We start from the raw sequence: 55,003 nt of genomic DNA, 5'->3' as shown, positions 1-55,003 counted from the left end.
TGTCCGCCGCGAGATCGAAACCCGGTTCGACTTCAAGGGCTCGAAATGCACCGTCGAGCGGACCGAGAACGAGATCGTCCTGCTGGCCGACGACGCGCCGAAGCTGGCGCAGATGCAGGAACTGCTGCGCGTCTACGTGACCCGGCGCAAGCTCGACGCTGCGGCGCTCGACTTCACCGCCCAGCCGCAGCGCGCCGCGGGCGATGCGCTGCGCCACACCGTGACGATCAAGCAGGGAATCGCGCAGGATCTGGCGAAGACCATCGTCAAAGGGATCAAGGACAGCAAGATGAAGGTCCAGGTCTCGATCCAGGGCGATGAACTGCGGGTGACGGGCAAGAAGCGCGACGACCTGCAGGAGGCCATCGCCCTGGTCAAGCGGCTGGGCATCGAGCAGCCGTTGCAGTACCAGAATTTTCGCGATTGACGGCACTCCGGACCGGCAAGGCTTGCCGGCCGCTGGGAAACTTCTGCCGGGCGGCTGGGTAATTTTTGCCGGGCAAATCGTCGCAGGGGCGGGTGGGGCCCTTGCGATCCGCCGGTTGTGTTGATGGCGTGATTTTTGCGTGTGTCCCTGCGGTTCGCCACTAACCGCAGGGAATCGTCCCATGTCGATGATGGCCAACAGCGAGGCCACGCAAGCAATGCGCATCAGGGCGGAAGACGTCCTGGAGCGCAAAGGGGCGTCCGCGTCCCGGCAGGCGGGTGCGCTGGCCGGTCAGTTCGCGGCGATGCTGGAAACCCTGAACGGGGTGGGGGAGGGTGGAACCTCCGGCGCCGACGGCACCGGCGTGGTGCCGAACGCCCAGCCCGCCGTCCGTCTCGGTGTCGGCGCCGTCACGCTGTTCGCCCAGGAAGAGGGGCAGGGCGACGCCGCCATGGACCCCACCGCAGCGGTGCCCGACCCGCAGGACCCGGCGACCGCGATGCAGGTGGTGGAAAGCGCCATCCAGGCCGGCGACGGAACCAACTTCCGCTGGCTGACCACCCTGCTGACGCAGAACTCCGCGGCGTAGTGCTTTAAGCAGACCGCTCAGAACCCCCGACCGAACTCGGCCCAGGACTGCGGGACGTCCGCCGATTCCGGCTTGCGCTTGCCGCCGCCGTGGCGGGTGCGGAAGCCGGCGAACAGGTCCGCCATCGCGATGTGCGGCAGCGCCTCGCCAAAGGTGAAGCCGGCGGGAGCGATGCCGGCCGGAGCCAGGGCGGCGGGACCGGCGAACAGGCGGCTCAGAATGCTCGACATCATGTGATTTCCCCTTGCTGCGGCACCGTCCGTCGGCGCCGTCGACCATGAACGGATCATGCGCCCGCCTCTGCGCCGCAGCAAGATATTCTGTATACCAGATACCGTATTTCAAATATGTGTGCGCCGCATGGCTCGGCCTTGACAGCTTTGTTCGCGGGCCAAGCAATAGGTGCATGGCAGCAATCGCGGAAAAGCGAGCCTTTTCAATGCATTCCACGATGTGGAAAAGAATAACGCATTCGGTATCCGGTATTTGGAATACGAATTGTTGAGGCGCACTGTCATCTCCGAACGGCGCATGATGCGGTGCGATACGGATGGACCGCCGCACTCCGGAAATCCTGCGCTCCCACGCTCAACGGGACTTTGGGGCATGACCACAGAGACGACCGAAGACCGCGGTCTTCTGACAAACAAATGGTTCCAGCTCAGCGTCGGCCTGCTGTGCATGGCGATGATCGCCAACCTGCAATATGGCTGGACGCTGTTCGTCGATCCCATCGACGCCAAGCATGGCTGGGGACGTGCAGCCATCCAGATCGCCTTTTCCATCTTCGTCTTCACCGAAACCTGGCTGGTCCCGATCGAAGGCTGGTTCGTCGACCGTTACGGCCCGCAGGCGGTGGTGCTGGTCGGCAGCCTGCTGGTCGGTGGCTCCTGGGTGATCGACAGCCAAGCCTCCTCGCTGCCGATGCTCTACACCGCGGCGGTGATCTCCGGCATCGGCGCCGGCTGCGTCTATGGCACCTGCGTCGGCAATGCGCTGAAGTGGTTCCCGCAGCAGCGCGGGCTGGCCGCCGGCATCACCGCCGCCGGCTTCGGCGCCGGTGCCGGCGCCACGGTCATTCCGATCGCCAACATGATCGCCAACCAGGGCTATGAGCATGCCTTCCTGGTCTTCGGCATCGGGCAGGGCGTGGTGATTTTCGTGCTGTCCTTCTTCCTGCGCAAGGCGCCGAAGTCGAACGCGGCGGCGCGCAAGACCGGCCCGGCCCAGACCAAGATCGACCATCCGCCGGCCCGCGTCATCCGCACGCCGGTCTTCTGGCTGCTCTATGTGATGTTCGTGATGGTGGCGTCCGGCGGCCTGATGGCGGCGGCCCAGATCGCGCCGATCGCCCATGACTTCCATGTCGCCGATTCGCCGATCAACATGTTCGGCTTCATCCTGCCCGCCTTGACGCTGGCGATCTCGCTGGACCGCGTGCTGGACGGCGCCGGACGGCCGTTCTTCGGCTGGGTGTCCGACCGCATCGGCCGCGAGAACACCATGTTCATCGCCTTCGGCACCGCCGCCATCGCCATCGTCCTGGTGACGCAGCTGGGCCGCAACCCGGTGGCCTTCGTGATCTTCACCGCGATGTTCTTCTGCGTGTTCGGCGAGATCTACAGCCTGTTCCCGGCCACCGCCGGCGACACCTTCGGATCGAAATTCGCGACGACCAACGCCGGCATGCTCTACACCGCCAAGGGCACGGCGGCGCTGCTGGTCCCGCTCAGCAGCATCATCGCCGGCCATTTCGGCTGGCAGGCCGTGTTCTACATCGCCGCCAGCTTCAATCTGGTGGCGGCGATCCTGGCGATGTTCGTCCTGAAGCCGCTGCGCGCCAGCTTCATCCAGGCCGACGATTACGGATTGCAGCCGGCCGCCGTCACGGCGGAACGCTGACGGCAGGCATCCGTCAAAGCCCCAGCTTCGCCCAGGTCGCCCAATCGTCCAGCGACGAGCGGGCGGCCGCCACCAGGGCATCGGCGAAGGCCTCATGCGCCCCGGCCTCCAGTGCCGGGGCGCTGCCGTTTCCGGTCCGCAGCCCCAGCCGCCGCAGCATGCCGCGCTCCTGCTGCACCACGCGCAGCCGCACCTTCTCGCCGAATCGGCCGCGCATCACCGAGCGCAGGTCGCCCAGCCCGTCGACCAGCCCAAGAGCCAGCGCCTTGCGCCCGGCCCAGAAGGCGCCGGAGAACAGCTCCTCCTCCGATCCGGTCAGCCGCGCGCCGCGCCGCGTGCGCACCATCGCCTTGAACGCCTCGTGCACGTCGGCCTGCAGAGCCTTCAGATGGGCGACGCCGTCCTCGCGCTCGGGCGAGAAGGGATCGAGCAGCACCTTCTTGTCGCCAGCGGTGTAGAGCCGCCGCTCGATGCCGTGGCGCTCGATCAGCGCATGCAGCCCGAAGCCCGACGACACCACGCCGATCGAGCCGACGATGGAGCTTTCGTCCGCCCAGATCTCGTCCGCCGCGCAGGCCAGCCAGTAGCCGCCCGACGCCGCCGCATCCTCGCAGAAGGCGAAGACCGGCACCTTCTTCTCCTCCGCCAGATCGCGGATCCGCTTGGCGATCAGCGCCGACTGCACCGGCGACCCGCCGGGTGAGTTGATGATCAGCGCCACCGCCTTCTGGTCCTTCGGCGCGAAGGCGCGTTCCAGCAGCGGGGCGACGCCGGCCAGCGACAGTCCGGAGCGGAAGGGGCCGGCCTGGCCGATGACCCCGGTCAGGCGGACGACGGACACCAGCGGCCCGGCCTTGCGCCAGGGGCCGAAGGGGAGTTTGGCGAGGAGGGAATGCAGGCTCATGCCGGCAGAGATGGGATTGAAGTCTCCCGATTGAAAGGCTCCGTTCCTGCTAAATTGGCCCCGCTAAATCGTGAGCGGTTCGGCGTCGCGTAGCACCCGCTCCGCCGCTGGGCTGTAGCCGCCTTCGGCCTTGTGCACGGTCAGGCCGGCGGTCAGCCGGGCGGGCGCCTTGCCGCCCTTGCGGGCGACCAGCAGCAGCCGCTTGGCCTCCACCCCCGGCTTGGGCCACAGCGGCACCAGGACGAGGCTGCCGAACCGGCCGCGCAGCGCGTGCAGGATGTCGTCGATCCGGTCGGCGCGGTGGACCATCGTCAGCGTGCCGCGCGGCTTCAGCATGCGGTCGGCGAAGCGCACCCAGTCGCCCAGCCCTGCCGCGCCTTCCACATTCGCCGCGGCCTTCCAGTCATCGGGCGGAACACTGGCGGCACCGGCCTTCAGATAGGGCGGATTCATCATTACACGATCGAATCCGACGGTGCCGAGAGCCTCGGGTGGGGCCATCAGGTCACCTTCGACCACCGTCACCCGCTCCGCGACGCCGCTGAGCGCGGCATTGCGGCGGGCGAAGTCGCAGGCGTCGGCCCGCTGTTCCAGCCCGACCACCGCCACGCCCGGCACCCGGACGGCGAGGCACAGTGCCGCAGCCCCGGTGCCGGTTCCGACATCCAGCACCCGCTCGCCGGCGGCGGCGGCGGTGATGGCGGCGAGGAAGACCGGATCGATGGCGGCGCGATAGCCGCCGTCCGGCTGGTGCAGCTTCACCCGCCCGTTCAGCAGGAAATCCACGGGCGTTTCCAGGCTTCGTTCTGGAAGTGGAACGATATGGCCGCTCACGCTTCGCCGGCCTCGCGCAGGATGCGGACGGCCTGTGCGGCGTCCTCCGTGCCGACCATCAGCCGCCGGGGAATGGCGCCGATGGAGCCTTCCAGGATGCTGGTGTAGCTGTCCAGCACGATGGCCTCGATGCCCGCATCGGCCAGCAGGGCGACCAGCCAGGACAGGCGGACGGGGTCGGTGGTGCGCAGCAGTTCGGTCATGGCGTCTCGGAAGAACGGGCGTCTCGAAAGAACGGTCCCCTGCGGACTTGACCGAACAGGCTAGGCCGTTATGCTCCCTAGCGCAAATTCTGGCGTCAATCACCCGTGGAGTCGACCTTGGCGGTCGTGACCAACTTCGAGCCGAAACGGCGCAAGTCTACCCCGCTCGACGACCTGACCGCTTTGGTGGCCGAGGACCTCAGCGCCGTCAACCAGATCATCCTCGACCGCATGCAGTCGCAGGTCGAGATGATTCCGCAGCTGGCGGGCTATCTGATCGCGGCCGGCGGCAAGCGCCTGCGCCCGGTGCTGACGCTCGCCGCCGCCAACATGTGCGGCTATCAGGGGGAGCATCACCGGCTGCTGGCCGCGGTGGTGGAGTTCATCCACAGCGCCACCCTGCTGCACGACGACGTGGTCGATGAAAGCGACCTGCGCCGCGGCATGGCCTCGGCCAACGCGGTGTTCGGCAACAAGGCCAGCGTGCTGGTCGGCGATTTCCTGTTCTCCCGCGCCTTCGAGATGATGGTGGAGGTGCAGTCGCTCGACGTGCTGCGCATCCTGTCCGGCGCCTCGGCCATCATCGCCGAGGGCGAGGTGCTGCAGCTGCGCACCACCAACGACACCGAGACCAGCGAGCAGGCCTACCTCGAGGTCATCAAGGGCAAGACGGCCGAGCTGTTCGCCGCCGCCTGCCGCGTCGGCGCCGTCGTCGCCAACCGCCCGCAGGCGGAGGAGTTGGCGCTCTACGACTACGGCATGAATCTCGGCATCGCCTTCCAGCTGGTCGACGACGTTCTGGATTACTCGGCCCTGCAGGCGAAGCTGGGCAAGACGGTCGGCGACGATTTCCGCGAGGGCAAGATCACCCTGCCGGTCGTGCTGGCCTTCCGCCGCGGCAACGACGAGGAACGCGCCTTCTGGCGCCGGGTGATGGAGGATCTCGACCAGAAGGACGGCGACCTGGAGCGTGCCCAGGCGCTGATGGCCCGCCACAACGCCCTGAAGGACACGGTGGAACGGGCGCGCCATTACGGCTCCATCGCCCGCGACAGCCTTGGCCTGTTCGCCGACGGGCCGATCAAGCAAGCCCTGCTGGAAGTCATTGATTTCGTGATCGATCGCGATTTCTGACGGCATTTCCGCCAGGCCGGGAGGGGGTCGGATCTTTTTGGCCGATGACGCATTTTTTGCGTTGCGCGCCGGAGCGTGAGCGTTTATACACCCCCTCCACCGGCGGACGACACCGCCCGCCGGTGCCATGATCGGAGAGTAGCTCAGCCTGGTAGAGCACTGCTTTCGGGAGGCAGGGGCCGGAGGTTCGAATCCTCTCTCTCCGACCACAAAGACAAGGGCTTCCGGAGTGATCCGGGAGCCCTTCGTCGTTTCAGGGTTCCGTTCGGTATGGCAAAACAGCATGGCAAAAATGCAGTGGTCAGGCTGTGACTTTGCATTGCGCAGCCGGCCGGAACCGTTTATACACCCGCTCCACCGGCGGACGACACCGCCCGCCGGTGACAGGACCGGAGAGTAGCTCAGCCTGGTAGAGCACTGCTTTCGGGAGGCAGGGGCCGGAGGTTCGAATCCTCTCTCTCCGACCACAAAGACAAGGGCTTCCGGAGTGATCCGGGAGCCCTTTGTCGTTGGGGGTGGGCGTTTGGCGAGGTGCTCTGCCCCCTCCCCAACCCTCCCCCTCTTCGAGGGAGAGGGTGCCTTATGCGAAGCGGCGGCAGTCCCCTCCACCGCCAAAGGCGGGGGAGGGTTAGGGAGGGGGCAACCGCGCCGAAACTCTCACACCGTGCACAGGAACCGCCGGTCCGTCCCCTCCAGCACCAGGGCGGTCAGGCGGTTGGTGGCGTAGGCGCCGGTGTCGATGCCGATGCGGTTGGACAGCAGTTCGGGCTCCGGCGCGATGGTGTGGCCGTGGACGACCACCTTGCCGTGATCGGCTCGTGACGCCAGGAAGGCCTCGCGGATCCACAGCCGGTCCTGGTCCTCCTGCCGGTCGAGCGGGACGCCGGGGCGGACGCCGGCATGGACGAAATGATAGTCGCCGATGGTCAGATGGCAGCGCAGACCGGTCAGGAAGGCGCGGTGGTGAGCCGGCAGCAGGCTGTTCAGCATCATCTGCGCCTGCTGCAGATGCTCCGTCGGCGCATCGGGATCGGGGGCGGGGATGCCGTAGCTTTCCAGCGTCGCATCGCCGCCATAGGTCAGCCAGCCGGGTGCGACGCGCAGGTCCGACAGGAAGCCCAGCATGGTGTCCTCGTGGTTGCCGCGCAGGAACACCGCGCCGAAGGCCGGCGGCAGCCCGCAGGCGAGCCGTTCGATCACCAGCCGCGAATCCGGGCCGCGGTCGACATAGTCGCCGAGGAAGACGAGGTATTTCAGCAGGTTCGGCGCTTGTTCGGCATCGCGGGCGATCTGGCCCAGCATCTGCTCGAGCAGGTCGAGCCGGCCATGGATGTCGCCGACCGCATAGACGCGCATGCCGCGCGGCACTGATGCCGGTCCCGCCCGGCCGCCAAAAGGACCGGCCGAGGGAGCGCCAGAAATGGCCTCCGCCCACAGTTTGCGTGCCAAGCTCAACACGAGATCGTTCTCGAATTCGTCACATCCTGCCCTCTCACCTGTGTCCGGGCCGTTGCCCCTTCAAGGGGTTCCCGGCGTTGCACCGCATTTGCGCCGCTTTCAGTCGAACGGCGATGCGACCGGTGGCGGAAGATCGCGCGACGACAGCAGCGGCCGGCGCAGCCGCCCGGCGGCGATGTCGGCGCGTAGCGCCTCGCCGTCCGCATTGCGCACGCGCTCCAGCTCCGCCCGGTTGGCCTCGAAGAAGGGGTTCTGCTCCGACGAGTTCGCCGGCCGTGCATGCTCCAGATGGTAGAGCGGTCCCGGCACCCGCTCGACGCTCAGCCCCAGCCGGCGGAAGCGCTCGACGATCTCGTCATCCTCGAAGCCCCAGGACAGGAAGGCCTCGTTATAGCCGCCGTTGGCGAGCAGCCGCTCCCGGTCGAAGAAGGCGCCGCCGCCGGGGGAATTGCGGTGCATCAGCGGAAAGCGTGGGCAGACGGCGTTCAGCGGCGCCGCCGACAGGGTGTAGCCGAAGCGCAGGACCTCCCGGCCCATGATCCAGAAGAACAGCCCATTGTACGGGAAGACCAGCCCGCCGCCCCGCCGGACGGCGTCGCGCGCCAGCACATACTGCACCGGGTCCACCACGATGTCGGTGTCGTGCAGGGCGACGATGGGCGTGTCGGCCGCCTCGGCCATGCGGTTGATGAGGTGGGCCTTGTGGGTGAAGGGCGTGTCGTTGCCGCGCAGGTGCAGGTGGCGGCAGCGGGCGGCCAGTTCGGGGCCGAGCGCGTCCGGCACGTCGCTCGGCCCGTCCTTGTCCTCGCCGATCAGCAGGGTGGCGTCGACATGCTTCAGCAGGAAGCCGACGATCCAGCGCAGGTTGCGCCGGCGGTCGTCGCTGTCGGCGCGGAACGGGATCAGGATGGTGGTGTCGCGCAGGTCGTGCCGTCCGTCCGGCAGCCGCGCCGCCATCGCCGCGCGGCGGATGCGGAAGGCCTCCTCCTGCCGGGCCAGCCGCTCGCGGGACAGGTCGTCGGCTGGATTCAGCGCCAGCGCCATCTCATAGAAATGCACCGCCGCGCCGGGCCGGCCCAGATCCGCTTCGATGTCGCCATGCTGGCGCCAGCCGGCGGGATAATGGGGGTGGCGCCCCAACAACGTGTCCAGCGCCGCCAGCGCCTCGTCCAGGCGGCCGGCGCCCTGCAGGGCCTCGCTCAGGTGATATTCGGCATCGGGGAAGTCCGGGCGCAGCGCCAGGGCGCGGCGGTAGGCGACGATGGCCTCCTCCGTCCGCAGGGCGCGGTGGTGCAGGGTCCCCAGATTGAACAACGCATCGGCATCGGGCACCCGCTCCACCGAGCGGCTCAGCAGATCCAGCGCCCGTTCCATGTCGCCCCGGCGGCCGGCGATGAAGCCCATCCGGTGCAGCGCCTCGGCATTGCCGGGGTCGGCGTCGAGGATTCGGGCATAGAGGTCCTCCCCCTCGTCCAGGCGCCCGGATTTCAGGTGGTCGAGCGCGATGGCGAGCGCCTCGTCGAGGGTGACGGTCCGGCTGCCGTTGGGCATGAAGGTCATTCCGTTGCGTATTGAAGGACTTCGACGATTCCACTTTGACACGGAGGGGGCCGGCGGTGGACTCTTCGGTCGAACCAAACCGCTTTGCGACCAGCCAAAAGGCATCCGCAGCATCATGACCAACGATCATAAGAACCGTTCCACCGGAGGACTCGCCCTTACCCGCCGCACGCTGGGGCAGGCCGCCATTGCCGGCGGCGTGCTGGCCGGCTTCGGCCGCGCCCCGGTCTTCGCGCAGGACACCACGCTGAAGGTCGGCGTGCTGCTGCCGCGCTCCGGCCTGCTGGCCCAGGCGGGTCAGGCCTGCCAGCGCGGCGCCGACATCGCGCCGGCGGTGCTGTCCGACCTCGGCTACAAGGTCGAGGTGATGTCGGCCGACACCGAATCGAACGCCGACGTCGCCCGCTCGCGCACGGAAAAGCTGATCAACGACGGCGCCCATGTCATCGTCGGCGCCTTCGACAGCGGCCAGACTGCCGCCGCCGCCCAAGTCTGCGAGCAGCGCGGGGTGCCGCTGGTGATGAACATCGCCGCCGCCGACAAGCTGACGGAGCAGGGCTACAAGACCGTCTTCCGCAACTTCCCGACCTCCACCATGCTGGTGTCGAACGGGATGTCGCTGATGAAGGACCTGTTCGCCGCCACAGGCACCACGCCGAAGACCGCCGTCTTCCTGCACGCCAACGACACCTTCGGCATGGCGAACAAGGCCGCCATCGACGCGCTGTTCCCCAAGCTGGACATGCCGTTCCAGATCGTCGAATCGATCTCCTACGACCCGCGGGCGCAGGATCTGGCGGTCGAGGTGGCGAAGGCCAAGGCCACCGGCGCCGAACTTGCCATCGTCACCACCCGCGCCAACGACGCCATCATGATGGTGCGCGAGATGGTGAAGCAGCGGTGGGAGCCGAAGGGCATCGTCTCGCCCGGTTCGCCCGGCCTGTATGACGAACAGTTCTACAAGGTGCTGGGCAAATACGCCGACTACGCCATCACCAACCTGCCCTGGTACGATCCCAAGGCGGCGATGACCAAGCGGGTCGAGGCGGCCTTCAAGAAGCAGTTCCCGAACGACCGCTTCGAGGGCTATGCCTTCAACGTCGCCTTCACCTTCGAGGCGATCCTGATCGCCGCCGACGCCTTCAAGCGCGCCGGCACGGCGGAGGCCTCGGCGATGCTGGCGGCTCTGCGCCAGACCAACCTGTCGGACAAGCTGATGGTCGGCCCGGCGATCACCTTCGACGAGAAGGGCCAGAACACCAACCTGATCTCCGCCTGCATCCAGAACCACAAGCTGCGCCCGACCGTGGTCCTGCCGAAGGCCTCGGCCGAAGCCGACCCGGTCTTCCCGATGCCGGGCTGGGGCAAGCGGGCGTAATTCACGACCCTGTAAACCTCCCTCTCCCGCCCCGGGAGAGGGAGATTTAAGAGCCCCCTCAACTCCCCGGTGCCCGCGGCGCGCTCCAGTTGCGCAGAACGCTGACCACGCGCAGCACGAACACGGCGAGCGCGCCGGCCACGGCGACCGGCACCGGCGGCAGATCCAGACGATTGCCGGCGATCACCACCGCGGCCCCCAGCAGCGAGGCCATGGCGTAGATCTCCTCGCGCAGAACCCGGGGCACCTCGGCGACCAGCAGGTCGCGCACCGCCCCGCCGCCGCAGGCGGTCATCACGCCCAAGAGGGCGGCCGGCAGCGGGCTCAGCCCATAGGCCAGCGCCTTGCCGCATCCGGCGACGGTGAACAGCCCGAGCCCGGCGGCGTCCAGCACCATCACCGGCTTGCCCAGCCGGTTGATCGGGCCGTGGAACAGGAAGGCGGCCATCCCGGCGGCGAGAGCCACCATCAGATAGCGGTCGTCCTGCAGGCTGGCCGGCGGCAGCGCGCCGATCAGCAGGTCGCGCACCACGCCACCCGCCAGTGCTGCGGCCAGCGACAGCACCATCACCCCGAACAGGTCCAGCCGCTTGCGCACCGCCAGCGTGCCGCCGCTGAGGCCGAAGACGAACACGCCGATGAAATCCATCACCGTCAGCAGGACGGAGAGATCGGTCGGCATCGGAATGGGAAGCGGCGGCATGGTCTGGCTCTGCTGAGAACGTCTGCCCACCGATTGAGCACAGCCGCCCCCGCCGCGCCAAGCGAAACCTCCGCTACACCGAATCGGGGGCCGACAGCCGGATGCCCATCCGCCGTGCTTCCAGCATGAAGGCGCGGGTCATCTGCAACAGGTCGGTGCGCCAATAGAGCTGGGTCAGCGGCTCGTCCAGGAAGCCTTCCGGCAGCATGGCGTAGCAATAGGTCTCCACCACCCGCAGGTCATGGTCCCAGGGATCGACGCCGTCGCGCCAGCCGATGGTCCAGCCGGCATGGCCGGCGCCGATGGCCCAGCGTTCGAAATGCGGGGCGATGGTGTTGCTGTCGATGGGGTCCTTCACCGGCACCTGATAGATGGCGACAAAGCGCCAGACATTCAGTTGAAGCCGCATCAGCAGCGAATCGCCGAAGGCGCCGATGCGGTACAGGCAGTCGGGCGAGCCCGGAGCATGGCTGAAGCTGACCGCCGCCCGCCGCAATTCGGCCAGCGGCGTGGCGGACGGGGCGTCGGCCAGCGGCGGCGTCTCATACTCCACGGCGCGCAGATCCTCGATCACGTCATGGGTCAGCATATGGGAAACGCGGCTCTGCGCCTCGGCGATGGTCAGGCGGGTCAAGGGGGCAATCCCTTCGCGTGGTTGATCGGTGGTCAGGACACGAACGCCTCGTCCGCTGTTTTGTTCATGGGTCACGAATATGCGTCGATCAGCCCCTTGACCTTCCAATGGCTGGAAGCCCCATATCATTCCATGCCGAGCGGAATCGAAGGAGAACCGGCATGACCACGACCCAGCACAGCATCAGCCCAACGGCTCCTGCCGAACTCGACCTCGGCGTATCGGGCATGACCTGCGCCTCCTGCGTCCGCCGGGTGGAGAAGGCGCTGGGCCGGGTGCCGGGCGTCACCGCCGTCTCGGTCAATCTGGCGACGGAGCGGGCGCGCCTGACCTTCGCCGGTCCGCCGGACGTCAAGGCCGCGGCGGACGCGGTCGAGGCCGCCGGCTACCATGCCGAAAAGCGGGAGTTCGACCTGTCGGTCACCGGCATGACCTGCGCCTCCTGTTCCGGCCGGGTGGAGAAGGCGCTGAGCCGGCTGCCGGGCGTCGACTCCGCTTCGGTCAATCTGGCGACCGAGCGCGCCCATGTCGTCGCCTTCGCCGGCAGCGTCGACACCGCCGATCTGGTCGCGGCGGTGGAGAAGGTCGGCTATGGCGCCGCCCCCGTCGGCCAGGGCGGCGAACAGGCGGAGGAGGAGGCGCGGGCCGACCGCAGCCGGCGCGAGCTGCACCATGTGCTGATCGCCGCGGCGCTGTCTGCGCCGCTGCTGGCCGGCATGGTCGGCGACCTGTTCGGGGCGAACTGGATGCTGCCGGGCTGGGTCCAACTGATCCTTGCCAGCATCGTGCAGTTCTGGCTCGGCGCCCGTTTCTACCGCGCCGGCTGGAACGCGGTGCGGGCGGGGGCCGGCAACATGGATCTGCTGGTGGCGCTTGGCACCTCGGCGGCCTGGGGGCTCAGCCTCTATCTGATGCTGACGGCGCATGACGGGCACGAGCCGCATCTGTATTTCGAAGCCTCCTCCGTCCTCATCACCTTCGTGCTGTTCGGCAAATGGCTGGAGGCGCGGGCCAAGGGCCAGACCGCGGCGGCGATCCGCGCGCTGATGGATTTGCGCCCCGCCACCGCCCGCCTGCGCCGCGACGGGGTGGAGACCGAGGTGCCGGTGGAGCGTGTCCATGTCGGCGACCATGTGGTGGTCCGCCCCGGCGAGCGAGTGCCGGTCGACGGCCGGGTGGTCGAGGGTTCGGGCGGAGTCGACGAATCGATGCTGACCGGCGAGAGCCTGCCGGTCGACAAGGAGCCGGGCGCCCGCGTCACCGGCGGTTCGATCAACGGCGACGGCCTGCTGGTGGTCGAGACCACGGCGGTCGGCACCGAAACCATGCTGGCGCAGATCGTCCGCATGGTGGAAGGCGCCCAGGCGTCCAAGGCGCCGATCCAGCGGCTGGTCGACCGGGTCAGCGCCGTGTTCGTTCCGGCGGTGCTGGCGGTGGCGGCGCTGACGCTGATCGGATGGTGGATCGTTGGCGGTGATCTGGAGGCGGCCATCGTCACCGCCGTCTCGGTGCTGGTCATCGCCTGCCCCTGCGCGCTCGGTCTGGCGACGCCAACCGCCATCATGGTCGGCACCGGCGTCGCCGCCCGCCATGGCATTCTCATCAAGGACGCCGAGGCGCTGGAGCGCGCCCATGCCCTGACCGCCGTCGCCTTCGACAAGACCGGCACGCTGACGGAGGGCAAGCCCCGCGTCACCGACCTGATCCCGGCCGAGGATACCGATGGCGAGACCCTGCTGCGCCTCGCCGCCGCGCTCCAGACCGGCAGCGAGCATCCGCTGGCCCATGCGCTGCGCGACCGCGCCAAGGCGGCGGGCATGGCGGCGGAGGCGGTCACGGACTTCCGCGCCCTGGCCGGCCGTGGCGTTTCCGGCACGGTGGCGGGGCGCCGCCTGCAGCTCGGCAACGCCCGTGCGGTGGAAGAGGCCGGCCTGCAGCCCGGTCCGCTGGCTGAACCGGCCGAGGCGCTGGCGGCGACCGGCCGCACCTTGTCCTGGTTGATCGAACTCGGCGAGACGCCGCGCCTGCTCGGCCTCGTTGCCTTCGGCGATACGGTGAAGGACAGCGCGATCACCGCCGTCGCCTCGCTGAAGGCCCAGGGGGTGGAACCGGTGATGGTGACCGGCGATGGCTGGGGCGCCGCCCGCTCCGTCGCTGCGGCGCTGGGCATCGAGCGGGTGTTCGCCGAGGTGCTGCCCGGCGACAAGGCCGCCGTCGTCGCGACTCTGAAGGGGGAGGGCAAGGTCGTCGGCATGGTCGGCGACGGCATCAACGACGCGCCCGCTCTGGCCGCCGCCGATGTCGGCATCGCCATGGCGACCGGCACCGACGTGGCGATGCACAGCGCCGGTGTCACCCTGATGCGCGGCGATCCCAGGCTGGTCGCCGGCTCCATCGACGTGTCGCGCCGGACCTATTCGAAGATCCGCCAGGGGCTGTTCTGGGCCTTCGCCTACAACGTGGTCGGCATCCCGCTGGCGGCGTCGGGCAATCTCAGCCCGGTGCTGGCGGGGGCGGCGATGGCGCTGAGTTCGGTCAGCGTGGTGGTGAACGCCCTGACCCTGCGCGGCTGGAATCCTCCGAAGAACGAGGATTTGCGATGAAGGACGGCATGACCATCGGCGACGCCGCGAAGGCGTCGGGCGTCAACGCCAAGCTGATCCGCTATTACGAATCCATCGGCCTGATTCCGGAGGCCGGGCGGACGGCGTCGGGCTATCGCGTCTACAGCGACCGCGACGTGAATGTGCTGCGCTTCGTCAAGCGGGCGCGGACGCTGGGCTTCGGTATCGAACGCATCCAGAAGCTGGTTGGCCTGTGGCAGGACCGCTCCCGCTGCAGTTCGGAGGTGAAGCGGATCGCGCTCCAGCATATCGACGAACTGGAGGCGAAGATCGCCGAGTTGCAGGCGATGCGCGACACGCTGCACGAGCTTGCCGACGCCTGCCACGGCGACCACCGCCCGGATTGTCCGATTTTAAAGGATTTGGCGTCGTGAAGTTCCCCTCTGCACCGGCATTTATACCCTCTCCCCCCCGGGGAAAGGGTTAGGGTGAGGGGGACGCGCGGCGGGGATTCCCGAGAGTCCGCCCTGTGTATCCCCCTCACCCCGACCCTCTCCCCGGGGGGGAGAGGGGGAGGTCCCGGCGGTGAAAGGGAGGGACGGGAGAGGGCGCTACACCCCCCTACCGCTTCGTCTTCGGGTCGTGCGTGTGGTGGAGGTCGCGTTCCCCGCCGCCGCTGGAGCTGCCGGACTGGCGGGTGTTGGTGGGTTCACCCGGATGCGGGTGCTTTTCCGGATTGGCCGCCGGCTTGTCGGCGTTCTGCTGGCTGCTGCCGGGGCCGCCATGGTGGCGGTCGGTCGCCTCGTTGCGCTTGGTCATGCCTCACCGATCCTGCTGATAGCCCTGGTGGGTGGTGTTCTGCCCGGTGTTGCCCTGCTGGCCCTGTTCCTTGGTGTTCGGGGCGCCGCGGTTGCTGACGCCGTCGTCGGGGGTCGCGCTGGTCGCCGGCTCGCCGGGACCCTTGTCGCTGCGGCCCTCGGGCGGGACGGGCGGGATGTGCTTGGTCATGGTGGCGCTCCTTGCTGTTGGCTCGCGTTTCCTTCCAACAGGGGGGCGGGGGAGGGGTTCCGGCCGGATAGAGACCCAGCCCTGCGCTCGGCTGTCGCAATGCTTTCATGCGAAATTGCTGCGACCGCACAGAGTGGATCGGACTCTATGCTGATCCCCATGCCAGATCTTCCCGTCCAGCCTCTCGCCGCCGCAGCATCCGCCGTTCGCCAGCCGCCCGTCGCGGCGTCGGACGGGCTGCCGACCCCGCAGCGCTATTGGGCGATGACGGCGATGACCGTCGCGTTGATCATGGCGGTGCTGGACGGGGTGGTCGCCAACATCGCCCTGCCGACGATTCAGCGCGAGTTCGCGGTCGATGCCGCCGGTGCCATCTGGGTGGTCAACGCCTATCAGCTGGCGGTCACCGTCGCGCTGTTCCCGCTGGCCTCGCTGGGCGACATCATCGGCTATCGCAAGGTCTACTGGTTCGGTCTGGCGGTCTTCACCGTGGCTTCGCTGGCCTGCGCGCTGTCGCCGAACCTGCCGGTTCTGACCGCCGCCCGCGTGTTGCAGGGCATCGGCGGCGCCGGGATCATGAGCGTCAATCTGGCGCTGGTCCGCCACATCTATCCCTCCACCCATCTCGGGCGCGGAGTCGGCTACAACGCGATGATCGTCGCGGTGTCGTCGGCGGCAGGACCGAGCCTCGCGGCGCTGATCCTGTCGGTGGCGTCCTGGCCCTGGCTGTTCGCGATCAATGTGCCGCTGGGGCTGGCGGCGCTGGTGGTGGCGGCACGGGCGATGCCGGTGTCCAACCCGGCCGGGCACCGCTTCGACTGGCTGAGCGCCGCGCTGAACGCCGCCACGCTCGGGCTGCTGATCGTCGGCTTCAAGGGGGTGGACGGCAGCCAACCCACTTGGCAGGTCGGGATGGAGCTGGTGGCGGCGCTGGCGCTCGGCACGACGCTGGTGCGGCGCGAACTGGCGCAGGCCGCCCCCTTGCTGCCGGTGGATCTGCTGCGCCGGCCGGTCTTCGCCCTGTCGGTGGTGACGTCGGTCTGCTCCTTCGCGGCGCAGAACATCGTCTTCGTCGCCATGCCCTTCTTCTTCGAGGACGTGCTGCACCGGTCGCTGACCGAATCCGGACTGCTGATGACTCCCTGGCCTCTGACGGTGGCGCTGGTTGCCCCGATCTCCGGCCGGCTGGCCGACCGCTACGAACCGACGCGGCTGGCGGCGGTGGGGCTGGCGCTGTTCGCCACCGGCCTTGCCCTGATGGCGCTGCTGCCGCCCGACCCGTCGACGCTGGATATGGTGTGGCGGATGGCGCTGGCCGGCTTCGGATTCGGCCTGTTCCAGACTCCGAACAACAAGGTGCTGGTCAGCAGCGCGCCGAAGGAGCGCAGCGGCGGCGCCAGCGGCATCCAGGCGACCGGCCGCCTGCTGGGCCAGACGCTGGGCGCCGCCACCGTCGGTCTGGTCTTCACCGCCATCGGCAAGGCGGACGGCAGCGTCGTGGTGCTTTGGCTGGGCGCCGGGCTGTGCCTCGTCGCCTGCCTGACCGGCATCTTCCGCCGCCGACCGGCCGCCTGAACAGTTAAGGCTTGGGCTGCTGGCTTTCCGGTCGGGTCAGCGTCGGCTCGTCGCCATAGGCGAAGGTCGGCGCCTTGGCGAAGTCCGCCTGCCCGATGTTCAGCACCGGACCGGTCGGACCATTGCCCAGCATGTCGGCCGGCAGCGCCACCAGCTTCTCGCCCAGCCCCAGCACCTCGTTCGGTGCCACCACGATGCGGTCCACCCGGTCGCCGGTCTGGTCCATGGTGAAGTCGAGGATACGGCCGGCCGGCTGTCCGTCATTGGTGCGCAGTTCCGTCCCTACCATGGCCCGCGCCTGATCGGGGTTGAGCGCGGCCGGCGGCAGGGCCGCCACCGGCGGCGACGAGCCCTGCCCACCGGTTACCGGTGGCGCGGGGTTCTGCACCTCGTGAGAGGGAGCCTCGCCGCTGACCCCCGGCGGGGAGGTGATCGCCCCAGTCGCCGGCTGGTCGTCCGGCCGCGGCGCGGTCATCAGCGGCGGCGAGGCGGTGGCGCCCGGTGCCGGTGTGGTCTGGGCAATGGCGGTGCCGGTCAGCAGCAGCGCCGCGGCCGGCAGGAGCAACAGGGGGCGGAGCATAAGGGCGACCCTTCCGTTCGGATTCGGTATCGCCCTGGTTAACAGCGCAAAGTGCCTCCGGGTTGCCGAGGGGGCTTCTCTAAACGCCTCCCTCTCCCGGGGCGGGAGAGAGCAATGATCGCCCTCTCCGCTACTTCCCGCGCCCGGTCTTGTCCTGCAGCGCGTCGATCCGCTTGGACGCTTCCGCCTTGCTCAGGCCGTCGTCGAAGGACTCGCCGGCTTCTTCGCTCAGCGTCTTCAGGTAGGACGCCTGGGCGCCGGTCATCGGCTCGTCGCCGGTGGTCCAGTCGTCGGGGTTCTTGTCGCGGTTGGAGTGATCCTCGCCGGTCTTCGGGTTCTCATGCTCGGGATGGGTCCGGCGGTCGTCGGTTTGCTTGCTGGTCATGATCCGTGCCTCATGAAAAGGAACGTATCAAGAACAGGCCTGAAGGCGGGAAGTTCCCGCCCTCACCGGAAAACCGTCACCCGCCGTTGCCGCGCAGCAGGAAGACACCCTGTTCGCCCAGCAGGTTGGCAAGGCCGGAATGGGCGTGGCTGGTCACCCGGCCGGCACTATCGATGATGCGGGTCTGCTCGATGGTGATGCCCATTTCCTCCGTCAGCACGACGAAGTCGCGCAGCGTGCAGAAATGGATGTTGGGCGTTTCCCACCACTGGTAGCCCAGCTTTTCCGTCACCGGCATGCGGCCGGTCAGCATCAGTTGCAACCGCACCCGCCAATAGCCGAAATTGGGGACCGACACGATGGCGCGGCGGCCGATGCGGCACATCATCTGCAGCACGTCGCGCGGCTGGCGCATCGCCTGCAGGGTCTGGCCCAGGATGACGTAGTCGAAGGCGCCGGCCGGATAGTCCTTCAGGTCGGTCTCGGCATCGCCCTGGATCACCGACAGGCCGTGCGCCACGCATTGCCGCACGCCGTCCATGCTGAGTTCGATGCCGCGCCCGTCGACGTTCTTGGCGTGGGTCAGATAGTCCAGCAGGGCGCCGTCGCCGCAGCCGACGTCCAGCACGCGGCTGTTCGGCTCCACCATCTCGGCGATCAGCTTCAGGTCGTCGCGAATGTCCACCATGGTCGGTCGTCTTGCCCCAATCAGCGCGCGCGGCGGCGGGCGGACAGGCCGCGATGCTCGGCGCAGCCCTCCAGGAAGCCGTGGATGACCTGATGGAACTCCGGCTCGTCCAGCAGGAAGGCGTCGTGGCCCTTGTCGGTCTCGATCTCCACGAAGCTGACATTGGCGGCGACGGCGTTCAACGCATGCACGATGGCCCGCGATTCCGAGGTCGGGAACAGCCAGTCGCTGGAGAAGCTGGCAAGGCAGAAGCGCACCGGCGTCGTCAGCCCCCCCGGCCGGAAGGCGTTGGCCAGCGTGCCCCCGGCATCGGCGGCGAGGTCGAAATAGTCCATCGCCCGCGTGATGTAGAGGTAGGAGTTCGCGTCGAACCGCTCGACGAAGGCCGCGCCCTGGTAGCGCAGATAGCTTTCCACCTGGAAATCGGCGTCGAAGCCGTAGGTGACGGCCTTGCGGTCCTGCAGGTTGCGGCCGAACTTGCGGTGCAGCGCCGCTTCCGAGAGGTAGGTGATGTGGGCGGCCATGCGGGCGACGGCCAGACCGGCCTCCGGCTTGGTGCCTTCCAGCAGATAGTTGCCGCCGCGCCAGTTCGGATCGGCCATGATCGCCTGGCGCCCGACCTCGTGGAAGGCGATGTTCTGCGCCGAATGGCGGGCGGCGGTGGCGATGGGCACCGCGGCGAACACCGATTCGGGATAGGCAACCGCCCATTGCAGCACCTGCATGCCGCCCATCGAGCCGCCGACGACGCAGAACAGCTTGTCGATGCCGAGATGCTCGACCAGCAGCTTCTGCGCCCGCACCATGTCGCCGATGGTCACCACCGGGAAGGACAGGCCATAGGGCTGACCGGTGGCGGGATCGATGTCCTTCGGCCCGGTGCTGCCCAGGCAGCCGCCCAGCACGTTGGAGCAGATGACGAAATAGCGGTCGGTGTCCACCGGCTTGCCGGGGCCGACCAGCATCTCCCACCAGCCGGGCTTGCCGGTGACGGGATGCTTTTCCACCACGAAATGGTCGCCGGTCAGGGCGTGGCAGATCAGGATGGCGTTCGATTTGTCCGCGTTCAGCGTGCCGTAGGTCTGGTAGGCGATCTGGAAGCCGCCGATCTCAACCCCGCTGTCCAGCCGCATCGGCCGGTCCACCGCCAGACGCACGCGCTTGCCCGGCATGACTTGGTCATTGGGGGCCGCACTGTCGGTGGCCGGGGTGACCAGGGGAGATTGCGGCGCGGAGGTGGGCGCGGACATGTCGTTTCGTGCCTTGAAAGCGGTTCTGGCCTTCGGGATTTCCAGCCTCGCGGCGCCTTGGCGGAGACCGTCAGAGAGCTGTGGCGGAACGGGAGGGTATAGCTACGAAGCCGGCCTTCGGAGTGTCAATGTTTTCTTTGATTTCAGGGCGCATGCGGACTACTACTAACCGGCTTTGCATTCGATGGTTTTCTGACCCATGGCCGCCGCCCGGACCCCGCTAGACGATTTGCGCCGCGAGATCGACCAGATCGACGACGCGATCCATGACCTGCTGATGCGCCGCGCCGCGGTGGTGGAACGCATTGGGGCGGCCAAGGGCAATGGCGCGGCTGAAAACGGCACGCAGCCGATCATTCTGCGCCCGGCGCGGGAGGCGACGATCCTGCGCCGCCTGATGGCCCGCCATGCCGGCTCCTTCCCCGCCCAGGTCGTCGTGCGCATCTGGCGGGAGATGATCACCGCCTTCACCCGCATGCAGGGACCGTTCGCCGTCGCCGTCTATGCGCCGGAGGACCGCCGCGGCTTCTGGGACGTCGCCCGCGACCATTTCGGCGGATTCGTGCCGATGACCGCCGTCAACACTCCGGCCGCCGCCCTGCGTGCGGTGTCGGAGGGGACGGCGACCGTCGCCGTGGTGCCCTATCCGGCCGAAGACGATTCGGATCCCTGGTGGCGCTTCCTTGTGTCGGCCGACGCCGGCCGGCCGCAGGTGGTGGCGCGTCTGCCCTTCGGCGGGCGCGGCAATGCCCGCGGCGAGAATCGCGACGCGCTGGCCATCGCCGCCGTCCCGCACGAGCCGACCGGTGACGACCGCACTCTGCTCAGCATCGAGATCGGCGGCGACCTCAGCCGCGGCCGGCTGAAGGATCTGCTGGAGGCCTGCGGCCTGCCGCCGGTCGGTTTCTGCACCTGGCACCCGGCCGGCCATGCCACCGGGATGAGCGGCGGCGGCCCGTCGGTCCATCTGGTCGAGATCGCCGACTTCGTCGGGCAGGCCGACCCCCGCCTCGCCAAGCTGCTGGAGCGGTCGGGCGACATTCCGGTGCGGGTCAACGTCGTCGGCGGCTATGCCGTGCCGCTGCATCTGGGCTGATGCGCGCTTTTGGGGCGAGCCGCCGGGGCGGCTCCTGCCTTATCCTGCCTCCCCATTTCCTGCGATGGAACACCAACGCCGGGACTGTTCCATCCTGTTCCAACCCATCCCACCCAAACCCATCCCATTCAGTCGGAAGGTAAGCAGACCATGACCCAGCCGAACGGCCCGCAGCCGCGTCCGGGGATTCTCGACATCGCCGCCTATGTCGGCGGCGAGCATCAGGGTCATATCCGTCTCGCCTCCAACGAAGGGGCGCTGGGACCCAGCCCGAAGGCGATGGAGGCCTATTCGGCGGCGGCCGGGACCCTGCATCGCTATCCGGACGGCGCCTCGGCGGCCCTGCGCGGCGCCATCGCCAAGCGCTTCAACCTGGATGCCGACCGCATCGTCTGTGGCGCCGGGTCGGACGAGATCATCAGCCTGCTGATCCGCTCCTATGCCGGGCCGGGCGACGAGGTGCTGTATTCGCAGTACGGCTTCCTGATGTACCCGATCGGCGCCAAGTCGGTCGGCGCCACCCCGGTGACCGCGCCGGAGGACGGGCTGACCGCCAGCGTCGACAATCTGCTGGCCCGCGTCACCCCGCGCACCCGTCTGGTCTTCCTCGCCAACCCGAACAACCCGACCGGCACCTATCTGCCGGCGTCGGAAGTGGCGCGGCTGCATGCCGGCCTGCCGTCGGACGTCATCCTGGTCATCGACGCGGCCTATGCCGAATACATGAACAAGGACGACTACACCGCCGGCGAGGAACTGGTGGAGAAGTTCCCGAACGTGGTGATGACCCGCACCTTCTCGAAGATCTTCGCGCTGGGCTCGCTCCGCATCGGCTGGTGCTATGGCCCGGCCGGGATCGTCGACGTGCTGAACCGGGTGCGCGGCCCCTTCAACGTGTCGACCGCCGCCCATGTCGCCGGCATCGCCGCGGTGGAGGACGCCGAGTTCCTCGACCGCTCCCGCCGCCACAATGAGCAGTGGCGCGAGTGGTTCTCCGCCACCGTGCGCGAGCTTGGCCTGACGGTGCATCCCAGCGTGACCAACTTCGTGCTGGTCGATTTCAAGGGCCAACCCGCCGGCAAGGACGACGCCGAGGCCGCCCGCCAGTTCCTGAAGGCCCGCGGCATCCTGGTCCGCCAGATGCCCTCCTACGGTCTGCCGAGCTGCCTGCGCGTCACCATCGGCACCGAACAGGAAATGCGCACGGTGGCCGACACGCTGCGGGACTTTTTGAAGTCATAACGAGTGTGGCTTGAATTTCCCTCTCCCGCCCCGGGAGAGGGAAGGGGCCCATGCGGAGCATGGGAAGGGTGAGGGGGTGGGCGCGAAGCCATGCGCTTCGGGATTCTTGGATCACCCCTCACCCTCCCCACGCCTTCGGCGCGGGTCCCCTCCCTCTCCCGGGGCGGGAGAGGGCTTTAACCGGCAGCCTCACCCCCGCTTCAGCAGGAAATCGACCGTCTCCGGCCGGCCCGGCAGGTCGAGCTTAGCCTGCACCGGTTCGCAGCGGCTGACGATCCGACCGCGGCGCAGGACGAACAGGCGGGCGGCGCGGGTGCGGATCGCCTCCACCGGGCTGCCGGCCTGGAGCACCACCAGATCGGCGTTGCAGCCCGGCTCCAGCCCATAGCCGTCCAGATGCAGCAGCCTGGCCGGGTTGACCGTCACCGCGTCGAAGGCGGCCTTGATGCCGTCCTGGCCGGTCATCTGGCCGACATGCAGGCCCATGTGGGCCACCTCCAGCATGTCGCCGGAGCCCAGCGGATACCACGGGTCCATCACGCAGTCATGGCCGAAGGCGACCGTCAGCCCGGCGGCCATCAGCTCCGGCACGCGGGTCATGCCGCGGCGCTTGGGATAGGTGTCGTGGCGGCCCTGGAGGACGATGTTGATCAGCGGGTTGGCGATCACCCCCAGCCGCGCTTCCGCCATCAGCGGGATCAGCTTGGAGACATAGTAATTGTCCATGGAATGCATGGAGGTCAGGTGCGACCCCGTCACCCGGCCGTGCAGCCCCAGCCGTTGCGTCTCGTAGGCCAGCGTCTCGACATGGCGGGACAGCGGGTCGTCGGTCTCGTCGCAATGCATGTCGACCAGCAGCCCGCGCTCCGCCGCGATCTCGCAGAGCAGCCGGACCGACGCGGCGCCGTCGGCCGTGGTGCGCTCGAAATGCGGGATGCCGCCGACCACGTCGACGCCCATCTCCAGCGCGCGGCGCAGCAGTTCCTCGGTGCCGGCTGAGCGCAGGACGCCGTCCTGCGGGAAGGCGACCAGTTGCAGGTCGAGGTAGGGGGCGGCGCGCTTCTTCACGTCCAGCAGGGCTTCGACCGCCAGCAGGCGCGGATCGCATACGTCGACATGGCTGCGCACCGCCAGCAGACCGCGCGCCACCGCCCAGTCGCAATATGCCAGCGCCCGTTCGACGATGGCCTCCTGGACCAGTTGCGGCTTCAGCTCGCCCCATAGGGCGATGCCCTCCAACAGGGTGCCGCTCTGGTTCACGCGCGGCAGGCCGTAGCTGAGCGTGCTGTCCATGTGGAAATGGGAATCGACGAAGGGCGGGCTGACCAGCCGGCCGGTGGCGTCGATTTCGGAGGCGGCCTCGCCGGCCAGATTGGCTTCGACCGCGGCGATGCGGCCGTCCTTGATGCCGATGTCGATGCCGGTGCGGCCATCCGGCAGGGTGGCGCGGCGCAGAATCAGGTCGAACATCAGCGTTCTCCTTTGCGGTACGGGATCATCAGGGCGCGCGGGTAGGAGGCCCGGCGGGCCACCAGAACCAGCGCCAGGATGCTCAACAGATAGGGCATCATCAGGAACAGCTGGTAGGGCAGGACGCCGCCGCTGGCCTGCTGGAGCCGCAGCTGCAGCGCGTCGAACACCGCGAACAGCAGGGCGCCCAGCAGAGCCTTGCCCGGCCGCCAGGAGGCGAAGACCACCAGCGCGATGCAGATCCAGCCGCGCCCGTTGACCATGTTGAAGAAGAAGGCGTTGAAGGCCGACAGCGTCAGGAAGGCGCCGGCCAGCGCCATCAGCGCACTGCCCGCCACCACCGCGCCGATGCGGATGGCCGTGACGTTCAGCCCCTGTGCCTCGGCGGCGGCCGGATTCTCGCCGACCATCCGCACCGCCAGCCCGACCGGCGTGCGGTAGAGGACATAGGCGACCACCGCGACCAGCAGGAAGGCGAGGTAGGTCAGCGGAGTCTGGGCCAGGGCGCCGGGCAGGGCCAGCGGCTGGAACGGCTCGACGGTCGGCGGGGTGCTCGCCTGCGGCAGGACGAGGCGGTAGACGAAATAGGACAGGCTGGTGCCCAGCAGGGTGACGCCGATCCCCGTCACATGCTGCGACAGGCCGAGCGGCACGGTCAGCGCCGCATGCAGCAGGCCGAGCAGCGCACCGCAGGCAGCGGCGGCCAGCACGCCGGTCCACAGATCGGCGCCCTGATAGACCGCCATCCAGCCGGCCATGGCGCCCAGCGTCATGATGCCTTCGATGCCGAGATTCAGCACGCCGGCCCGCTCGCACACCAACTCGCCCAGCGTGCCCAGCACATAGGGGGTGGCGATGCGCAGAACCGCGGTCCAGAAGGCGGCCGACAGCAGGATGTCGAGGATGGTCGACAGGAAATCCATAACCCCTTACCCCCGCCGCAACCGGTAGCGCGCCAGCAGCCCGGCGACCAGCATGCAGAGCAGGCTGGTTGCGACCAGGACGTCGGCGATGTAGTTGGGAACCGGCATGGCCCGGCTCATGGCGTCGGCACCGACGAAGATGCCGGCGATGAACAGCGCGGCGCCCACCACCCCGATGGGGTGCAGCTGGGCCAGCATGGCGACGACGATGCCGCTGTAGCCGAAGCCCGGCGACAGGTCGAGCGTCAGATAGCCTTTCAGCCCGCAGACCTCCGCCGCGCCGGCCAGCCCGGCCAACCCGCCCGACAGCAGGGCGGTGCGTAGAATGACCCGCGTCACCGGCATGCCGGCGAAGGCGGCGGCGCGCGGGTTGGCGCCGACCGCCCGGTTCTCGTAGCCCCAGATGGTGCGGGTGTCGATCAGCCACAGCAGCACCGACAGGCCGAGCGCGATGGCGAACCCGGCATGCAGGCGGGTGCGCGCCACCAGCTTGGGCAGTTCCGCTGCTTCCACGACTGGCGCCGACTGCGGCCAGCCCATGCCCATCGGGTCCTTCAAGGCTCCTTCCAGTAGCATCGACACCAGCAGAAGCACGACGAAGTTCAGCAGCAGGGTGGTCACCACCTCGTCGACGCCGAAGCGGACCTTCAGCACGGCGGGACCGAGCAGGGTGACACCGCCGGCCGCCATGCCGGCGATCATCACCACCGGGATCAGCGCCCAGGCCGGCAGGTCGAGCATGCCGCCGCCGACCACAACGGCGGCCAGCGCGCCCATGTAGAGCTGGCCCTCCGCCCCGATGTTCCACAGCTTGGCGCGGAAGGCGACGGCGGCGGCGAGGCCGGTCAGGATCAGCGGAGTGGCGCGGGTCAGCGTCTCGGTCAGGGCGAAGCGGGAGCCGACGGCGCCCTCGAACAGCAGGCCATAGGCGCGCAGGACCGGGGCGCCGGTCCAGGCGACCAGCAGGGCGCAGAGCGCCAGCGCCGCGACCACGGCGCCCACCGGCGCCAGCAGCCGCAGGGCGAGAGGGGTATCGGTGCGCGGTTCAAGCCGCATGAACGGTCTCCGGCAGGATGTCGCGCAAAACGTCCCAATGCCCGGCCATCAGCAGGCCGAGCTGGCTGACCGACACCCGGTCATGCGGCAGCAGCGGGGTAAGGCGGCCGTGATAGGCGACGGTGACGCAGTCGGCCAGCGCCAGGATCTCGTCCAGATCCTCGGAGATCAGCAGCACGCCGGCCCCGGCGGCACGGGCGTCGAGCAGCCGGCTGTGGACGTAGGACACCGCACCGATGTCGAGCCCGCGCGTCGGCTGGCTCGCCAGGATCAGGTCCGGCCCGTGGGCCAGCGTGCGGCCCAGGATCAGCTTCTGCATGTTGCCGCCCGACAGCAGCTGCGTGCGGGCATCGGAACCGGGGCAGCGGACGTCGAACTCCTCGATCACCTCGCGGGCATAGGCCCGCGCCGCTCCACGCCGCAGCACGCCGAAGCGCGAGAAGGCGGAGTCGTGGTAGCGCTCCGCGATCAGGTTCTCCCACACCGCCATGGCGCCGACCAGACCGGCGCTGTGCCGGTCCTCCGGGATGCGGGCGACGCCGCGCCGGACCATGTCGGCCGGGTCGCCATGCTCCACGACGCTGCCCTTCAAGGACAGTTTGCCGGACTCGGGGCGGATCAGGCCGCTGACCAATTCCGCCAGCGCCGTCTGGCCATTGCCCGACACGCCGGCGATGCCGACCACCTGATGGCGGCGCACCGTCAAATCGACCCGGTCCAGCAGCGGACGGCCATGGCCGGAGGCCACCGTGACGCCCGCCAGCTCCAGCACCGGTTCGCCGGGGCTGAGCGGCGCGGGGGCCGGCGGCTTGACGCTGCGGCCGACCATCAGCTCGGCCAGCTTGGCGCGGTCGGTGGAGGCGGTGGCGTGGGTGGCGACCAGCTTGCCGGCGCGCAGAACGGCGACGGTGTCGCTGGCGGCGAAGACCTCGTTCATCTTGTGGCTGATGAAGACGACGGCGAGCCCGTCGGCGGTCAGCCGGCGCAGCGTCTCGAACAGCCCGGCCGATTCCTGCGGCGTCAGCACCGCGGTCGGCTCGTCCAGGATCAGGACGCGGGCGTCGCGGTAGAGCGCCTTGAGGATCTCCGCCCGCTGGCGCTCGCCGACCGACAACTCGCCGACCAGAGCGTCCGGCCGTACCTCCAGCCCGAAGCGTTGCGAGAGATCGAGCAGCCGGCGGCGGGCGGCGCCCCGGTCGGAGCGCCAGCGCCACAGCGATTCGGTGCCGACGGCGATGTTGTCCAGCACCGACAGATTGTCCGCCAGGGTGAAATGCTGGTGGACCATGCCGATGCCGGCCTCCAGCGCCGCGCGGGGCGAGCCCGGCGGCAGCGGGCGGCCGAACGCCTCGATGGTACCCTCGTCGGCGACGTAATGGCCGAAGAGGATGTTCATCAGGGTGGTCTTGCCGGCGCCGTTCTCGCCCAGCAGGGCCAGCACCTCGCCGGCGCGCAGCGTCAGCGAGATGCCGTCGTTGGCGAGCAGCGGACCGAACCGCTTCGAAATGCCGGCGAGCCGGAGGACGACCTCCGGCCCGCCTTTCACGGGTGATGACATTGCAGATACGCCGGGCGTCACATCGTCGACTTCGGCTCGGCGTCGTTGACCTTCACGGTGAACTTGCCGTCGCGGATCTGCTGCTCGCGCTCCGTCACCTTCGCCTTGATGGCGTCGGGGACCTTCGCCTCGAAGGTGCCGAGCGGCGCGAGGCTGGAGCCCTTGTGCGCCATCATGCTGTAGGGGCCGTAATCCTCGGCCTTGTAGCTGCCGGCCTTCACCGCGGCGATGGCGCGCTCCACCGACGGCTCCATATGCCACAGGGCGCTGGCGACCACGGTCTCCGGATACTGCGGCTGGGTGTCGATGACGTTGCCGATGGCCAAAACCTTGCGCTCCTTGGCCGCGTCCGACACGCCGAAGCGCTCGGCGTACATCACGTCGGCGCCGCGGTCGATCATGGCGAAGGCGGCTTCCTTGGCCTTGGGCGGGTCGAACCAGGAGCCGATGAAGCTGACCGAGAACTTGACCTGCGGGTTGACCTCCTTGGCGCCTTCCATGAAGGCGTTCATCAGGCGGTTGACCTCGGGGATCGGATAGCCGCCGACCATGCCGATCACGTTCGACTTGGTCATGCCGCCGGCGACCATGCCGGACAGATAGGCCGGCTCCTGGATGTAGTTGTCGAAGACCGAGAAATTGGGTTCCTGCGGCTTGAAGCTGGAGCCCATGACGAAGGCGGTCTTCGGATAGTCCTTGGCGACGGCGCGGGCGGCGCGCTCCACGCCGAACACCTCGCCAAAGACCAATTGCTGGCCGGCCTCGGCATACTGGCGCATCACGCGCTCATAGTCGGTGTTGGCGACCGACTCGGCCCAGACATACTCGATGTCGCCACGGTCGGCGGCGGCCTTCAGCGCGACATGGATGCGGCTGACCCACTGCTGCTCGATCGGCACCGTATAGATGCCAGCGACCTTCACCTTGCCTTCCGCGAATGCCGGCAGGGAGCCGCCGGCAGCCGCCGCGAAGGCCACCGCGGCGACGCCGCACAGCACCGCACGGCGCGTCATACCCAAGACAGTCATCGCCCGATCCCCCATCCCCCGAACCGACATCGTGAGCCCCCTTCGTCGCTGAGTATCGTTGGCTGCATTTTTGCTGGCAGCAGGTCTCTGGCCCGCATGTGGCATGAATACCCGGGAATGTTCCTCCCGTAAATCCATCGACCCCTTGCGAGCCGTGCATGCGAATGCAACGGGAATGCCATCGGCCGCTACCGCCGCCCACCTCGCGGGCGCGGACAGCCGGCCGGTCAGAATGCTGGCATGTGATTGAAAAAGGGGCAACTCTTCTTGGCGATCCGGTCAGGATCGCGACGTGTCGCTCTCCGGCCGCTCACCGCGCCTGCGGGCGTCGTTGCGGCAGCGGTCGGAGCAGTATTTCACCTCGCCCCACACCCGCTCCCACTTCTTGCGCCAAGTGAAGGGACGGCTGCAGACCGGGCAGGTCTTGGTCGGCAGGTCGGCCTTCTTTACGCCCTTCATGCCGGGCCGCCTCCCAGAATTGCGGCGGGACGGCGCAGGACGGGGTCGAAGGGGTTCAACTGGCGGCTGATGGCGGCGGATTCGCGCTTCAGGATGTCGACCACCACCGGCAACCGCTCTTCGTTCAGCCGCTCGCTGATCGTGCCGACGCTGAGCGCCGCCACCGCATGGCCGTCGCGGTCCAGCACGGGAACCGCCACGCCGGACATTCCCGGCAGCAGGCCGGTGGAGCGGCTGGCATAGCCCACCTCCCGCACCCGTGCGATCTCCGTGCGCAGATAGACCTCGTCGATGATGCCGACGCCCTGCATGCGCGGCAGGTTGAAGCGGATGACCTCCTCCCGCTCCTCCGCATGCAGGAAGGCCATGATGGCGAGGCTGCCTTGGCCGACGCCCAGCGTCACCCGGCCGCCGATGTCGCCGGTGAAGGAGCGGATGGGGAAGGGCCCCTCGCTGCGGTCCAGGCACACCGCGTCGAAGCCGCTGCGCACCAGCAGGAAGATGGTGTCGCGCAGGGTCGCCGACAGGCGCAGCAGGATCGGCCGGCAGATGTCGCGCAGGTTGTTCGGGTTTCCGGCCTGGGCCGCCAGACCGAACAGGTCGATGCCCAGCCGGTAGCGCTTGGTCGCCTTGTCGGCCTCCGCCATGCCTTCTTCCACCAGGATCTTCAGCAGGCGGTGGACGGTCGGCGGGGTGAGGTCGAGCGCGCGCGATATGTCGGTCAGCCGCGCCCCCGCCTCGTTGGAGGAGGCCAGCAGGCGCAGGATCGCCAACCCGCGCTGCAGGCTGGATTTGCCGCCCGCCTCCTCGTTGCCGGCGCCCTCGCCACCGGTGCTCTTGTCGGCCTTGCTGCGGGTGTCGGCGCTCATTTCCAGCCTCTTCCTGAAAATCGAAGAATGTTTGTTGGTCCATCTATTCCGCATATCGGAAGCTTTTGCAAAATCTTTTCTGCCTATGGAAAAAGCGGATTGACGCGACAGGGGGCGCGGCGGAACCATCGGGGCAACAGGTGAGGCCCGGAGACCGAGGCCAATTGTCGCAAGAGGGAGAATTCCCCCCGTGTCGTTCCTCGAATTGAAAAACATCACCAAGCGTTACGGCCCGCTGACCGCGGTCGGTGACGTGTCGCTGTCGGTGGAAAAGGGTGAGTTCGTCTCTCTGCTCGGCCCCTCGGGCTGCGGCAAGACCACGACCCTGCAGATGATCGCCGGTTTCGTCGAACCGTCGGCCGGCACCATCCGGCTGGACGGCCGCGACATCACGCGGGCCAAGGCGAACAGCCGCGGGCTGGGCATCGTGTTCCAGAGCTACGCGCTGTTCCCGCACATGACCGTGTTCGACAATGTCAGCTTCGGGCTGGAGATGCAGCGCGTGCCCAAGGGCGAGCGCAAGCCCCGCGTCGAAGAGGCTTTGTCGCTGGTCCACCTCTCCCCCTATGCCAAGCGCTACCCGCGCGAACTGTCGGGCGGCCAGCGCCAGCGCGTGGCCCTGGCGCGCGCCCTGGTCATCCGCCCGCCCGTCCTGCTGCTGGACGAGCCGCTGTCGAACCTGGACGCCAAGCTGCGCGAGGCGATGCAGTTCGAACTGCGCGAGATTCAGCGCAAGGTCGGCACCACCACCGTCATGGTCACCCACGATCAGGCCGAAGCCTTTTCGATCAGCGACCGCGTCGTGGTGATGGAAGCCGGGCGCATCACCCAGATCGACCAGCCCTATCGCATCTACGAGCATCCGGAGACGGAGTTCATCTCCCGCTTCGTCGGCAAGACCAACCTGCTGCCGGGCAAGGTCGTCACTGCAACCGGTGCCGGCGCCACGGTGTCGCTGGCCGGCATCGGCGTCCCGGTGGAAACCGCCGGCCTGTCGGTGGGCGAGACGGTGACGCTGTGCATCCGGCCGGAGAAGCTGCACCTGACCGCCCCGGCAAACGGGCTGCTGACCGGCCGCGTCGCCGACCGCTTCTTCCTGGGCAGCCAGTGGCTTTATCACATTGACGGGCCGCTCGGCACGTTGATGGTGGTGACGCCGAATGACGGCTCCACCCCGGCGGAGCAGGGCGCGACGGTTGGGCTGGACTGGTCGCCGTCGGTCGTGCGCGTCCATCGCGGCGCCATGGCCGAGGCGCCGGATGTGGCGCTCGAGGTGACGGGATGAGCGCCACCGTTCCCGACACCGCCCCGGCCTCGCCGGACGAGGAGACGCATGAGCGCCGTTTCCCCACCGCGCCGCTGTTTCTGTCGGCGCCGGCTGTCCTGCTGTTCTCGGCGCTGGTGCTGATTCCGCTGTTCCTGACGGCGCTGCTGTCCTTCAACCAGTTCGACTACGCGACCGGGCGCACCGGCGGCTTCACGCTGGAGCATTACCTGTCGGTCCTGACCGACGAGTATTACCTGGAAATCTTCCTGCGCACCTTCCGGATCTCGGCGCTGGCGACCGCCATCTGCGTGGTGATCGGCGTGCCGGAGGCCTACATCCTCAGCCGGATGACCAACCCCTGGCGCTCGATCTTCCTGCTGGTGATCCTGGCGCCGCTGCTGGTCTCGGTCGTGGTGCGCGCCTTCGGCTGGAGCATGCTGCTGGGGCCGGAAGGTCCGGTGAATGCCGCGCTGATGGCGTTCGGCATCGGCCGCATACGGCTGCTCTACACCGAAGGCACGGTGATCGTGGCGCTGGTCCACGTCATGCTGCCCTTCATGGTCATCCCGGTCTGGACCTCCTTGCAGAAGCTGGATCCGGCGGTGGAGCAGGCGGCGCTGTCCTTCGGCGCCTCGCGCGGCACGGCCATCGTCCGGGTGGTGGCGCCACAGATCCTGCCCGGCATCCTGTCGGGAAGCCTGATCGTCTTCGGCCTCAGCGCCAGCGCCTTCGCCATTCCCGGCCTGCTCGGCGGGCGGCGGCTGAAGATGGTCGCGACCGTGGTCTACGACCAGTATCTCAGCGACCTGAACTGGCCGATGGGTGCCGCGGTCGCAGCACTTCTGCTGATCGCCAACCTGATCGTCATGCTGACCTACCACCGTCTGGTGGAAGGCCATTACCGCCGCCGGCTGGGGTGAGGATGCCATGACCCGCAACGGACCCGTCGCCCTGATCTTCCACACCCTGGTCGTCATCTTCATGCTGGCGCCGCTGGCGATCGTCTGCCTCGTCGCCTTCACGCCCGAAAATACGCTGTCGCTGCCGACCAACGGCTTCTCGCTGCGCTGGTTCGACGCGGTGTTCCATCACCCGGACTTCGTCCAGTCCTTCTGGAACAGCCTGTGGCTGGCCGTGCTGTCGGCGACGCTGGCGGTGGTGCTGGCGGTGCCGGCCTCCCTCGCCATCACGCGGTGGGAGTTTCCCGGCCGCGGCTTCCTGAATGCGCTGTTCCTGTCGCCGCTGATCATCCCGCATCTGGTGCTGGGCGTCGCCATGCTGCGGCTGTTCGCCATCGTCGGCGCCACGGGCAGCTTCGGCTGGCTGGTGGCGGCGCACATCGTGATCGTTACGCCCTATGTCATGCGCCTGCTGATCGCGGCGATTTCCGGCTTCGACCGCAGCGTGGAGCAGGCCGCCTTCTCGCTGGGCGCCAGCGAGGCCACCGTGTTCCGCCGCGTCACCCTGCCGATGATCCTGCCCGGCGTCACCGGCGGCTGGCTGATCGCCTTCATCAACAGCTTCGACGAGCTGACCATGTCCATCTTCATCACCTCGCCGTCCACGGTGACGCTGCCGGTGCGGATGTACATGTACGCCACCGAATCCATCGACCCGATGATGGCGGCGGTTTCGGCGCTGATCATCGGCATCACCGCGGTCGCCGTTCTTCTGCTCGACCGCGTCTATGGGTTGGACCGCATCCTGGTCGGCCAGCACTGAGCATCCGCTCCGGCCGTCCTCTCTTCGGAGACCAGTCATCATGGCTTTGCTGCAGCGTGTGGCCGAACAGGGCCGGCGCGTGGTCCGATTTACCCTCGACGGGCGCCCGGTGGAGGCGCTGGAGGGCGACACCGTCATGACCGCCATGCTCACCAATGGCGAGCGGCTGCGCCGGACGGAGTTCGCCGACAGCCCGCGTGCCGGCTTCTGCATGATGGGCGCCTGCCAGGATTGCTGGGTGCGGACCGAAGAGGGCGAACGCCTGCGTGCCTGCGGCACCTTCATTGCCGACGGCATGCGCCTTGTGAGCGGCGGGGAGTGGAATTCGTGAGTGAAGTTCTCTCTCCCGTCATCGTCGGCGCCGGTCCGGCTGGCATCCGCGCCGCGGAGCGGCTGGTCGCCGCCGGACTGCGCCCGGTGGTGATCGACGAAGCGGCGCGCTGGGGCGGCCAGATCTACCGCCAGCCGCCGGATGGCGGCTTCACCCGGCCGAAGACGGCTCTCTATGGCTTCGAGGCGGGCAAGGCCGACGCCGTCCACCGCGCCATGGCCGCCATCCGCGATCGGGTCGACTACCGCCCGCGCACGCTGGTTTGGAACTGCGAGGCGGGTGCGCTCGACCTGCTGTCGGACGGCGCCAGCGAGGCCTTGCCCTTCAGCCATCTGATCCTGGCTACCGGCGCCACCGACCGCGTGCTGCCCTTCCCCGGCTGGACGCTGCCCGGCGTCTTTACGCTCGGCGGGTCGCAGGTGGCGCTGAAGTTCCAGGGCTGTGCCGTCGGCCGGCGGGTGGCCTTCCTCGGCACCGGGCCGCTGCTTTATCTGGTCGCCTACCAGTATCTGAAGGCCGGAGTCGAGGTGGCGGGGGTGTTCGACACCACGCCCTTCGCCGTCCAGGCCCGCGCCACCGCCGGCATGCTGAGCGACGCGGCGACGCTGGCGAAGGGGCTGCTGTATGTCGGCTGGCTGCGCGCCCATGGCGTGCCAATCCACAACGGCGTCCGCCCGGTGCGTGCGGAGGGAGCGGAGCGGGTCGAGGCGCTGGTCTGGCGCGATGCCCAGGGGCAGGAGCGGCGCACTGGCTGCGACGCGGTCGCCTTCGGGCTTGGACTGCGGTCCGAGACCCAACTGGCCGACCTTGCCGGCTGCCGGTTCCGTTTTGATGAAGCCGACCGCGCGTGGCTGCCGGAGCGGGACGGGGCAGGGCGCAGCTCGGTTCCCGGCGTCTATCTGGCCGGCGACGGCAGCGGCATATCCGGTGCCGATGCGGCGGAACTGGCGGGGGAACGCGCGGCGCTGGCCCTGCTGGAGGAACTTGGCCGGCCGGTGGACGGCAAACGGGTGAAGGAGCTGGACGCCCGGCTCGCCCGGATTGCCGCCTTCCGCCGCAGCTTGTCGGCCGCCTTCCCCTTCCCGGCGGACTGGGCCGACGCGATTGCCGACGACACGATGATCTGCCGCTGCGAGGGCGTCACCGCCGGCGCCGTGCGCGAGATCGCCCGCAGCGGACAGGCCCGCGAGATGAACCGCGCCAAGGCGCTGACCCGTGCCGGCATGGGCCGCTGCCAGGGCCGCATGTGCAGCGCCACCACGGCGGAACTGCTGTCCCGCACGCTGGGCACCGGTCCCGACGGGGTGGGGCGCCTGCGGGCGCAGCCGCCGATTAAACCGCTTCCGGTTTCCGCCGGTGCCGAGCGGCGGGAGGTCGCGTGATGCGGGAACGGATCGACTGCGACGTCGCCATCGTCGGCGGCGGGATCGTCGGCGGCTCGGCGGCGCTGTTCCTGCGGCAGGGCGGCCTGTCGGTGACGCTGCTGGAGCGCGACTGGTGCGGCGCCAAGGCGAGCGGCGTCAATTTCGGCGGTGTGCGCCGGCAGGGCCGCCCGCTGGAGCAGCTGCCTTTGTCCCAGCGCGCCCACGCCATCTGGGGCCGGCTGCCGGAACTGCTGGGCACCGACGCCGAGTACATCCGCTCCGGCCATCTGAAGCTGGCGCGCAGCGAGCCCGACCTTGAATCGCTGATCGCCTATCGCGAGCGCAGCCAGGGCTTCGGCCTGGGGCTGGAGATCATCACGGGCGAGGAGTTCCGCCGCCGCTGGCCGGCACTGGGCGACCGCGCCATCGGCGGGTCGCTCTGCCCGGAGGATGGCCACGCCAACCCGCGCCTTGTCTCCCCCGCCTTTGCCCGCGCTGCGGCCAAGCTGGGTGCGGTGGTGCGCGAACAGACGCCAGTCGACCGGGTGGAGAAGGACGGCGACCGCTTTGTCCTGCTGAGCGGCGATGCCCAGGAGGTCCGCGCCCGCTTCCTGCTGAACACCGCCGGTGCCTGGTCCTGGCGGGTGGCGGAAGCGTTCGGCGAGCCGGTGCCGCTGGAATCGCTCCACCCCAACATGGCGGTGACGGAGCCGCTGCCCCGCTTCCTCGACGTCAACATCGGGGTGGAGGGCGGCGGCGTCTATGGCCGGCAGGTGCCGCGCGGCAACATGGTGGTCGGCGGCGGGCGCGGCTTCGCGCTGGACGCCGACCGCGCCCGGCCGCAGCGCGACGCCGTGCTGACCCTGATGCGCGACGCGGCGGAGCTGTTCCCGCAGCTGCGCCACGCCCACGTCATCCGCTGCTGGACCGGGGTGGAGGGCTACACGCCCGACCGCAACCCGATCATCAGCCCCAGCCGAACCACCCCCGGGCTGTTCCACGCCTTCGGCTTTTCCGGCGCCGGTTTCCAGATCGGACCCGGCGTCGGCCAGACGCTGGCCGAACTGGTCACCAGCGGCGAGACGCCGATGCCGCTGGAGGCTTTCCGCATCGACCGCTTTTCACCGACAGCTTAAGACTTCACCCCTTGGCCCATTGGAGGACATGCATGCCCAGCTTGCGTACCCTGTCGCTCACCGGTCTCGCCACGGTTGCCATCACGGCGGCCGCCGCGCTCTCCACCCCCGCCGCCGCCCAGACCAAGACGGTCTATATCGGCATGAACGGCGGCACGATGGAGAAGACCTACACCGAGCATGTCTTCCCCGCCTTCGAGAAGGCGACCGGCATCAAGGTGGTGGTGGTTCCCGGCACTTCGTCCGACATCCTGGCCAAGCTGCAGGCGCAGAAGGACAATCCGCAGATGCACGTCGTCTTCCTGGACGACGGGCTGATGTACCGCGCCATCGGCATGGGCCTGTGCCAGAAGATGGACAGCTCGCCGGTGCTGAACGACGTCTATCCGTCGTCGCGCATGAAGGGCGACATGGCCGTCGGCGTGAACATGGGCATGACCGGCCTCGCCTATAACAAGGCGATGTTCGACGAAAAGGGCTGGGCGCCGCCGACCAGCTGGATGGATCTGGCCGATCCCAAGTACAAGGGCAAGGTCGTCGTCCAGTCCGCCGCCAGCAGCTCCTTCGGTCTGCATGCCTTCCTGATGTACAATCGCATCAAGGGCGGCACCGAGGCCAACGTCGATCCGGGCTTCACCACCTGGCGCAAGACCATCGGCCCGAACGTGCTGGAATACATCCCCAGCTCCGCCAAGATCGCCGAGATGGTGCAGACCAACGAGGCGGCCATCTTCCCGCTGACCCCGACCGGCGTCGGCAGCCTGAAGGCCAAGGGCATTCCGGTGGAATATGCCCAGCCGAAGGAAGGCTCGGTCGTGCTGATGGTCGGCGAATGCGTCGTCGCCAAGAACCCGGACAACGAGGCCGCGCAGAAGCTGGCCGCCTATCTGCTGGGGCCGGAGGCGCAGCTCGCCGCCTTGCAGTATGGCGCGCAGATTCCGTCCAACACCAAGGTCACGGCGCCGGCCGACGTCGCCGACGAGATGAACAAGTTCCAGGGCTACATGAAGAACGCCGTCACGGTGGACTGGGACGTCATCAACGAGAAGCGCCCGGACTGGAACCAGCGCTGGAACAAGGAAATCGAACGGTAATCAGGGCATGAAAAAGGGGGGCGCCGAAAGCGCCCCCCGATTTGTTTTCCGCAGCTGTTTATTCGGCAGCCATCGCGGCGCGACGCTGGGCCTCGCGGGTTTGGCGACCTTCCTTCAGCTTTTCCGACAACAGGAAGGCCAGCTCCAGCGACTGGCTGGCGTTCAGGCGCGGATCGCAGGCGGTGTGGTAGCGCAGAGCCAGATTGTGGTCGGTGATGGCCTGGGCGCCGCCCGTGCATTCCGTCACGTCCTGGCCGGTCAGCTCGAAATGCACGCCGCCGGCATGGGTGCCTTCGGCCTGATGCACCTCGAAGAAACCGCGCGCCTCGGCCAGCACCCGCTCGACCGGACGGGTCTTGTAGCCGGTGGTCGACTTGACCGTGTTGCCGTGCATCGGGTCGCAGGACCACACCACCGTGCGGCCTTCGCGCTGGACCTTGCGCAGCAGCGGCGGGAACTTCTCCGCCACCTTGTCGGAGCCCATCCGCACGATGAGCGTCAGGCGCCCGGCCTCGTTGGTCGGGTTCAGGATGTCGATCAGGCGGATCAGCTCGTCCGGGTCGGTGGTCGGGCCGCACTTCAGGCCGATCGGGTTCTTCACCCCGCGCAGGAACTCGACATGGGCGCCGTCGGGCTGGCGGGTGCGGTCGCCGATCCACAGCATGTGGGCCGACACGTCGTACCAGTCGCCGGTGGTGCTGTCGACGCGGGTCAGCGCCTGCTCGAACGGCAGCAGCAGCGCCTCGTGGCTGGTGAAGAAGTCGGTCTCGCGCAGCTGCGGCGTGGTCTCCGCGGTGATGCCGCAGGCGGCCATGAAGGCCAGCGTCTCGTCCAGGCGGTTGGCCAGCTCCTGGAAATGCTCGCCGGCCGGCGACTTCTCGACGAAGCTCAGCGTCCACTGATGGACCTTGTGCAGGTCGGCGTAACCGCCCTGGGCGAAGGCACGGAGCAGGTTCAGCGTCGCGGCGGCCTGGGTGTAGGCCTGCATCATGCGTTCCGGATCGGGAACGCGGGCGTCGCTGGTGAAGTCGAAGCCGTTGATGATGTCGCCGCGGTAGGACGGCAGTTCGACCCCGTTGATCTCTTCCATGTCGGCCGAGCGCGGCTTGGCGAACTGGCCGGCCATGCGGCCCACCTTGATGACCGGGATCGAGGCGCCGAAGGTCAGCACCACGGCCATCTGCAACAGGACGCGGAAGGTGTCGCGGATGTTGTTGGGGTGGAACTCGGCGAAGCTCTCCGCGCAGTCGCCGCCCTGCAGCAGGAAGGCCTGGCCGGCGGCGGCATCGGCCAGCTTGGACTTCAGCCGGCGGGCCTCGCCGGCGAAGACGAGCGGCGGATAGGAGGACAGACGCTGTTCGACCGCCTCGACCTTCGACTGGTCGGGATAAGTCGGCAACTGCTTCGCCGGTTTCGTCCTCCAACTGGCGGGTGTCCAACGCTCGACCATGACGCGCCTGCTCTTCCTTGACGATTGCGGAACGGGGGCCGGGCGGGCGGCGAACGACCGGCGGCGAAACCCGTGGGGGGTACTCTATAGCGCGACTCGCGGTAACTTTTCCACAGTTTCGGCCCTCCTGCCGGCAATGCTGTGCCATCGGGACAGGTCGCCTGCCACCGGGGGTGATTTCAGATGAAAGGAACTTCGCCTCGCCTTCGTCCCGACCCCCGATATATCAAGGGCCGCTGGCGGCGCGTGGCCGAGGCCAGTATACATCGGGGCAACCGACCACGCCCGAGAGGAGCCTCCCCGGTGAAAGCGACATCCTGGCGGGCAAATCGCCTGTCCTCCTGGGGGCAGGCCCTGGCCGTCTACCGCGACCCGCGCGTGCTGGCGATCCTGTTCCTGGGCTTCTCCGAAGGGCTGCCGCTGGCGCTGACCGGCGCCACGCTGAATGTCTGGCTGACCGAACAGGGCGTCAGCCGCACCAACATCGGGCTGTTCGCGCTGGTCACCATGCCCTATGCGCTGAAGTTCCTGTGGGCGCCGCTGATCGACCGGTTGCGCTTGCCGGTGATGACGCGGCTGTTCGGGCGGCGGCGCGGCTGGGCGCTGACGGCGCAGGCGGCGCTGATTGCGGCGCTGCTGGGGCTGGGCACCACCGATCCGGGGCAGGACCTGTGGTGGACGGCGATGTGCGCCGTGCTGGTCGCCTTCTGCTCCGCCAGCCAGGACATCGTCGTCGATGCCTACCGCGTCGAGGTGCTGGAGGAGCATCAGCAGGCGGCCGGTGCCGCGGTGCTGGTGCTGGGCTATCGCTTCGGCATGATGGCGGCGGGTGCGGGTGCGCTTTACATCGCGCAGTACCATGGCTGGCGCACGGCCTACGAGGTGATGGCGGCGCTGGTTCTGGTCGGGATGGTGACCATCCTGCTGTGCCGCGAGCCGAAGGAGCCGCCGCCCAGCGCCCGTGAAAAGCTGATTGCGGAGTGGCTGGGTCACCGGCCGCATCTGTCGGGCCGCAGCGCCGTCGTGCTCGCCTGGATTTACGGAGCGGTGGTGGCGCCCTTCGCTCAGTTCATGGAGCGGCGCGGCTGGGTGGTGATCCTGGCCTTCATCGCCAGCTACAAGCTGGGGGAGGTGCTGGCCGGCCAGATGTCCTCGACCTTCTACATCAGCCTGGGCTTCACCAAGGTGGAGATCGCCAATGTCAGCAAGCTGTTCGGGCTGTGGGCGACGATCGCCGGCGGCCTGCTGGGCGGTCTGCTGGTGGGCAAGGTCGGCGTGCTGCGCGGCCTGATGATCGGCGGCATCCTGCAGATGGTGTCGAACCTGGGCTATGTCGTGCTGGCCTGGAACGGCAACGACGTGTCGACCCTGGCGATGACGGTGGCGGTGGAGAATGTCTGTGCCGGCATCGCGACGTCCGCTTTCGTCGCCTATCTGTCCAGCCTGTGCAACGTCGCCTACACCGCGACGCAGTATGCGCTGCTGTCCAGCCTCTACAAGCTGGGCGGCGACCTGTTCGGCGCCTCCTCCGGCTGGCTGGCGGAGCGGATGGACTGGGTCAGCTTCTTCCTGCTGTCGATGGCGGGCGCCGTTCCGGCCCTGTGCCTGCTGGTCTGGCTGATGGGCCTGCACCGTCGGGAGGAGGAGGCCGCCGTCCCCGCGCAGTGACGGGGACGGCGATGCCCGTGGAGCTTAACGCCCGCCGGTGGTCGTCTTGGTCTTGCCGGCGCCCGGGCCGGCGCCCAGGTCGGCGCCGGTGGTCGGATCGGAGTCCGGCTTCGACATGGTGCGGGCGGCCACGGCATTGACCGCGGCCAGTTCCGACGCGGCGAGCTTGACCGTCGGGTTGCCGTCGCCGCCATTGACCGGGGCGTCGCCCATCTTGACGTCGACGAACTCCCATTGGGCGCCCTGGTTCCAGGGGCCGCGCATGTCGCCTTCGCCCTGGCTCATGTTGTAATACTTGTCGGTGTATTCGGGCTTGCCCGGCAGCTTGCCCGGCGGGAAGTTGTTGTCGATGGCGTAGAGCGCCTTCTCGAAGCTCTTCTGGTGGGCGATCTCGCGGGTCATCAGGAAGCCCAGCGCATCCTTCACGCCCGGATCGTCGGTGACGTTGATCAGGCGCTCGTAAATGATCTTGGCGCGCGCTTCCGCCGCGACGTTGGAGCGCAGATCGGCCGTCGGCTCGCCGATGCTGTCGATATAGCCGCCGGTCCACAGCTGCCCGGCCGAATTCACCAGGGCCGGCCCGCCGCCATACAGCAGCGACAGGGTGTGGCTGCCGTTGCCCTGGGTGATGTTGGCGTACAGGTCAGCGGTCGCCTCCGCACCTTCGGCCAGCTTGCCCTTGGCGCCCTTGGTCAGCATGGCGACGATGGAGCCGATAACCTCCAGGTGGCTCAACTCCTCGGTCGCGATGTCGATCAGCATGTCCTTGCGGCCCGGATCCTCGTCGGCCAGACCCTGGGTGAAGTAGCGCATGGCCGCGGCAAGCTCGCCCTGCGGCCCGCCGAACTGCTCAAGCATGAGGCTGGCGAGCACCGGGTTCGGCTCCGACACGCGGACCGTGTACATGAGCTTTTTGTTATGCATGAACATGCGAGGGACTCCTCCTGCGTCTGATGGCCCGTTTGGCGGGGGGCCGAGGATCGGAGCGACCGGCACCGGGCCGCTCCATGCCCTCAACCCAGGAGGCTTTAGAAGCGTTCCAAGAAAAATCCCTGTCTTGGCGTGCTATATCGCTTGAGGCATGCCGAGGACGGCTTCTTATGAAAATGGCGGCACGAAGGGATGGTCCCCCCGTGCCGCCAACCTTGCTATTGCTGCCGACCCGATCCCTGAGAGGGTCAGATCTTCTTTTCCGGCTCCGCCTTCTCGCGCATCAGCACGAATTCTTCCGATGTGGAGGGGTGCAGCGCGATGGTGCGGTCGAAGTCGCGCTTGGTGGCGCCACAGTTCATGGCGATGGCCATCGGCTGCATCATCTCCGGCGCATCCATGCCCATCATGTGGCAGCCCAGCACGCGTTGGCTTTCGCCGTCCACCACCAGCTTCATCAGCACCCGCTCGTCGCGGCCCGACAGAGTGTGCTTCATCGGGCGGAAGCCGGCCTTGTAGATGTCGATCTGCGGGTATTTGGCGCGGGCCTGCATCTCGGTCAGGCCAACGGTGCCCAGCGGCGGCAGCGAGAACACCGCGGTCGGCACGTTGTCGTAGCCGATGTGCATCGGGTTGTCGTTGTACAGCGTTTCGGCCAGCGCCCGGCCCTCGGCGATGGCGATCGGGGTCAGCGCCATGCGGTCGGTGACGTCGCCGATGGCATAGATGCTGTCGACCGAGGTCCGCGACCACTCGTCGACCGGGATCGCGCCGGCCTCGTTCAGGGTGATGCCGACCTCTTCCAGGCCGAGATTCTTGGTGTTCGGACGGCGGCCGGTGGCGGCCATCACCAGACCGGCGGAATGCTCGCGGCCCATATGGTCGGTCAGGGTATAGCCGCCGGGACCCTTTTCAAGCTTCGCCGGCTTGCAGCGCGAGATGATGTTGATGCCGCGCTTGCGCATTTCCTGCGCCAGGGCGATGCGGATGTCGTCGTCGAAGCCGTTCAGCAGGTCGTCGCCGCGGATCATCAGCGTCACTTCGGCGCCCAGCCCGCGGAAGATGCTGGCGAACTCCACGGCGATGTAGCCGCCGCCGATGATCAGGACGGAGTGGGGAAGCGTTTCCAGATGCAGCGCCTCGTTGGAGGTCGCAGCATGTTCCATCCCTTCCACCTGCGGCAGGGTCGGCCAGCCGCCGGTGGCGATCAGGATGTTGCGGGCGGTGTAGCGCTTGCCGTCGACCTCGACCGTGTGGGGGTCGATGATCCGGCCGAACCCTTCATACAGGGTGACGCCGGAGTTCTTCAGCATAGTGATGTAGATGCCGTTCAGCCGGTCGATCTCGCGGTCCTTGCGCGCGATCAGCGTTTCCCAGTCGAAGGTCGGCGTGTGCGAGTTCCAGCCATAGCCGCAGGAATCCTCGAAGCCGTCGCGGAACTGGGCGGCGTAGACCAGCAGCTTCTTCGGCACGCAGCCGCGGATCACGCAGGTGCCGCCGACGCGGCTGCCCTCGCAGATCGCCACCTTGGCGCCGTAGGACGCCGCGCGCCGGCTGGCGGCGACGCCCCCGGACCCCGCCCCGATGGTGAAGAGGTCGAAATCGAACTCGGCCACGGCCGTCTCCTTCCGCAACTGGACCTTTAATCCACGAACGAATGTGGTCGGGCAGGATATGGGGTCGGGGTAGGCGTTGGGAAGCGCGCCCTCAGCGCAGCAGCATGTCCTGGATCAGCACTTGCCGAAGCTTCAGCGGACGCATGGTCTTGTTGGCGACGTAGCGCAACGCGTCCTTGACATAGACCTGCCCCTCCGCCCCACGCAGTTCGGCGGGGTCGACCTCCAGCAGGCGCCGTTCGATGGCGTCGGCGATGCGCGGCAGATGCGGCGTGACCGTTTCCATCGGAGTCGACGGGTCGAACTCCAAGACGGCGCGCAGCCGCAGCTCCTGCAGCCGGCGGCCGTCGTTGAGCGTGACGGTCAGGGTGGGCAGGGCGGCATAGACGGCCGGTGCCGCCTCGACGCGGGCAGGGGAATAGGCGCCCTGGGCGGGGGCCGGGCGCAGAAGCAGCGCACTGCCGATCCCGGCGCCGGCGAAAGCCAGCATCAGCCCCAGCAATGTCAGGACGATCCGGTTTCCGGTTCCATCGAAGGAGGGCAGGCTGCCTTGGCCGGCTTCGGCAGAGACTGATGCCTTGGTCATTCCGCCCTGCTGAGTTGCTGCCGCCGAACCGGTTCGAAAACTCTAAAAGCGCGGAAGTGGTAGGTCAAATAAAGGTATTTTATCTGGTTTTTCTTTGATTGCCGGCAGATCGACGGGGATTGACTGTGGGATTGCAGGGCAGTTTTCGAAAGCATTTGAGATTTTTCCCGGAGACCGGCCGCTGAATCCCCGCCGAAAAACGCAACGCAGCCATCCGCCGCGGGTTGATAGGGTGGGAAGCCTCTTCCCCCGACCGACCGGGGCGTATAATGCTGGGATTCCAACACAACCGGCCGGCTGCCCTGTCCGGTGGCCGGACCATCCATAACGAAGCACTGCAAAGCCATGCGCAGACACAGGCGCGGACACGGGCATAGACAGGGGCGGAAGGCGAGGGTGACGGGTATGAGCGACACCGATAACCGATCAGTTGGCAGCCGGTCAGTCGATGGACGGCCGACGGCCCTCCATCCGTCCTCCGCGGCGGTGCCCGACTGGACGGACACCTATTTCCGCCGCACCAAGGAGGCGGTCGGCAAGTTCGGCGACAAGACCGTCACCTATGCGATCTTCATGCGGCGTCCGGTGGTCTGCGCCCCGCGCCTTGCGGTGGAATGGCTGGAGTCGGTGGCGCGGGAACGCAACACCAGCTTCCAGATCGAGCTGAACTACCCCGAGGGCAAATGGGTCGGCGCCGGCGAGCCGATCATGTACATCACCGGCTCCTTCTACCATCTGGTCGATTGCGAGACGATCCTGCTGCAGAAGCTGGGTCCGGCCAGCGTCGCCGCCTACAACGCCTTCACCATGTGCGCCGACCTGCCGAAGGTCGCCTTCCTCGCCATGGACGCCCGCCACTGCGCCGGGACGGAGATGGCGGAAATGATGGCCTATGCCGCCTCCGTCGGGTCCGACCGGGCCAAGCGCAAGGTCGGCGCCAAGGGCTTCGTCGGCAACGCCACCGACGCCACCGCTTCCTATTTCGGGCAGGAGCGCGGCATGGGCACCATGCCGCACGCCCTGATCGGCTATGCCGGATCGACCGTGCGCGCGGCGGAGATGTTCCACGAGACCTTCCCCGACCTGGCCCTGACCGTGCTGGTCGATTATTTCGGCCGCGAGATCACCGACGGGCTTGAGGTCTGCCGCCGCTTCCCGCAGTTGGCCGCGCAAGGCAAGCTGTCGCTGCGGCTCGACACCCCCGGCGGCCGTTTCGTCGAGGGGCTGGACCCGCCAGGCTCCTACGCCGTGCTGGAGCGCCATGCGCCGCATGCCATCCGCGGCTATCGCGACGAGACGCAGCTGCGCTACCTGATCGGCACCGGCGTTTCGGCCGCCGCGATCCACTATGTGCGCGAACGGCTGGACGAGGCCGGCTTCCCGGCGGTGAAGATCGTCGCCAGCAGCGGTTTCGGCCCGGCCAAGTGCCGGCTGATGGCGGAAGCCAACGCCCCGGTGGACGTGATCGGCACCGGCAGCTACCTGCCCGAACGCTGGACCGAGACCTACGCGACCGCCGACATCATCGAGTATGACGGCGAACGCCGCGTGAAGGTCGGCCGCGAGTTCCTGTTCCGGCGGTAGGTCGCGACTGGGAGCTTTCCCTCTCCCGCCCCGGATCCCCTCTCCCCCCCGGGGAGAGGGTTAGGGTGAGGGGGATGCGCTTCGTGGCTCTCTTCGGCTACGCCGAACCCCCTCATCCCGACCTTCTCCCCAGGGGGGAGAAGGGGTTAAGCGCACTTCACCCCAAGCGTTTCGTGATCAGCGGCCCGCGCGCCGGTGCCGTATCGCCCACCGTGACCGACGCGCGCAGGCGCCGTTCCGCCTCGTCCGCCTGAGCCTCCGTCCGGGCGTGCAGGATCGCCAGCGGGCGTTCACCCGGCCCCACGGGGTCGCCCAGCCCGGCGATCTCGTCGAAGCCGACGGCGAAGTCGATGGTGTCGGTCGTCTTGGTCCGGCCGCCGCCCAGCGCCACCACCGCCATGCCGACACCGCGGGTGTCGATGGCGCCGACGAAACCGGCCTGCTCGGCGAAGACCGGGCGGACGATGGGCGCGCGTTCCAGATAACGGTCGGGTTGCTCCAGCAGGTCGCCTGGCCCGCCTAGCGCTTCGACCATGCGGGCGAAACGCTCCGCCGCTTCGCCGCTGGCGACGGAGCGGTCGGCCATGGCGCGCCCGGCCGCAACGTCCGGCGCCAGCCCGCTCAACGCCAGCAGCTCCGCCGCCAGTGCCGCCGTAACCTCGTAGAGCCGCGGTTCGGCCGGCTCGCCACGCAGGATGGCGAGGCATTCCCGCATCTCCAACGCATTGCCGGCGCTGCGGCCCAGCACCTCGTTCATGTCGGTCAGCAGGGCCACCGCCGGCAGGCCGGCGCCCTTCGACACGGTGACGATGCTCTCGGCCAGCGCCTCGGCATCCTCGAACCGCTGCATGAAGGCGCCGCTGCCGAACTTGACGTCCATGACCAGCGCGTCCAGCCCGGCGGCGAGCTTCTTCGACAGGATCGACGCGGTGATGAGGTCGAGCGATTCGACCGTCGCCGTCACGTCGCGGATGGCGTAGAGCCGCTTGTCGGCCGGGGCGATGTCGTCGGTGGCGCCGATCACCGCGCAGCCGACCTGCTTCACCACCCGGCGCAGCAAATCGTTGTCGGGCTTGGCGCGATAGCCGGGGATGCTCTCGAACTTGTCGAGCGTGCCGCCGGTGTGGCCGAGCCCGCGTCCGGACACCATCGGCACGAAGCCGCCGCAGGCCGCCAGCATCGGCGCCAGGATCAGGCTGACCTTGTCGCCGACACCGCCGGTGGAATGCTTGTCGATCACCGGGCCGGGCAGGTCCAGCGACCGCCATTCCATCACCGTGCCCGAATCGCGCATGGCGCGGGTCAACGCCACCCGTTCGTCCAGGCTCATGCCGCGGAAGAAGACGGCCATGGCGAAGGCCGCCGCCTGGGCCTCCGACACGCTGCCGTCGGTGATGCCGCGCACGAAATCTTGGATGGTGGCGGCGTCGAGCAGCTGGCCATCGCGCTTGGCGCGGACGATCTCCTGCGGAAGCATGCCTCAGTACCCTCCCGCCGGGGCCGGTTCGCGTTCGCCTTCCCGTTCTCCATGTCCGGCCGCCACCAGCAGCGAGTCGAGCAGGCTGGACGCGCCGAAGCGGAAGGTCTGCGGCGTCGCCCAGCCTTCCCCCAGGATATGGTCGGCCAGCGCCAGATAGCGCGCCGCCTCCGCCGCGTCGCGGATGCCGCCGGACGCCTTGAAGCCGACAGGCTTGCCGGATTCATAGATGCAGTCCAGCATCACCGCCGCCGCCGGCAGGGTCGCGGCCGGCTGCGTCTTGCCGGTGGAGGTCTTCAGGAAATCTGCCCCGGCAGCGATGGCGTCGCGCGCTGCCCAGGCCAGCAGGTCGGCATCGGGGAAGGCACCCGATTCCAGGATCACCTTCATCAGGGCCTTGTCGCCACAAGCCTCGCGGCAGGCCTTCACCACATTCATCGGCTGGGTGCGGGCGCCATCGATGAAGGCCTTGTAGGGCAGCACGACGTCGATCTCGTCGGCCCCGTCGGCGATGGCCCGCCGGGTCTCCGCCGCCACCGAGGAGGCGTCGGCCTCGCCGGTCGGGAAATTCACCACGGTGGCGACCTTCACCGGGGTTCCCTCCAGCGCCTTGCGGGCGGTGGGCACGAAGCGCGCCCAGACGCAGACGGCGGCGACCGGTCCGGCGGGCGTGACGGCGCGGGCGCAGAGATCCTGCACCACCCGGTCGCTGTCGTCGCCGTTCAGGCTGGTGAGGTCGAGCATGCCCACGGCACGGCGCGCCAGATCGGCGTCGGACGGGGCGTTGGCGCTGGCGTCGAGCGCGCTTTGCAGGTCGGCAGACAGTTTCATGACCGGGACCCGTCCTTCTCATGCAGGCGTTCGAGAAAACCGACCAACAGGCGCTCCAGGTCGGCGGCTGCCGCCGACGCGGCGGTCAGGGTCTGGTGGTGGTCGACCGGCCCGTCGCCGAGCCCGACTCCCAGGTTGGTGACGACGGCGCAGCCGACGACCCGCAGGCCGCAATGGCGGGCGATGATGCATTCCGGAACGGTGGACATGCCGACCGCGTCGGCACCGAGCAGCTTCATCATCCGCACCTCGGCCGGCGTCTCGAAGGACGGGCCGGGATAGGCGGCATAGATGCCCTCCGCCAGATTGATGGACAGGCCGGCGGCGACGTCCTTCAAGAGGCTGCGCAGAGCCGGATCCCAGGCGTCGGTCATGCTGGGGAAGCGCTCGCCGAAGGCCTCGTCGTTCGGGCCGGTCAGGGGGTTGGAACCCAGCAGGTTCAGATGGTCGCTGATCACCATCAGCCGGCCCGGCCCCACCTCCAGCCGGAGCGAGCCGACGGCGGCGGTCAGCACCAGCGTGTCGCAGCCGGCCAGCTTCAGCGCCCGCACGGCGGTTTTCAGCGCATCGAAGCCGTTGCCTTCATAGGCATGGACGCGGCCCTGCATGCAGGCGACCTCGACCCCGCCGAGCTGCCCAACGACCAGCCGCCCGGCATGGCCGGACACGCTGGGGACCGGGAAGCCGGCGATCTCGCCGTAGGGGATGACGACCGCGTCAGCGATGCGGTCGGCGATGCCGCCCAGGCCGGAACCCAGCACGATGCCGACCCGCGGCCGGTGGCCGGAGGCACGGTGAAGGATGTCCGCGGCGGCGCGGGCTGCCGTCATGTCGGGAAACTCCGCTCAGAAGGCTAAATTGGTGGGGCCAAACGATTCGGGCAACAGGATCTCCAGCGAAAAGGTCCGCCGCAGACCGGCTGGGTCGCAGATGTGGATCGGGGTTTCGGGCGTGGCGAATTCGCGGATGCGCTGGCGGCAACCGCCGCAGGGTGTGCAGATTTCCTCCGCCCCCGCCTCGCCGCCCATGACGACGATGGCGCGGATGCGGCGGTCACCAGCAGTGACCATGGCGCCGATGGCGCTCGATTCGGCGCACTGGCCCTGCGGGTAGGCGGCATTCTCCACATTGCAGCCGGCGAAGATGCGCCCCGATTCGCCGAGGATCGCCGCACCCACCTTGAATTTGGAATAGGGGGCGTGGGCGTTCTCGCGCGCGGCACGGGCGGCTTCGATCAGTTGGGACAGCTCTGCCGAGTCGGTCATGGCGTCAGCGCTCCTTGACATAGGGGATGCCGCTCGCCTTCGGGGCGACGGCCTTGCCGACGAAGCCGGCCAGCAGCAGGACGGTCAGCACATAGGGCAGCATCTGGATGAACTGCACCGGGATCACGCCGATGCCCGGCAGTTCGACCCCCTGCAGGCGCACCTGCACCGCGTCGGTGAAGGCGAACAGCAGGCAGGCGAACAGGGTCGGCCCCGGCCGCCACTTGCCGAAGATCAGCGCCGCCAGCGCCAGATAGCCCTTGCCGGCGGTCATGTCGCGGACGAAGCCGGCGCCGTGGCCGGTGGAGAGATAGGAGCCGGCCATCCCCGTCAGCGCGCCGGTCACCAGCAGCGCCTGATAGCGCAGCTTCGTCACCGACAAGCCGGCGGTGTCGACCGCCGCCGGATTCTCGCCCACCGCCCGCAGCCGCAGACCGAAGCGCGAGCGGTAGAGCACCCATTGGGTGGCGATCACCACGACCAGCGTCACCCAGATCAGCACGTTGTTGCCGTTCAGCAATTCGCGGTAGACCAGCCCCAGAACCGGCACGCCGGCCAGCCCGTCGACCCCCGGCAACTCCACCGCGGGAATGCGCGCCTGATTGGGCAGAAGCGGGGTCTGGCCGCCCTGCTGGAACCAGGCGTAGGCCAGCGTCGGCGCCAGCCCGGCGACCAGGATGTTGATCGCCATGCCCGACACCACCTGATTGCCGTTGTGAGTGATGCAGGCGAAGCCATGGACCAGCGCCAGCGCCACCCCGGCGGCGATGCCGGCCAGCAGCCCCAGCCAGGGGTTCAGCGTCGTCGACGCGACGGCGGCGGAGAAGAAGGCGCCGGCCAGCATCTTGCCTTCCAGCCCGATGTCGACCACGCCCGACCGCTCGCAATACATGCCGGCGAAGGCGGCCAGCACCAGCGGCGTCGCCACCCGGATGGTGGCGCTCAGCAGCTGCAGCGCCAGAAGAAGCGCGTCCTCCATCGCTCAGCCCCTTCCCCCAGTGGCGATATCTGCGGCGGCGGCGGCGGTGGTGGTGCTGCGGCGGCGGAACAGCGCCTCCACCTGTGGCTTGAACAGGTTCTCCATCGCGCCGGCGAACAGGATGACCAAACCCTGGATGACCATCACCAACTCGCGGTTGATCGTGGGATAGTCGAAGGACAGCTGGCCGCCGCCCTGCGCCAGAACCCCGAACAGCAATGCCGCCAGAATGATCCCGACCGGGTGGTTGCGCCCCATCAGCGCCACGGCGATGCCGACGAAGCCGACGCCGCCGGTGAAGTTCAGGATCACCCGGTGCTGTACGCCCAGGATCTCGTTGACCCCGACGAAGCCGGCCAGCGCACCGGAGATCAGCATGGCGATGATGATGTTCCGCGACGGCGAGATGCCGGCATAGACCGCCGCCCGCTCGTTCCGGCCCACCGTGCGCAGCTCGTAGCCCCAGCGGGTGCGGCGCAGGAAGATGTGGAACAGCAGGCAGCAGGCCAGCGCCCACAGGAAGGACAGGTTCAGCGGCGAGGCCGGGATGGTGAGGCCGAACCAGCCCAGCGCGCGGTCCATCGACGGCAGCCAGACACCGGGATCGAACTCGCGGGTTTCCGGTGACTGGCTGCCGGGGCGGATCAGCACGTCCACCAGCAGCCAGGTCATGATCGACGCGGCGATGAAGTTGAACATGATCGTCGTGATGACGATGTGGCTGCCGCGTTTGGCCTGCAGCCAGGCCGGGATGAAGGCCCAGGCGGCGCCGAACAGGGCCGAGGCCAGCACCGCCAGCAGGGCCACCACCGGCCAGGGCCAGCCGGTCAGCGCCAGCGCCACCAGCCCGGCGCCGAGGCCGCCGAGATAGGCCTGCCCCTCGCCGCCGATGTTGAACAGCCCGCAATGGAAGGCGATGGCGACCGCCAGCCCGGTGAAGATGTAGTCGGTGGTGTAATAAAGGGTGTAGCCGATGGCCTCCGGGTAGCCCAGAGCCTCCGACAGCAGCAGCGACAGCACGTAGACCGGATTCTCGCCGATCACCAGGATCACCAGCCCCGACAGCACGAAGGCCGCGACGAGGTTGAGAACCGGCAGCAGCGCATACCCGACCCAGCCCGGCACTGCGCCCGGCTGGCCTTTCCCCGATCCGCTCAGCAGCACCGGCGTCTCCTGGATTGCCCCTTGCCGCGGATTCTTAACCGCCAATGCTCTGCCGACCAAGCATTTCATCGCGCCGGAATCGCTGTAGGTGCCGTGGGTTAGAAGGATTACAAAAAAACTTGGCAGTGCCCCGTCCTCAGCCGACGCTTAACCAAATCCACGCCTATCAGACCTGCGGTTGCGGCATTGGGACGCAGAAGCGTTTGCCCATAATGTGGGCAACCTCCGCCATTGCCGTTCCGAACCAATCCGATGACCGACGCCGAGACCGCCGACCTGCTGCCAGTCGAGGCCGATTCGGTTCCCTATGCCGTCGGCTGCTTCCTGGGTGCGATCCTGCTGTTCGCGGCGATGGACACGCTCATCAAGTTCCTGACCGCCGATTACCCGGTGCCGCAGCTGATGTTCGTGCGGTCGCTGGTCGCCTTCCTGCTGGTGGGCGGTTACACGCTGTGGCGCGGCGGCGGAATCGCGGCGATGCGGACGCGGCGGCCCTGGGGGCATGTCTGGCGGGCCTTCGCCGGGCTGATCTCGATGGGATGCTTCTTCTATGCGTTCCGCGAACTGCCGCTGGCCGACGTCTATGTGCTGAGCTTCGCCGGGCCGCTGTTCATCACCGCGCTGTCCGCGCCGCTGTTGGGGGAACCCGTGGGCTGGCGGCGCTGGGCGGCGGTGGTGGTCGGATTCGGCGGCGTGGTGGTGATGGCGCAGCCCTCGGCCGGGGCGCCGCTGGTGCCGGTGCTGGTCGGGCTTTGCGCCGCGCTGTTCTATGCATTGGCGGCGGTGGCCGTACGCGGCCTGTCGCGGACGGAGACCAGCGCGTCCATCGTGCTCTATCTGCTGCTGACGACGACGGTGGTCAGCGGCGCGCTGACGGTGCCGGTGTGGACGGCGCCGACCGCCTTCGCACTGGGGCTGATGGCGCTGGTCGGCGCGATCGGCGCCGGCGCGCAGGTGCTGCTGACCCAGGCCTTCCGCCGCGCGCCGCCGGCGGTGGTGGCGCCCTTCGAATATACCGGCATGGTCTGGGCCAGCCTGTTCGGCTGGCTGGTGTTCGGCGACCTGCCGACCGTGCCGGTGATCGCCGGCGCCATGGTCATCATCGGCAGCGGGCTCTACATCCTGCATCGTGAAACCCTGGTGGCGCGTCGCCGGCTGGGTTCTTGACAGGACGGGGCCGGCGGCGACACTCTCGCCGCCTGTTCACGGCTGGGGTGCCTCTGCCTTTCGCCGGATCGGCGGATGCGGGGGCTGAGACAACACCCATCGAACCTGATCCGGGTCATGCCGGCGAAGGGAGCCGACCGGAACCCGACGGATCAGCCGCAAACGCCCCGTCCCCTCCGCGTCGCTCCGGTTGCCGGCGCGAGTTGAGGAGTTTTCGGTCATGCGGCGCGCGCTTCCCCTTCTGATCGGCCTGCTGGCGGCCACGTCCTGCCTGTCTCCGGCGGCGCGGGCCGACGATACGCTGTCCTTTCCGGTGCTGGTTCCGCTGACCGGCTTCCTGTCGCTGGAGGGCACCAGCCAGCGCAACGGTGCCGTCCTGGCGCTGAAGCAGACGCCGGCCGGCGTCGCCATCGCGTCGGAGGTCGTCGACACCGGCACCTCGCCCGAGGCGGCGGTGACGGCGCTGGAGCGGGCGGCCGGCAGCGGAACCGTCGGAGCGGTCGCCGCCAGCATGCTCGGCACCCAGATGCTGGCGATGCTGCCGCTGGCGCAGGAGCTGAAACTGCCGCTGGTCACCGTGTCGGGCACCGCCTCGATCACCGAGCAGGGCAACCCCTGGGTCTTCCGCTTCTTCCCCGGCGACGCCGTGACCAAGTCCGCCCACGCCCGCTATGTGGTGGAGGAATTGGGCAAGCGGCAGCCGGCGATCATCTATCAGACCACCGCCTATGGGCAGAGCGGCAAGACCCATCTCGACGCCGCCTTCAAGGCGCTGGGCGTGACCCCGGTGTTCGAGGAAGGGGTGGACCCGGCGGCCAAGGACCTGCTGCCGGTGCTGACCAAGGCGCTGGCCGCCAAGCCGGACGTGCTGGTGCTGCACCTGCATTCCGGCCCGACCGCGCTGCTGCTGCGGCAGGCGGCGTCCAGTGGGGTGACCCTGCCGATCGTCGCCGGCTCCGCCATGCATCAGCCGAGCACCGCGGCCCTACTGGAACCGGCGGAGCTGAAGGGCGTCTGTGCCGAGACCGCGGCCTCGCCCATTTCCGGCGACACGCCGGAGGTCAAGGCCTTCACCGACGCTTACCGGACCGCTTTCGGCAAGGACCCGGACGCCTTCGCGCTCGGCCAATATGATGGGATGACGATGGTGCTGGAGGCGGTGAAGGCCGGCGCCCGCACGCCGGACGCGATCCGCAAGGCGCTGTCGGCGGAGACGTTCAAGGGTCTCGCCATGACCTACAAGTCGGATGGCAAGGGCAACATGGCCCATTCCGCCGTCATCGTCTGCTATGATGGGACCAGCCGCGTGCCGAAGCTGGTGAAGCGGTACGACGACCCGACGCTCGCGGCGAAGTGAGCGGATGGCGGCGTTTCAACTGCTGGTCAATGGGGTGGCGCTGGGGGCGGCCTATGCCCTGGTGGCGCTGGGCTTCGTGCTGGTGCTGAACGCCACCTCGGCGGTGAATTTCGCGCAGGGCGACCTCGTGATGGCCGGCGGGCTTCTGGCGGTGGCGCTGGCGCCGCTGATCCCGTTGCCGGGCATCGTCCTGCTGCCGGTGGTGCTGGTGCTGATGGCGGCGCTGGGTCTGCTGCTGGCACTGGCGGCCTATCTGCCGCTGCGGCGCCGGCCGCCGGTCTCGGTCTTCATCAGCACCATCGCGGTCGGCATCATCCTGCAGAATGGTGCCGCCATCCTCTTTGGACCGGAGCCGCGCGCCGCGCCGCCGCTGTTCGGCGACGAAACCCTGCACATCGCCGGGCTGGCGGTGCCGGAGCAGTCGCTCGCCATCGTCGCGGTGGCGGCCCTGCTGATCGGGGCGCAGCAATGGATCTTCGCGCGTACGCAACTCGGCCGCCGGCTGCGCGCGACGGCGCAGGATCCGGAGATGGCGCGCGCCTGCGGCGTGCCGGTCACCGCGATGATCCTGGTGACCTTCGCCATCGGCGCCGCCTGCGCCGGGGCGGCCGGGCTGCTGCTGGCCAACCGCTATTTCGTCACGCCGACATCGGGCGGGGACCTAATTTTGAAGGCTTACATCGCGGTGACGGTGGGCGGTTGGGGCTCCGTGCCGGGCGCGGTGGTGGGGGCTTTGCTGATCGCGCTGTTCGAGGTCGGGGTGTCGTCGGTGCTGTCCTACCCGGTGGCGCTGGGGGCCTTGTACCTGACGCTGCTGGCGATTCTGGTGCTGCGGCCACAAGGGCTGTTCGGCGAAGCGGTGAAGCGTCGTGGTTGAGCGATCCGCGCAGCGCGTCCCCCTCACCCCAACCCTCTCCCCGGGGGGGAGAGGGGGCAGGGTCGGGGTGGAGTGGGGCATTCTGGCCGCTGGCGCTCTCACCTTGTTGGTCTATGCGCTGGCCTTTGCCTCGCCCTATGGCCTGCGCGTTCTGACCGTTGCCGGGGTGTATGCGCTGGCGACCTTCGGCTTTCAGATCGTTTTCGGCCTAGGTGGTGCGCTGTCGCTGGCGCAAGGCGCCTTCTTTGGCGTCGGCGCCTATGTGACCGGCATCCTCGGCAGCCGCTACGGCCTCGGCTTCGAGGCGACCTTTCCGCTGTCGATGCTGGTTCCGCTGCTGCTGGCGCTGCCGGTCGGGCTGGCGGTGCTGCGGCTTGAATCGCATTACTTCGCCCTGGCGACGCTGGGGATCGCGCAGGTGCTCCATCTGCTGGCGGTGAATCTGCCGGAGCTGACCGGCGGCTCCAACGGGCTCGCCGGGGTGCCGGCGGTGGTGCTGTTCGGCTGGGCGGTGCCGAGAGGGCTGCCGATGGCCGGGCTGGTCTGGGGGCTGGTGGCGCTCGGTGGGCTGATCGGCTGGCGGTTGGCGCGCGGGCGGCTTGGCTGGTCGCTGACCATGCTGCGCGACGATCCGCTGGCGGCGGGGACGCTGGGGCTGGATGTCGGCCGGCTGCGGCTGGTGGCCTTCGGCATCAGCGCGGTTTTCGCCGGGGCCGCCGGAGCGCTGGCCGTCCATACCCAGCGCGTCGTCTCGCCGGAGGTGTTGGAGTTCCCGGTCATGGTCTCCATCCTGACGATCGCCATCGTCGGCGGTCGGGGACGGATGGCCGGGGCGGTGCTGGGCGCCGTGCTGCTGCTGCATCTGCCGGAATGGTTCCGCTTCCTGGAGCGCGGCTATCTGGTCATCTACGGCGCCGCCCTGCTGCTGACCGTCGTACTGGCGCCGGACGGGCTGACTGGGCTCCTCCACCGCCTCACGGCCCGCCTGACCGGCGGCGAGCGCCGTGCGCTGGCGGAGGCGAAGGAGCCGCCGTTGCCACCCGTCCGGCCGGAGGGGCTGGCGGTCGAGGGCTTGCGGAAATCCTTCGGCGGTGTGCGGGCGGTGGACCGTGTGTCGCTGGATCTGCGGCCGGGCACCATCACCGGGCTGATCGGACCGAACGGGTCGGGCAAATCCACGGTCATCAACCTGTTGTCCGGGCTGGAGCGGCCGGATGCCGGACGGGTGCGCCTCGGCGGGCAGGACGTCACCCGCGCCCGCGCCGACCGGCTGGCCCGTGCCGGGCTGGCCCGCAGCTTCCAGGCGGCGGCGCTGCCCAGTGGTGCCGGCGTGCTGGAGGCGGTGGCCGCGGCTCGGCTCGCCTTCGATCCGGACGCCGCGACGGCGGAGGCGCATGCGCGCTGGGCGCTCGACCGGCTGGGCGTCGGCGAGCTTGCCGGGCAATCCTGCGACGGGTTGCCGGCGGCGCTGCGGCGGCGGGTGGAACTGGCCCGCGCCCTGGTCCGCCGCCCGGCGGTCCTGCTGCTGGACGAGCCCGCCGCTGGACTGACCGACGGCGAAAAGGCCGAATTGGCGGTTTTGCTGCGCGACTTGGCGGGGGAGGGGATGGCGATCCTGTTGGTGGAGCACGACATGGGATTCCTGCTGCCGCTGGCCGGGC

At 68.6% G+C, this 55,003-nt stretch carries 54 protein-coding genes, 2 tRNA genes and 1 riboswitch (2 of these 57 only partly in view); of the genes, 25 read left to right on the top strand and 31 right to left on the bottom strand.

What is annotated here, in order from left to right; all coding sequences use genetic code 11:
• Nucleotides 1–427 carry the 3' portion of a YajQ family cyclic di-GMP-binding protein gene (locus M5E06_RS20490; RefSeq protein WP_109074657.1) on the top strand. Its footprint begins 62 nt before the window's first position, so only the last 427 of its 489 coding nucleotides appear in the window; its start codon lies off the left edge, out of view; it ends in the stop codon at nt 425–427.
• Nucleotides 428–608: 181 nt separating this feature from the next.
• A complete protein-coding gene (locus tag M5E06_RS20485; protein ID WP_252139768.1) occupies nt 609–1,016 on the top strand; it encodes a hypothetical protein in 408 nt (135 codons plus the stop codon).
• Nucleotides 1,017–1,033: 17 nt separating this feature from the next.
• Here M5E06_RS20485 and M5E06_RS20480 read toward each other — a convergent pair whose 3' ends face one another.
• Complete coding sequence (locus M5E06_RS20480; RefSeq protein ID WP_252139767.1) at nt 1,034–1,249, bottom strand: hypothetical protein; 216 nt, start codon at nt 1,247–1,249, stop codon at nt 1,034–1,036.
• Between the two features lie 373 nt (nt 1,250–1,622).
• Here M5E06_RS20480 and oxlT point away from each other — a divergent pair, with 373 nt between their 5' ends.
• Nucleotides 1,623–2,918, top strand: a complete 1,296-nt coding sequence (oxlT, locus tag M5E06_RS20475; protein ID WP_252139766.1) for an oxalate/formate MFS antiporter — start codon at nt 1,623–1,625, stop codon at nt 2,916–2,918.
• 13 nt (nt 2,919–2,931) lie between these two features.
• Here oxlT and M5E06_RS20470 read toward each other — a convergent pair whose 3' ends face one another.
• From M5E06_RS20470 to M5E06_RS20460, 3 genes are all read right to left on the bottom strand, one after another.
• Nucleotides 2,932–3,822 carry a S49 family peptidase gene (locus M5E06_RS20470; protein WP_252139765.1) on the bottom strand — a complete coding sequence of 297 codons (891 nt, stop codon included), beginning with the start codon at nt 3,820–3,822 and terminating at the stop codon, nt 2,932–2,934.
• Between the two features lie 63 nt (nt 3,823–3,885).
• Nucleotides 3,886–4,608 carry a tRNA1(Val) (adenine(37)-N6)-methyltransferase gene (locus M5E06_RS20465; protein ID WP_252139764.1) on the bottom strand — a complete coding sequence of 241 codons (723 nt, stop codon included), beginning with the start codon at nt 4,606–4,608 and terminating at the stop codon, nt 3,886–3,888.
• Between the two features lie 44 nt (nt 4,609–4,652).
• Entirely contained in the window at nt 4,653–4,859 is a 207-nt protein-coding gene (locus M5E06_RS20460; RefSeq protein ID WP_109074663.1) for a putative signal transducing protein, read from the bottom strand.
• A gap of 117 nt (nt 4,860–4,976) precedes the next feature.
• On the opposite strand from M5E06_RS20460, the gene M5E06_RS20455 reads away from it, so the two are divergent.
• From M5E06_RS20455 to M5E06_RS20445, 3 genes are all read left to right on the top strand, one after another.
• Complete coding sequence (locus M5E06_RS20455) at nt 4,977–5,993, top strand: polyprenyl synthetase family protein (RefSeq protein WP_252139763.1); 1,017 nt, start codon at nt 4,977–4,979, stop codon at nt 5,991–5,993.
• 132 nt (nt 5,994–6,125) lie between these two features.
• Nucleotides 6,126–6,202, top strand: a tRNA-Pro gene (locus M5E06_RS20450).
• 181 nt (nt 6,203–6,383) lie between these two features.
• Nucleotides 6,384–6,460 (top strand) — tRNA-Pro (locus M5E06_RS20445).
• Between the two features lie 190 nt (nt 6,461–6,650).
• Here the strand turns inward: M5E06_RS20445 and M5E06_RS20440 are convergent.
• Nucleotides 6,651–7,361 carry a metallophosphoesterase family protein gene (locus tag M5E06_RS20440; protein ID WP_502801998.1) on the bottom strand — a complete coding sequence of 237 codons (711 nt, stop codon included), beginning with the start codon at nt 7,359–7,361 and terminating at the stop codon, nt 6,651–6,653.
• Between the two features lie 189 nt (nt 7,362–7,550).
• Nucleotides 7,551–9,002 carry a tetratricopeptide repeat protein gene (locus M5E06_RS20435; RefSeq protein WP_252139762.1) on the bottom strand — a complete coding sequence of 484 codons (1,452 nt, stop codon included), beginning with the start codon at nt 9,000–9,002 and terminating at the stop codon, nt 7,551–7,553.
• Between the two features lie 124 nt (nt 9,003–9,126).
• Here M5E06_RS20435 and M5E06_RS20430 point away from each other — a divergent pair, with 124 nt between their 5' ends.
• Nucleotides 9,127–10,389 carry an ABC transporter substrate-binding protein gene (locus M5E06_RS20430; RefSeq protein WP_252139761.1) on the top strand — a complete coding sequence of 421 codons (1,263 nt, stop codon included), beginning with the start codon at nt 9,127–9,129 and terminating at the stop codon, nt 10,387–10,389.
• A 58-nt stretch (nt 10,390–10,447) separates the two neighbouring features.
• Here the strand turns inward: M5E06_RS20430 and M5E06_RS20425 are convergent, their stop codons facing one another.
• Entirely contained in the window at nt 10,448–11,092 is a 645-nt protein-coding gene (locus M5E06_RS20425; protein WP_109153114.1) for a trimeric intracellular cation channel family protein, read from the bottom strand.
• A 73-nt stretch (nt 11,093–11,165) separates the two neighbouring features.
• Nucleotides 11,166–11,726: a hypothetical protein gene (locus M5E06_RS20420; RefSeq protein WP_252139760.1), complete on the bottom strand. Its 561-nt coding sequence runs from the start codon at nt 11,724–11,726 to the stop codon at nt 11,166–11,168.
• Between the two features lie 161 nt (nt 11,727–11,887).
• Here M5E06_RS20420 and M5E06_RS20415 point away from each other — a divergent pair, with 161 nt between their 5' ends.
• Together M5E06_RS20415 and cueR are read left to right on the top strand one after the other, a co-directional pair.
• Nucleotides 11,888–14,329, top strand: a complete 2,442-nt coding sequence (locus M5E06_RS20415; RefSeq protein WP_252139759.1) for a heavy metal translocating P-type ATPase — start codon at nt 11,888–11,890, stop codon at nt 14,327–14,329.
• On the top strand, nt 14,326–14,724 hold the full coding sequence (gene cueR / locus M5E06_RS20410; protein ID WP_502801997.1) for a Cu(I)-responsive transcriptional regulator: 399 nt from the start codon (nt 14,326–14,328) through the stop codon (nt 14,722–14,724). The genes M5E06_RS20415 and cueR overlap by 4 nt, the downstream gene beginning before the upstream one ends.
• Before the next feature lie 187 nt (nt 14,725–14,911).
• Here the strand turns inward: cueR and M5E06_RS20405 are convergent, their stop codons facing one another.
• Together M5E06_RS20405 and M5E06_RS20400 are read right to left on the bottom strand one after the other, a co-directional pair.
• Nucleotides 14,912–15,109, bottom strand: a complete 198-nt coding sequence (locus M5E06_RS20405) for a hypothetical protein (protein WP_252139758.1) — start codon at nt 15,107–15,109, stop codon at nt 14,912–14,914.
• 3 nt (nt 15,110–15,112) lie between these two features.
• Nucleotides 15,113–15,298 carry a hypothetical protein gene (locus M5E06_RS20400; protein ID WP_252139757.1) on the bottom strand — a complete coding sequence of 62 codons (186 nt, stop codon included), beginning with the start codon at nt 15,296–15,298 and terminating at the stop codon, nt 15,113–15,115.
• 159 nt (nt 15,299–15,457) lie between these two features.
• Between M5E06_RS20400 and M5E06_RS20395 the strand changes: the two genes are divergently transcribed.
• Nucleotides 15,458–16,873, top strand: a complete 1,416-nt coding sequence (locus M5E06_RS20395; protein WP_252139756.1) for an MFS transporter — start codon at nt 15,458–15,460, stop codon at nt 16,871–16,873.
• Nucleotides 16,874–16,877: 4 nt separating this feature from the next.
• On the opposite strand, the gene M5E06_RS20390 is transcribed toward M5E06_RS20395, so the two are convergent.
• The 4 genes from M5E06_RS20390 to metX all read right to left on the bottom strand — a co-directional run bounded on the left by M5E06_RS20390 (nt 16,878) and on the right by metX (nt 19,776).
• Entirely contained in the window at nt 16,878–17,453 is a 576-nt protein-coding gene (locus M5E06_RS20390) for a PRC-barrel domain-containing protein (RefSeq protein WP_252139755.1), read from the bottom strand.
• Nucleotides 17,454–17,583: 130 nt separating this feature from the next.
• Complete coding sequence (locus M5E06_RS20385) at nt 17,584–17,838, bottom strand: DUF3072 domain-containing protein (protein WP_252139754.1); 255 nt, start codon at nt 17,836–17,838, stop codon at nt 17,584–17,586.
• A gap of 76 nt (nt 17,839–17,914) precedes the next feature.
• On the bottom strand, nt 17,915–18,526 hold the full coding sequence (metW, locus tag M5E06_RS20380; protein WP_109153107.1) for a methionine biosynthesis protein MetW: 612 nt from the start codon (nt 18,524–18,526) through the stop codon (nt 17,915–17,917).
• Nucleotides 18,527–18,546: 20 nt separating this feature from the next.
• Complete coding sequence (metX, locus tag M5E06_RS20375; RefSeq protein WP_252139753.1) at nt 18,547–19,776, bottom strand: homoserine O-acetyltransferase MetX; 1,230 nt, start codon at nt 19,774–19,776, stop codon at nt 18,547–18,549.
• A 199-nt stretch (nt 19,777–19,975) separates the two neighbouring features.
• Here metX and M5E06_RS20370 point away from each other — a divergent pair, with 199 nt between their 5' ends.
• Together M5E06_RS20370 and hisC are read left to right on the top strand one after the other, a co-directional pair.
• A complete protein-coding gene (locus M5E06_RS20370) occupies nt 19,976–20,872 on the top strand; it encodes a chorismate mutase (protein ID WP_109072954.1) in 897 nt (298 codons plus the stop codon).
• A gap of 150 nt (nt 20,873–21,022) precedes the next feature.
• The gene (hisC, locus tag M5E06_RS20365) at nt 21,023–22,114 is read left to right on the top strand and encodes a histidinol-phosphate transaminase (protein ID WP_252139752.1); all 1,092 of its coding nucleotides are present in this window, start codon (nt 21,023–21,025) and stop codon (nt 22,112–22,114) included.
• Nucleotides 22,115–22,303: 189 nt separating this feature from the next.
• Here the strand turns inward: hisC and M5E06_RS20360 are convergent, their stop codons facing one another.
• From M5E06_RS20360 to M5E06_RS20330, 7 genes are all read right to left on the bottom strand, one after another.
• Nucleotides 22,304–23,584 carry an amidohydrolase family protein gene (locus M5E06_RS20360; protein WP_252139751.1) on the bottom strand — a complete coding sequence of 427 codons (1,281 nt, stop codon included), beginning with the start codon at nt 23,582–23,584 and terminating at the stop codon, nt 22,304–22,306.
• Nucleotides 23,584–24,507 carry an ABC transporter permease gene (locus M5E06_RS20355; protein WP_109449759.1) on the bottom strand — a complete coding sequence of 308 codons (924 nt, stop codon included), beginning with the start codon at nt 24,505–24,507 and terminating at the stop codon, nt 23,584–23,586. The genes M5E06_RS20360 and M5E06_RS20355 overlap by 1 nt, the downstream gene beginning before the upstream one ends.
• A gap of 6 nt (nt 24,508–24,513) precedes the next feature.
• Nucleotides 24,514–25,563, bottom strand: coding sequence for an ABC transporter permease (locus tag M5E06_RS20350; RefSeq protein ID WP_252139750.1), 1,050 nt, complete (start codon nt 25,561–25,563; stop codon nt 24,514–24,516).
• On the bottom strand, nt 25,553–27,121 hold the full coding sequence (locus M5E06_RS20345; protein WP_252139749.1) for an ABC transporter ATP-binding protein: 1,569 nt from the start codon (nt 27,119–27,121) through the stop codon (nt 25,553–25,555). Before M5E06_RS20345 ends, M5E06_RS20350 begins: the two co-directional genes overlap by 11 nt.
• 17 nt (nt 27,122–27,138) lie before the next feature.
• Entirely contained in the window at nt 27,139–28,149 is a 1,011-nt protein-coding gene (locus M5E06_RS20340; RefSeq protein ID WP_252139748.1) for a BMP family protein, read from the bottom strand.
• A 279-nt stretch (nt 28,150–28,428) separates the two neighbouring features.
• The gene (locus tag M5E06_RS20335; RefSeq protein WP_252139747.1) at nt 28,429–28,608 is read right to left on the bottom strand and encodes a DUF2256 domain-containing protein; all 180 of its coding nucleotides are present in this window, start codon (nt 28,606–28,608) and stop codon (nt 28,429–28,431) included.
• A complete protein-coding gene (locus M5E06_RS20330) occupies nt 28,605–29,477 on the bottom strand; it encodes an IclR family transcriptional regulator (protein ID WP_252139746.1) in 873 nt (290 codons plus the stop codon). Before M5E06_RS20330 ends, M5E06_RS20335 begins: the two co-directional genes overlap by 4 nt.
• Before the next feature lie 190 nt (nt 29,478–29,667).
• Between M5E06_RS20330 and M5E06_RS20325 the strand changes: the two genes are divergently transcribed.
• The 7 genes from M5E06_RS20325 to M5E06_RS20295 are packed head-to-tail and all read left to right on the top strand — an operon-like array spanning nt 29,668 to nt 36,391.
• The gene (locus tag M5E06_RS20325) at nt 29,668–30,762 is read left to right on the top strand and encodes an ABC transporter ATP-binding protein (protein ID WP_252139745.1); all 1,095 of its coding nucleotides are present in this window, start codon (nt 29,668–29,670) and stop codon (nt 30,760–30,762) included.
• Nucleotides 30,759–31,664 carry an ABC transporter permease gene (locus M5E06_RS20320; RefSeq protein ID WP_252139744.1) on the top strand — a complete coding sequence of 302 codons (906 nt, stop codon included), beginning with the start codon at nt 30,759–30,761 and terminating at the stop codon, nt 31,662–31,664. Before M5E06_RS20325 ends, M5E06_RS20320 begins: the two co-directional genes overlap by 4 nt.
• A gap of 7 nt (nt 31,665–31,671) precedes the next feature.
• Entirely contained in the window at nt 31,672–32,466 is a 795-nt protein-coding gene (locus M5E06_RS20315; protein WP_109072965.1) for an ABC transporter permease, read from the top strand.
• A gap of 40 nt (nt 32,467–32,506) precedes the next feature.
• The gene (locus M5E06_RS20310; RefSeq protein WP_252139743.1) at nt 32,507–32,797 is read left to right on the top strand and encodes a (2Fe-2S)-binding protein; all 291 of its coding nucleotides are present in this window, start codon (nt 32,507–32,509) and stop codon (nt 32,795–32,797) included.
• On the top strand, nt 32,794–34,179 hold the full coding sequence (locus M5E06_RS20305; RefSeq protein WP_353654351.1) for an FAD/NAD(P)-dependent oxidoreductase: 1,386 nt from the start codon (nt 32,794–32,796) through the stop codon (nt 34,177–34,179). The genes M5E06_RS20310 and M5E06_RS20305 overlap by 4 nt, the downstream gene beginning before the upstream one ends.
• Nucleotides 34,179–35,297 (top strand): NAD(P)/FAD-dependent oxidoreductase, encoded by a 1,119-nt coding sequence (locus M5E06_RS20300; protein ID WP_252139741.1) that lies wholly within the window; start codon nt 34,179–34,181, stop codon nt 35,295–35,297. The genes M5E06_RS20305 and M5E06_RS20300 overlap by 1 nt, the downstream gene beginning before the upstream one ends.
• Nucleotides 35,298–35,329: 32 nt before the next feature.
• Nucleotides 35,330–36,391, top strand: a complete 1,062-nt coding sequence (locus tag M5E06_RS20295; RefSeq protein WP_252139740.1) for an ABC transporter substrate-binding protein — start codon at nt 35,330–35,332, stop codon at nt 36,389–36,391.
• Between the two features lie 58 nt (nt 36,392–36,449).
• Here M5E06_RS20295 and M5E06_RS20290 read toward each other — a convergent pair whose 3' ends face one another.
• Nucleotides 36,450–37,841, bottom strand: coding sequence for a class II 3-deoxy-7-phosphoheptulonate synthase (locus tag M5E06_RS20290; protein WP_109153092.1), 1,392 nt, complete (start codon nt 37,839–37,841; stop codon nt 36,450–36,452).
• Nucleotides 37,842–38,144: 303 nt separating this feature from the next.
• Here M5E06_RS20290 and M5E06_RS20285 point away from each other — a divergent pair, with 303 nt between their 5' ends.
• Nucleotides 38,145–39,509 (top strand): AmpG family muropeptide MFS transporter, encoded by a 1,365-nt coding sequence (locus tag M5E06_RS20285; protein WP_252139739.1) that lies wholly within the window; start codon nt 38,145–38,147, stop codon nt 39,507–39,509.
• Nucleotides 39,510–39,533: 24 nt separating this feature from the next.
• Here the strand turns inward: M5E06_RS20285 and M5E06_RS20280 are convergent, their stop codons facing one another.
• The 3 genes from M5E06_RS20280 to M5E06_RS20270 all read right to left on the bottom strand — a co-directional run bounded on the left by M5E06_RS20280 (nt 39,534) and on the right by M5E06_RS20270 (nt 42,641).
• Nucleotides 39,534–40,439, bottom strand: a complete 906-nt coding sequence (locus M5E06_RS20280) for a manganese catalase family protein (protein WP_136703927.1) — start codon at nt 40,437–40,439, stop codon at nt 39,534–39,536.
• A gap of 248 nt (nt 40,440–40,687) precedes the next feature.
• Entirely contained in the window at nt 40,688–42,055 is a 1,368-nt protein-coding gene (gor, locus tag M5E06_RS20275) for a glutathione-disulfide reductase (RefSeq protein ID WP_252139738.1), read from the bottom strand.
• Nucleotides 42,056–42,146: 91 nt separating this feature from the next.
• Entirely contained in the window at nt 42,147–42,641 is a 495-nt protein-coding gene (locus M5E06_RS20270) for a flagellar basal body-associated FliL family protein (protein ID WP_252139737.1), read from the bottom strand.
• Nucleotides 42,642–43,046: 405 nt separating this feature from the next.
• Here M5E06_RS20270 and M5E06_RS20265 point away from each other — a divergent pair, with 405 nt between their 5' ends.
• Complete coding sequence (locus M5E06_RS20265; protein WP_252139736.1) at nt 43,047–44,225, top strand: nicotinate phosphoribosyltransferase; 1,179 nt, start codon at nt 43,047–43,049, stop codon at nt 44,223–44,225.
• Nucleotides 44,226–44,382: 157 nt separating this feature from the next.
• On the opposite strand, the gene deoA is transcribed toward M5E06_RS20265, so the two are convergent.
• The 6 genes from deoA to M5E06_RS20235 are packed head-to-tail and all read right to left on the bottom strand — an operon-like array spanning nt 44,383 to nt 49,941.
• Nucleotides 44,383–45,702: a thymidine phosphorylase gene (gene deoA / locus M5E06_RS20260; protein WP_252139735.1), complete on the bottom strand. Its 1,320-nt coding sequence runs from the start codon at nt 45,700–45,702 to the stop codon at nt 44,383–44,385.
• 3 nt (nt 45,703–45,705) lie between these two features.
• Nucleotides 45,706–46,533 (bottom strand): deoxyribose-phosphate aldolase, encoded by an 828-nt coding sequence (deoC, locus tag M5E06_RS20255; RefSeq protein WP_252139734.1) that lies wholly within the window; start codon nt 46,531–46,533, stop codon nt 45,706–45,708.
• Entirely contained in the window at nt 46,530–47,363 is an 834-nt protein-coding gene (locus tag M5E06_RS20250; RefSeq protein WP_252139733.1) for a purine-nucleoside phosphorylase, read from the bottom strand. Before M5E06_RS20250 ends, deoC begins: the two co-directional genes overlap by 4 nt.
• Nucleotides 47,364–47,378: 15 nt before the next feature.
• On the bottom strand, nt 47,379–47,798 hold the full coding sequence (gene cdd / locus M5E06_RS20245) for a cytidine deaminase (RefSeq protein ID WP_252139732.1): 420 nt from the start codon (nt 47,796–47,798) through the stop codon (nt 47,379–47,381).
• Between the two features lie 4 nt (nt 47,799–47,802).
• Nucleotides 47,803–48,777 carry an ABC transporter permease gene (locus tag M5E06_RS20240; protein WP_252139731.1) on the bottom strand — a complete coding sequence of 325 codons (975 nt, stop codon included), beginning with the start codon at nt 48,775–48,777 and terminating at the stop codon, nt 47,803–47,805.
• 3 nt (nt 48,778–48,780) lie between these two features.
• Nucleotides 48,781–49,941 carry an ABC transporter permease gene (locus tag M5E06_RS20235; RefSeq protein WP_252139730.1) on the bottom strand — a complete coding sequence of 387 codons (1,161 nt, stop codon included), beginning with the start codon at nt 49,939–49,941 and terminating at the stop codon, nt 48,781–48,783.
• Nucleotides 49,942–50,193: 252 nt separating this feature from the next.
• On the opposite strand from M5E06_RS20235, the gene M5E06_RS20230 reads away from it, so the two are divergent.
• The 4 genes from M5E06_RS20230 to M5E06_RS20215 form a co-directional block, all read left to right on the top strand.
• On the top strand, nt 50,194–51,108 hold the full coding sequence (locus M5E06_RS20230) for a DMT family transporter (RefSeq protein WP_252139729.1): 915 nt from the start codon (nt 50,194–50,196) through the stop codon (nt 51,106–51,108).
• A 33-nt stretch (nt 51,109–51,141) separates the two neighbouring features.
• Nucleotides 51,142–51,257, top strand: a riboswitch (TPP riboswitch).
• Nucleotides 51,258–51,328: 71 nt separating this feature from the next.
• Nucleotides 51,329–52,465 (top strand): ABC transporter substrate-binding protein, encoded by a 1,137-nt coding sequence (locus tag M5E06_RS20225; RefSeq protein ID WP_252139728.1) that lies wholly within the window; start codon nt 51,329–51,331, stop codon nt 52,463–52,465.
• A 4-nt stretch (nt 52,466–52,469) separates the two neighbouring features.
• Entirely contained in the window at nt 52,470–53,342 is an 873-nt protein-coding gene (locus M5E06_RS20220) for a branched-chain amino acid ABC transporter permease (RefSeq protein ID WP_109153077.1), read from the top strand.
• A 67-nt stretch (nt 53,343–53,409) separates the two neighbouring features.
• On the top strand, nt 53,410–55,003 hold the 5' portion of the coding sequence (locus M5E06_RS20215; protein ID WP_252139727.1) for a branched-chain amino acid ABC transporter ATP-binding protein/permease. 140 nt of this gene lie beyond the right edge of the window; 1,594 of the gene's 1,734 nt are visible here — the first part of the coding sequence; it begins with the start codon at nt 53,410–53,412; the stop codon falls past the right edge of the window.

It is taken from the genome of Azospirillum sp. A1-3, from assembly GCF_023806445.1.
Taxonomy (GTDB): Bacteria; Pseudomonadota; Alphaproteobacteria; order Azospirillales; family Azospirillaceae; genus Azospirillum.
Note: the sequence above shows the minus strand (reverse complement) of the source record. Positions and strands in the feature narration are given on the sequence as shown.

Bases quoted from the DNA above. Each gene is read 5' to 3' on its own strand.
- M5E06_RS20485 (WP_252139768.1), top strand. From the start codon at position 609: ATGTCGATGATGGCCAACAGCGAGGCCACGCAAGCAATGCGCATCAGG.
- M5E06_RS20480 (WP_252139767.1), bottom strand. From the start codon at position 1,249: ATGATGTCGAGCATTCTGAGCCGCCTGTTCGCCGGTCCCGCCGCCCTG.
- oxlT (WP_252139766.1), top strand. From the start codon at position 1,623: ATGACCACAGAGACGACCGAAGACCGCGGTCTTCTGACAAACAAATGG.
- M5E06_RS20470 (WP_252139765.1), bottom strand. From the start codon at position 3,822: ATGAGCCTGCATTCCCTCCTCGCCAAACTCCCCTTCGGCCCCTGGCGC.
- M5E06_RS20460 (WP_109074663.1), bottom strand. From the start codon at position 4,859: ATGACCGAACTGCTGCGCACCACCGACCCCGTCCGCCTGTCCTGGCTG.
- M5E06_RS20435 (WP_252139762.1), bottom strand. From the start codon at position 9,002: ATGCCCAACGGCAGCCGGACCGTCACCCTCGACGAGGCGCTCGCCATC.
- M5E06_RS20430 (WP_252139761.1), top strand. From the start codon at position 9,127: ATGACCAACGATCATAAGAACCGTTCCACCGGAGGACTCGCCCTTACC.
- M5E06_RS20425 (WP_109153114.1), bottom strand. From the start codon at position 11,092: ATGCCGCCGCTTCCCATTCCGATGCCGACCGATCTCTCCGTCCTGCTG.
- M5E06_RS20415 (WP_252139759.1), top strand. From the start codon at position 11,888: ATGACCACGACCCAGCACAGCATCAGCCCAACGGCTCCTGCCGAACTC.
- cueR (WP_502801997.1), top strand. From the start codon at position 14,326: ATGAAGGACGGCATGACCATCGGCGACGCCGCGAAGGCGTCGGGCGTC.
- M5E06_RS20405 (WP_252139758.1), bottom strand. From the start codon at position 15,109: ATGACCAAGCGCAACGAGGCGACCGACCGCCACCATGGCGGCCCCGGC.
- M5E06_RS20400 (WP_252139757.1), bottom strand. From the start codon at position 15,298: ATGACCAAGCACATCCCGCCCGTCCCGCCCGAGGGCCGCAGCGACAAG.
- M5E06_RS20395 (WP_252139756.1), top strand. From the start codon at position 15,458: ATGCCAGATCTTCCCGTCCAGCCTCTCGCCGCCGCAGCATCCGCCGTT.
- M5E06_RS20390 (WP_252139755.1), bottom strand. From the start codon at position 17,453: ATGCTCCGCCCCCTGTTGCTCCTGCCGGCCGCGGCGCTGCTGCTGACC.
- M5E06_RS20385 (WP_252139754.1), bottom strand. From the start codon at position 17,838: ATGACCAGCAAGCAAACCGACGACCGCCGGACCCATCCCGAGCATGAG.
- metW (WP_109153107.1), bottom strand. From the start codon at position 18,526: ATGGTGGACATTCGCGACGACCTGAAGCTGATCGCCGAGATGGTGGAG.
- metX (WP_252139753.1), bottom strand. From the start codon at position 19,776: ATGTCCGCGCCCACCTCCGCGCCGCAATCTCCCCTGGTCACCCCGGCC.
- M5E06_RS20370 (WP_109072954.1), top strand. From the start codon at position 19,976: ATGGCCGCCGCCCGGACCCCGCTAGACGATTTGCGCCGCGAGATCGAC.
- hisC (WP_252139752.1), top strand. From the start codon at position 21,023: ATGACCCAGCCGAACGGCCCGCAGCCGCGTCCGGGGATTCTCGACATC.
- M5E06_RS20360 (WP_252139751.1), bottom strand. From the start codon at position 23,584: ATGTTCGACCTGATTCTGCGCCGCGCCACCCTGCCGGATGGCCGCACC.
- M5E06_RS20355 (WP_109449759.1), bottom strand. From the start codon at position 24,507: ATGGATTTCCTGTCGACCATCCTCGACATCCTGCTGTCGGCCGCCTTC.
- M5E06_RS20350 (WP_252139750.1), bottom strand. From the start codon at position 25,563: ATGCGGCTTGAACCGCGCACCGATACCCCTCTCGCCCTGCGGCTGCTG.
- M5E06_RS20345 (WP_252139749.1), bottom strand. From the start codon at position 27,121: ATGTCATCACCCGTGAAAGGCGGGCCGGAGGTCGTCCTCCGGCTCGCC.
- M5E06_RS20340 (WP_252139748.1), bottom strand. From the start codon at position 28,149: ATGACTGTCTTGGGTATGACGCGCCGTGCGGTGCTGTGCGGCGTCGCC.
- M5E06_RS20335 (WP_252139747.1), bottom strand. From the start codon at position 28,608: ATGAAGGGCGTAAAGAAGGCCGACCTGCCGACCAAGACCTGCCCGGTC.
- M5E06_RS20330 (WP_252139746.1), bottom strand. From the start codon at position 29,477: ATGAGCGCCGACACCCGCAGCAAGGCCGACAAGAGCACCGGTGGCGAG.
- M5E06_RS20320 (WP_252139744.1), top strand. From the start codon at position 30,759: ATGAGCGCCACCGTTCCCGACACCGCCCCGGCCTCGCCGGACGAGGAG.
- M5E06_RS20315 (WP_109072965.1), top strand. From the start codon at position 31,672: ATGACCCGCAACGGACCCGTCGCCCTGATCTTCCACACCCTGGTCGTC.
- M5E06_RS20310 (WP_252139743.1), top strand. From the start codon at position 32,507: ATGGCTTTGCTGCAGCGTGTGGCCGAACAGGGCCGGCGCGTGGTCCGA.
- M5E06_RS20300 (WP_252139741.1), top strand. From the start codon at position 34,179: ATGCGGGAACGGATCGACTGCGACGTCGCCATCGTCGGCGGCGGGATC.
- M5E06_RS20295 (WP_252139740.1), top strand. From the start codon at position 35,330: ATGCCCAGCTTGCGTACCCTGTCGCTCACCGGTCTCGCCACGGTTGCC.
- M5E06_RS20290 (WP_109153092.1), bottom strand. From the start codon at position 37,841: ATGGTCGAGCGTTGGACACCCGCCAGTTGGAGGACGAAACCGGCGAAG.
- M5E06_RS20280 (WP_136703927.1), bottom strand. From the start codon at position 40,439: ATGTTCATGCATAACAAAAAGCTCATGTACACGGTCCGCGTGTCGGAG.
- M5E06_RS20270 (WP_252139737.1), bottom strand. From the start codon at position 42,641: ATGACCAAGGCATCAGTCTCTGCCGAAGCCGGCCAAGGCAGCCTGCCC.
- M5E06_RS20265 (WP_252139736.1), top strand. From the start codon at position 43,047: ATGAGCGACACCGATAACCGATCAGTTGGCAGCCGGTCAGTCGATGGA.
- deoA (WP_252139735.1), bottom strand. From the start codon at position 45,702: ATGCTTCCGCAGGAGATCGTCCGCGCCAAGCGCGATGGCCAGCTGCTC.
- deoC (WP_252139734.1), bottom strand. From the start codon at position 46,533: ATGAAACTGTCTGCCGACCTGCAAAGCGCGCTCGACGCCAGCGCCAAC.
- M5E06_RS20250 (WP_252139733.1), bottom strand. From the start codon at position 47,363: ATGACGGCAGCCCGCGCCGCCGCGGACATCCTTCACCGTGCCTCCGGC.
- cdd (WP_252139732.1), bottom strand. From the start codon at position 47,798: ATGACCGACTCGGCAGAGCTGTCCCAACTGATCGAAGCCGCCCGTGCC.
- M5E06_RS20240 (WP_252139731.1), bottom strand. From the start codon at position 48,777: ATGGAGGACGCGCTTCTTCTGGCGCTGCAGCTGCTGAGCGCCACCATC.
- M5E06_RS20230 (WP_252139729.1), top strand. From the start codon at position 50,194: ATGACCGACGCCGAGACCGCCGACCTGCTGCCAGTCGAGGCCGATTCG.
- M5E06_RS20225 (WP_252139728.1), top strand. From the start codon at position 51,329: ATGCGGCGCGCGCTTCCCCTTCTGATCGGCCTGCTGGCGGCCACGTCC.
- M5E06_RS20220 (WP_109153077.1), top strand. From the start codon at position 52,470: ATGGCGGCGTTTCAACTGCTGGTCAATGGGGTGGCGCTGGGGGCGGCC.